Origin of the sequence: Enteroscipio rubneri, assembly GCF_963929405.1 — a bacterium.
GTDB classification, from domain to species: domain Bacteria; phylum Actinomycetota; class Coriobacteriia; order Coriobacteriales; family Eggerthellaceae; genus Enteroscipio; species Enteroscipio rubneri.
On sequence record NZ_CAWVIN010000001.1, the window covers coordinates 230,687 to 287,057 of the forward strand.

General features: G+C 63.6%; 52 protein-coding genes (2 of these 52 cut by a window edge). 39 read left to right on the forward strand and 13 right to left on the reverse strand.

What is annotated here, in order from left to right; translation table 11 throughout:
* The 4 genes from ABGT83_RS00925 to ABGT83_RS00940 form a co-directional block, all read left to right on the forward strand.
* A protein-coding gene (locus ABGT83_RS00925) for an alanine/glycine:cation symporter family protein (protein WP_346685571.1) crosses the window boundary here: on the forward strand, positions 1–138 show its final stretch. It extends 1,311 nt beyond the left edge of the window; only the last 138 of its 1,449 coding nucleotides appear in the window; its start codon lies off the left edge, out of view; the stop codon is at positions 136–138.
* 303 nt (positions 139–441) lie between these two features.
* Positions 442–1,857, forward strand: a complete 1,416-nt coding sequence (locus ABGT83_RS00930; protein WP_103264178.1) for an alanine/glycine:cation symporter family protein — start codon at positions 442–444, stop codon at positions 1,855–1,857.
* A 460-nt stretch (positions 1,858–2,317) separates the two neighbouring features.
* Positions 2,318–3,688, forward strand: coding sequence for an NAD(P)/FAD-dependent oxidoreductase (locus tag ABGT83_RS00935; RefSeq protein WP_346685572.1), 1,371 nt, complete (start codon positions 2,318–2,320; stop codon positions 3,686–3,688).
* A complete protein-coding gene (locus ABGT83_RS00940; protein WP_103264180.1) occupies positions 3,681–5,363 on the forward strand; it encodes an NAD(P)/FAD-dependent oxidoreductase in 1,683 nt (560 codons plus the stop codon). The genes ABGT83_RS00935 and ABGT83_RS00940 overlap by 8 nt, the downstream gene beginning before the upstream one ends.
* A gap of 85 nt (positions 5,364–5,448) precedes the next feature.
* On the opposite strand, the gene ABGT83_RS00945 is transcribed toward ABGT83_RS00940, so the two are convergent.
* Together ABGT83_RS00945 and ABGT83_RS00950 are read right to left on the reverse strand one after the other, a co-directional pair.
* Entirely contained in the window at positions 5,449–5,973 is a 525-nt protein-coding gene (locus ABGT83_RS00945) for a cob(I)yrinic acid a,c-diamide adenosyltransferase (protein WP_346685573.1), read from the reverse strand.
* Entirely contained in the window at positions 5,970–6,371 is a 402-nt protein-coding gene (locus tag ABGT83_RS00950) for an MGMT family protein (protein ID WP_346685574.1), read from the reverse strand. Before ABGT83_RS00950 ends, ABGT83_RS00945 begins: the two co-directional genes overlap by 4 nt.
* A 331-nt stretch (positions 6,372–6,702) precedes the next feature.
* On the opposite strand from ABGT83_RS00950, the gene ABGT83_RS00955 reads away from it, so the two are divergent.
* The 25 genes from ABGT83_RS00955 (at position 6,703) to ABGT83_RS01075 (ending at position 33,562) form a co-directional block, all read left to right on the forward strand.
* The gene (locus ABGT83_RS00955; protein ID WP_346685575.1) at positions 6,703–7,218 is read left to right on the forward strand and encodes a DUF4430 domain-containing protein; all 516 of its coding nucleotides are present in this window, start codon (positions 6,703–6,705) and stop codon (positions 7,216–7,218) included.
* A 60-nt stretch (positions 7,219–7,278) separates the two neighbouring features.
* Positions 7,279–8,169: an energy-coupling factor transporter transmembrane component T gene (locus ABGT83_RS00960; protein ID WP_346685576.1), complete on the forward strand. Its 891-nt coding sequence runs from the start codon at positions 7,279–7,281 to the stop codon at positions 8,167–8,169.
* Entirely contained in the window at positions 8,157–9,614 is a 1,458-nt protein-coding gene (locus ABGT83_RS00965; RefSeq protein ID WP_346685577.1) for an ABC transporter ATP-binding protein, read from the forward strand. The genes ABGT83_RS00960 and ABGT83_RS00965 overlap by 13 nt, the downstream gene beginning before the upstream one ends.
* Positions 9,611–11,020 carry an L-threonylcarbamoyladenylate synthase gene (locus ABGT83_RS00970; RefSeq protein ID WP_346685578.1) on the forward strand — a complete coding sequence of 470 codons (1,410 nt, stop codon included), beginning with the start codon at positions 9,611–9,613 and terminating at the stop codon, positions 11,018–11,020. The genes ABGT83_RS00965 and ABGT83_RS00970 overlap by 4 nt, the downstream gene beginning before the upstream one ends.
* Positions 11,021–11,117: 97 nt before the next feature.
* Positions 11,118–12,098 carry an alpha/beta hydrolase gene (locus tag ABGT83_RS00975; RefSeq protein ID WP_346685579.1) on the forward strand — a complete coding sequence of 327 codons (981 nt, stop codon included), beginning with the start codon at positions 11,118–11,120 and terminating at the stop codon, positions 12,096–12,098.
* The gene (gene glpK, locus ABGT83_RS00980; protein WP_103264186.1) at positions 12,077–13,582 is read left to right on the forward strand and encodes a glycerol kinase GlpK; all 1,506 of its coding nucleotides are present in this window, start codon (positions 12,077–12,079) and stop codon (positions 13,580–13,582) included. Before ABGT83_RS00975 ends, glpK begins: the two co-directional genes overlap by 22 nt.
* Positions 13,583–13,637: 55 nt before the next feature.
* A complete protein-coding gene (rpiB, locus tag ABGT83_RS00985) occupies positions 13,638–14,078 on the forward strand; it encodes a ribose 5-phosphate isomerase B (protein WP_103264187.1) in 441 nt (146 codons plus the stop codon).
* 109 nt (positions 14,079–14,187) lie between these two features.
* Complete coding sequence (gene glyA / locus ABGT83_RS00990) at positions 14,188–15,444, forward strand: serine hydroxymethyltransferase (RefSeq protein WP_103264188.1); 1,257 nt, start codon at positions 14,188–14,190, stop codon at positions 15,442–15,444.
* Position 15,445: 1 nt separating this feature from the next.
* A complete protein-coding gene (upp, locus tag ABGT83_RS00995) occupies positions 15,446–16,081 on the forward strand; it encodes a uracil phosphoribosyltransferase (protein WP_103264189.1) in 636 nt (211 codons plus the stop codon).
* Positions 16,082–16,092: 11 nt separating this feature from the next.
* The gene (locus tag ABGT83_RS01000; protein ID WP_103264190.1) at positions 16,093–16,551 is read left to right on the forward strand and encodes a deoxycytidylate deaminase; all 459 of its coding nucleotides are present in this window, start codon (positions 16,093–16,095) and stop codon (positions 16,549–16,551) included.
* Between the two features lie 238 nt (positions 16,552–16,789).
* Positions 16,790–17,086: a hypothetical protein gene (locus tag ABGT83_RS01005; RefSeq protein ID WP_187143229.1), complete on the forward strand. Its 297-nt coding sequence runs from the start codon at positions 16,790–16,792 to the stop codon at positions 17,084–17,086.
* 21 nt (positions 17,087–17,107) lie between these two features.
* Positions 17,108–17,896 (forward strand): F0F1 ATP synthase subunit A, encoded by a 789-nt coding sequence (atpB, locus tag ABGT83_RS01010; protein ID WP_103264191.1) that lies wholly within the window; start codon positions 17,108–17,110, stop codon positions 17,894–17,896.
* Positions 17,897–18,016: 120 nt separating this feature from the next.
* Positions 18,017–18,235 (forward strand): ATP synthase F0 subunit C, encoded by a 219-nt coding sequence (gene atpE / locus ABGT83_RS01015; protein ID WP_013980437.1) that lies wholly within the window; start codon positions 18,017–18,019, stop codon positions 18,233–18,235.
* Between the two features lie 82 nt (positions 18,236–18,317).
* Positions 18,318–18,914 (forward strand): F0F1 ATP synthase subunit B, encoded by a 597-nt coding sequence (gene atpF / locus ABGT83_RS01020; RefSeq protein ID WP_346685580.1) that lies wholly within the window; start codon positions 18,318–18,320, stop codon positions 18,912–18,914.
* Positions 18,904–19,485 (forward strand): ATP synthase F1 subunit delta, encoded by a 582-nt coding sequence (gene atpH, locus ABGT83_RS01025; RefSeq protein ID WP_103264193.1) that lies wholly within the window; start codon positions 18,904–18,906, stop codon positions 19,483–19,485. The genes atpF and atpH overlap by 11 nt, the downstream gene beginning before the upstream one ends.
* Positions 19,479–21,050 carry a F0F1 ATP synthase subunit alpha gene (atpA, locus tag ABGT83_RS01030; protein WP_346685581.1) on the forward strand — a complete coding sequence of 524 codons (1,572 nt, stop codon included), beginning with the start codon at positions 19,479–19,481 and terminating at the stop codon, positions 21,048–21,050. Before atpH ends, atpA begins: the two co-directional genes overlap by 7 nt.
* A gap of 12 nt (positions 21,051–21,062) precedes the next feature.
* On the forward strand, positions 21,063–21,968 hold the full coding sequence (gene atpG / locus ABGT83_RS01035; protein WP_346685582.1) for an ATP synthase F1 subunit gamma: 906 nt from the start codon (positions 21,063–21,065) through the stop codon (positions 21,966–21,968).
* On the forward strand, positions 21,969–23,420 hold the full coding sequence (gene atpD, locus ABGT83_RS01040; protein ID WP_103264196.1) for a F0F1 ATP synthase subunit beta: 1,452 nt from the start codon (positions 21,969–21,971) through the stop codon (positions 23,418–23,420).
* 1 nt (position 23,421) lies between these two features.
* Positions 23,422–23,829, forward strand: a complete 408-nt coding sequence (gene atpC, locus ABGT83_RS01045; RefSeq protein WP_103264197.1) for an ATP synthase F1 subunit epsilon — start codon at positions 23,422–23,424, stop codon at positions 23,827–23,829.
* A gap of 324 nt (positions 23,830–24,153) precedes the next feature.
* Positions 24,154–27,615: a DNA polymerase III subunit alpha gene (gene dnaE, locus ABGT83_RS01050; protein WP_103264198.1), complete on the forward strand. Its 3,462-nt coding sequence runs from the start codon at positions 24,154–24,156 to the stop codon at positions 27,613–27,615.
* Positions 27,616–27,760: 145 nt separating this feature from the next.
* Positions 27,761–28,600, forward strand: coding sequence for a tRNA pseudouridine(38-40) synthase TruA (gene truA, locus ABGT83_RS01055; protein ID WP_103264264.1), 840 nt, complete (start codon positions 27,761–27,763; stop codon positions 28,598–28,600).
* A gap of 80 nt (positions 28,601–28,680) precedes the next feature.
* Positions 28,681–29,631, forward strand: coding sequence for a hypothetical protein (locus ABGT83_RS01060; RefSeq protein WP_346685583.1), 951 nt, complete (start codon positions 28,681–28,683; stop codon positions 29,629–29,631).
* Between the two features lie 314 nt (positions 29,632–29,945).
* Positions 29,946–31,328 carry a sodium-dependent transporter gene (locus tag ABGT83_RS01065; RefSeq protein ID WP_103264265.1) on the forward strand — a complete coding sequence of 461 codons (1,383 nt, stop codon included), beginning with the start codon at positions 29,946–29,948 and terminating at the stop codon, positions 31,326–31,328.
* A gap of 194 nt (positions 31,329–31,522) precedes the next feature.
* On the forward strand, positions 31,523–32,893 hold the full coding sequence (locus tag ABGT83_RS01070) for an MFS transporter (RefSeq protein ID WP_346685584.1): 1,371 nt from the start codon (positions 31,523–31,525) through the stop codon (positions 32,891–32,893).
* A gap of 249 nt (positions 32,894–33,142) precedes the next feature.
* On the forward strand, positions 33,143–33,562 hold the full coding sequence (locus ABGT83_RS01075; RefSeq protein WP_103264201.1) for a PaaI family thioesterase: 420 nt from the start codon (positions 33,143–33,145) through the stop codon (positions 33,560–33,562).
* A 132-nt stretch (positions 33,563–33,694) separates the two neighbouring features.
* Here ABGT83_RS01075 and proC read toward each other — a convergent pair whose 3' ends face one another.
* The 6 genes from proC to cydD all read right to left on the reverse strand — a co-directional run bounded on the left by proC (position 33,695) and on the right by cydD (position 41,480).
* On the reverse strand, positions 33,695–34,489 hold the full coding sequence (proC, locus tag ABGT83_RS01080) for a pyrroline-5-carboxylate reductase (protein ID WP_103264202.1): 795 nt from the start codon (positions 34,487–34,489) through the stop codon (positions 33,695–33,697).
* A gap of 78 nt (positions 34,490–34,567) precedes the next feature.
* On the reverse strand, positions 34,568–35,224 hold the full coding sequence (locus tag ABGT83_RS01085) for a DUF6320 domain-containing protein (protein ID WP_346685585.1): 657 nt from the start codon (positions 35,222–35,224) through the stop codon (positions 34,568–34,570).
* Positions 35,221–36,576: a phthiocerol/phthiodiolone dimycocerosyl transferase family protein gene (locus ABGT83_RS01090; RefSeq protein WP_103264204.1), complete on the reverse strand. Its 1,356-nt coding sequence runs from the start codon at positions 36,574–36,576 to the stop codon at positions 35,221–35,223. The genes ABGT83_RS01085 and ABGT83_RS01090 overlap by 4 nt, the downstream gene beginning before the upstream one ends.
* A complete protein-coding gene (locus tag ABGT83_RS01095; protein ID WP_346685586.1) occupies positions 36,549–37,568 on the reverse strand; it encodes an alpha/beta hydrolase in 1,020 nt (339 codons plus the stop codon). The genes ABGT83_RS01090 and ABGT83_RS01095 overlap by 28 nt, the downstream gene beginning before the upstream one ends.
* A gap of 277 nt (positions 37,569–37,845) precedes the next feature.
* Complete coding sequence (gene cydC / locus ABGT83_RS01100) at positions 37,846–39,765, reverse strand: thiol reductant ABC exporter subunit CydC (protein ID WP_346685587.1); 1,920 nt, start codon at positions 39,763–39,765, stop codon at positions 37,846–37,848.
* Positions 39,762–41,480 (reverse strand): thiol reductant ABC exporter subunit CydD, encoded by a 1,719-nt coding sequence (gene cydD / locus ABGT83_RS01105; protein WP_346685588.1) that lies wholly within the window; start codon positions 41,478–41,480, stop codon positions 39,762–39,764. The genes cydC and cydD overlap by 4 nt, the downstream gene beginning before the upstream one ends.
* A 326-nt stretch (positions 41,481–41,806) precedes the next feature.
* Here cydD and ychF point away from each other — a divergent pair, with 326 nt between their 5' ends.
* Positions 41,807–42,871, forward strand: coding sequence for a redox-regulated ATPase YchF (gene ychF, locus ABGT83_RS01110; protein WP_103264208.1), 1,065 nt, complete (start codon positions 41,807–41,809; stop codon positions 42,869–42,871).
* 88 nt (positions 42,872–42,959) lie between these two features.
* Here ychF and ABGT83_RS01115 read toward each other — a convergent pair whose 3' ends face one another.
* Positions 42,960–43,229 carry a helix-turn-helix domain-containing protein gene (locus tag ABGT83_RS01115; RefSeq protein ID WP_346685589.1) on the reverse strand — a complete coding sequence of 90 codons (270 nt, stop codon included), beginning with the start codon at positions 43,227–43,229 and terminating at the stop codon, positions 42,960–42,962.
* A gap of 178 nt (positions 43,230–43,407) precedes the next feature.
* On the opposite strand from ABGT83_RS01115, the gene ABGT83_RS01120 reads away from it, so the two are divergent.
* Positions 43,408–43,707, forward strand: a complete 300-nt coding sequence (locus ABGT83_RS01120) for a hypothetical protein (protein WP_346685590.1) — start codon at positions 43,408–43,410, stop codon at positions 43,705–43,707.
* A gap of 502 nt (positions 43,708–44,209) precedes the next feature.
* Here ABGT83_RS01120 and ABGT83_RS01125 read toward each other — a convergent pair.
* The gene (locus ABGT83_RS01125) at positions 44,210–45,136 is read right to left on the reverse strand and encodes an alpha/beta fold hydrolase (RefSeq protein ID WP_103264211.1); all 927 of its coding nucleotides are present in this window, start codon (positions 45,134–45,136) and stop codon (positions 44,210–44,212) included.
* A gap of 217 nt (positions 45,137–45,353) precedes the next feature.
* On the opposite strand from ABGT83_RS01125, the gene ABGT83_RS01130 reads away from it, so the two are divergent.
* From ABGT83_RS01130 to ABGT83_RS01150, 5 genes are all read left to right on the forward strand, one after another.
* Entirely contained in the window at positions 45,354–46,469 is a 1,116-nt protein-coding gene (locus ABGT83_RS01130) for an aldo/keto reductase (RefSeq protein WP_346685591.1), read from the forward strand.
* Between the two features lie 66 nt (positions 46,470–46,535).
* Entirely contained in the window at positions 46,536–47,153 is a 618-nt protein-coding gene (locus tag ABGT83_RS01135; protein ID WP_346685592.1) for an ExsB family transcriptional regulator, read from the forward strand.
* Between the two features lie 121 nt (positions 47,154–47,274).
* Positions 47,275–47,439 carry a hypothetical protein gene (locus ABGT83_RS01140; RefSeq protein WP_346685593.1) on the forward strand — a complete coding sequence of 55 codons (165 nt, stop codon included), beginning with the start codon at positions 47,275–47,277 and terminating at the stop codon, positions 47,437–47,439.
* A 140-nt stretch (positions 47,440–47,579) separates the two neighbouring features.
* On the forward strand, positions 47,580–48,890 hold the full coding sequence (locus ABGT83_RS01145; protein ID WP_346685594.1) for an amidohydrolase family protein: 1,311 nt from the start codon (positions 47,580–47,582) through the stop codon (positions 48,888–48,890).
* Positions 48,891–49,143: 253 nt separating this feature from the next.
* A complete protein-coding gene (locus ABGT83_RS01150) occupies positions 49,144–51,168 on the forward strand; it encodes a RecQ family ATP-dependent DNA helicase (protein ID WP_346685595.1) in 2,025 nt (674 codons plus the stop codon).
* A gap of 267 nt (positions 51,169–51,435) precedes the next feature.
* Here the strand turns inward: ABGT83_RS01150 and ABGT83_RS01155 are convergent, their stop codons facing one another.
* Genes ABGT83_RS01155 through ABGT83_RS01165 form a run of 3 tightly spaced genes read right to left on the reverse strand, consistent with a single transcriptional unit; the run spans position 51,436 to position 53,583 of the window.
* Positions 51,436–52,497, reverse strand: a complete 1,062-nt coding sequence (locus tag ABGT83_RS01155; protein ID WP_346685596.1) for a DUF4097 family beta strand repeat-containing protein — start codon at positions 52,495–52,497, stop codon at positions 51,436–51,438.
* Positions 52,481–53,272, reverse strand: coding sequence for a DUF1700 domain-containing protein (locus ABGT83_RS01160; protein ID WP_346685597.1), 792 nt, complete (start codon positions 53,270–53,272; stop codon positions 52,481–52,483). The genes ABGT83_RS01155 and ABGT83_RS01160 overlap by 17 nt, the downstream gene beginning before the upstream one ends.
* A complete protein-coding gene (locus tag ABGT83_RS01165) occupies positions 53,269–53,583 on the reverse strand; it encodes a PadR family transcriptional regulator (protein ID WP_103265314.1) in 315 nt (104 codons plus the stop codon). The genes ABGT83_RS01160 and ABGT83_RS01165 overlap by 4 nt, the downstream gene beginning before the upstream one ends.
* A 316-nt stretch (positions 53,584–53,899) precedes the next feature.
* Between ABGT83_RS01165 and ABGT83_RS01170 the strand changes: the two genes are divergently transcribed.
* From ABGT83_RS01170 to gatA, 3 genes are all read left to right on the forward strand, one after another.
* Complete coding sequence (locus ABGT83_RS01170; protein ID WP_103265313.1) at positions 53,900–54,367, forward strand: universal stress protein; 468 nt, start codon at positions 53,900–53,902, stop codon at positions 54,365–54,367.
* A 196-nt stretch (positions 54,368–54,563) separates the two neighbouring features.
* Complete coding sequence (gene gatC / locus ABGT83_RS01175) at positions 54,564–54,875, forward strand: Asp-tRNA(Asn)/Glu-tRNA(Gln) amidotransferase subunit GatC (RefSeq protein ID WP_103265312.1); 312 nt, start codon at positions 54,564–54,566, stop codon at positions 54,873–54,875.
* Positions 54,875–56,371, forward strand: the 5' portion of a protein-coding gene (gene gatA / locus ABGT83_RS01180) for an Asp-tRNA(Asn)/Glu-tRNA(Gln) amidotransferase subunit GatA (protein ID WP_346685598.1). Its footprint extends 195 nt past the window's final position; the window shows 1,497 of its 1,692 coding nt (coding positions 1–1,497); the start codon lies at positions 54,875–54,877; its stop codon lies off the right edge, out of view. The genes gatC and gatA overlap by 1 nt, the downstream gene beginning before the upstream one ends.

Here is a 56,371-nt window from a genome sequence, read left to right on the forward strand (position 1 = left end):
GCGCTCATGGCCATACCCAACATCATCGTCGTGCTGCTGCTCTCCGGCATGATCGCCCGCGAGACGCGCCATTACGTGTACGACGGCCATCTCGACGAAGCCGACGACACGCCCATCCCGCAGCTAGAGAGCAAGTAGCTTCCGTCGCACGCTTTCCGCTGCTTCGATACCGCTCCCGCTCCGCGCGGCCCGCAGCCGTTCGCTGAGAATTTCGCGTTTGTTAACGAACCGTAAGGTTTACCGTCGCTATAATCCGATTGCTTTAGCGTGCGAAAGTACCCGTTCCGAAAGGATTCGTTGCTCGGCGTCTGGCCTGGGTCGCATGGCTGTCGTAAGAGCGAGGATCTCCGTTTCGGCGCCGGTCCTTTCCCATGCTCGGTCGCGGCGGCGCGTGAGGCTTCGGCGCCATGCCGCATTGCCAAGGAGAGAGAGGATATCTGCATGGACATTGTCCAGATGATCAACGACATCGACGCCTTCGTGTGGGGGCCGCCGATGATCGTGCTGCTGTTGGGGTCGCATTTGTTCCTGACGTTTCGCACGCGGTTCATCCAGCGCAAGATCCCGACGGCCATCAAGCTATCGGTGACAAAGGATCCGGACGCGCCGGGGGACGTGAGCCAGTTCGGCGCGCTGACCACGGCTTTGTCGGCAACCATCGGAACGGGCAACATCGTGGGCGTGGGCACGGCCATTCTGGCCGGCGGCCCGGGCGCCGTGCTGTGGATGTGGCTCACCGGCGTGTTCGGCATCGCCACGAAGTACTCCGAGACGTTTGCCGCGGTGAAGTACCGCGTGAAGGACCATGAAGGCAAGATGCTCGGCGGCGCTATGTACGCCTGGAAGCGCGCGTTCACCAAGAACGGCAAAACGCCCTGGTGGGCGATGCTCGGCGCAGGCGCGTTCGCGCTGTTCGCCGCCATCGCATCCTTCGGCATCGGTTCGGCTGTGCAGTCCAGCTCCATGACCGGCATCATCACCTCGAACTTTCCCGGCATCCCCACCTGGGGTATCGGGCTCGCCATCGTCATCATGGTGTCGCTCGTCATCTTCGGCGGCATCAAGTCCATTTCGAAGGTGTGCGAGAAGCTCGTGCCGTTCATGGCCATCGCCTATGCGTGGGGCTGCATCATGATCATCGGCATCAACTGGGAGTACATCTGGCCCGCCATCTGCCTCATCTGCGAATGCGCCTTCACGCCCAAGGCCGCGTTCGGCGGCGCGGTGGGATCGGGCCTGATGATGGCGCTCCAGTTTGGTTGCGCGCGCGGCCTGTTCTCCAACGAGTCGGGCCTGGGGTCCGCCCCCATCGTGGCCTCGGCGGCCTCCACGCGCAACCCTGCACGACAGGCGCTCGTTTCTATGACCGGTACGTTTTGGGACACGGTCATCATCTGCGCACTCACGGGCATCGTGCTCGTGTCCACGATGCTGGCGAACCCTGGCATCATGGAGGGCGGCCAAATCGCGGCAGGCGCCGACCTGACGAGCGCGGCGTTCGCGTCCATCCCCTATATCGGGACGCCGATCCTGGTCATCGGCATGATCCTGTTCGCATATTCCACTATCCTGGGTTGGTCGTATTACGGCAACCGCTGCGTCACGTATCTGCTGGGCAAGCATGCGATCCGCCCCTACCAGGTGCTGTATGTGCTCATCGCGTTTCTGGGCGCCATCGGCGTGGGCGATTTCGTGTGGACCATATCCGACATTACGAACGCTCTTATGGCAGTGCCGAACATCATCGTCGTGCTGCTGCTCTCCGGTATGATCGCCCGCGAGACGAAGCACTACGTATGGGAGAAGAATCTGGAAGAAACCGACGAGACACCCATACCCGTCATCGAGAGCAAGTAGCGCTTCAGGAGAAACCTGCCGATCGGGAGCCCCGATCCAAAGAAAAAGGCCGTTCGCAGCCCCGGATTGAATACCGGGGCTGCGCCCGTTCTGCAATGCCCTCGAACTTGCATCGCGTCGTTGGGAGCGGGCGGGCAGCAATCCGAAATGCTCTCGAAATGCAAAGTCCTTGAGGTTCGCATCCTCCTCCTGCCGAGGAGGCCCCGAAAATGCAGTGTCCTCGAGTTTCGCGCTGCCATGACGGCGATTTCGGAGATCCTTCTCCGAAAGGCACAATACGACCTGAGGGTTTCTCAACAAGCGCTCTGAGCGATCCGGTTGAAAAGCGCTTTTTCCCGTATCGGAAGGGCGCAGAACTCGAGGACAATGCAAAAACGCCGATTTCGGCTGCACGGGCCGGCGTTGCTTTCTGGATGCGGCCGCGTCGGCCGCCTTCGCGTTTTGAGGTATCATGGCGGGCATGGAGAAACTGGCTATTATAGGAGGCGGCGCGGCTGGGCTCGCGGCTGCTGTCGCGGCGGCACGCGAGGCGCGCAATCGAGGCGCGGATGCGGAAGTCGTCGTGTTCGAGCGCGACGATCGCGTGGGGCGCTCGATTCTGGCTACGGGAAACGGGCGCTGCAACTTCTCGAACGCGCAGGTGGACGCGGGCCTCTACCGCAATGCGGCGTTCGTTGGCGATGCGCTGCTCGCCCTAACGCGCCAACAGAGGCGCGGGGGCGATTCCGTGTGTGCCTTCTTCAAGGAGCTGGGTCTTGTGTGGCGCGAGGAATCCGAAGGGCGTCTTTATCCATTTGCGAACAAGGCCTCGAGCGTGCTCGACGTGCTGCGCACGGCCGCGACTGCCTCGGGCGTGCGCGAGGCGTGCGGACGCCGCGCGATACGCGTCGACGCGCCCGGATATGCGGGAGGGCGTTTCCATATACGTTTCGAGGACGGGGCGGTGGAACACGCCGCTGCGGTGATCATCGCAGTCGGAGGACGGGCGCTCGCAAGCCTCGAGTTGCCGGATAGTCTTCCCGTGACGAAGCCATCGCCCGTGCTGGGCGCGCTGCGCACGAAGCCTGCGCCGCCGCGCGATTTGGACGGCGTGCGCGTGCGGTGCGGATTATGGCTTGTGGGGGATCGAGCCGCGGATATGCGGGCGGGTGCGTCGGACGCTGATGCCGCAGGCGAGGCTCGCCGTGCTGAACGCCTGTGGTCGCGGGAGCATGGAATGCGAGATGGCTCGCCCGCCGCTGTGCCCGGTGGCGGGCGCGTAAAGGCGCACGAGCGGGGTGAGCTGCAAGTGCGACCCTACGGCGTGTCGGGCGTCGCCGTGTTCAACCTTTCTCGGTTCGCGCATCCAGGCGATCGCCTGCTGGTCGATTTCGTGCCGGACCTGCCGTGGCAGCAGGTCGACCAGGTTCTGTTCTCGCGGCGCAAGGCTCTGCTGGGCGCGATCGGCACCGTCGATTGCGAGGGCATGCTTCGCGGCCTGCTGCTTCCTCCGCTGGTGCGCGCCGTGCTGTGCCGGGCGGGCTTGAAACCGGAGAAGCCTTTCGAGAAAGCGGACGTGCCTGCGTTGGGCGCGGCGTTGAAGGCGCTGCCGTTCGCGCTTGACGGCGTGGCGGAACCGGCCCGGTGCCAGGTGGCGCGAGGCGGCCTTGGCGTGGACTCGTTCGATTCGCGCACGATGGGTGCGCGCGACGTGCCCGGGTTGTTCGCGATCGGCGAGGCGCTCGACGTAGACGCGCCCTGCGGCGGCTACAACCTGCATTGGGCCTGGGCGAGCGGCATTCTGGCGGGTCGCGCGGCCGTACGTTCGGTGGAAGGAGGCCGGTGTGCTTGAGGTGGCGAACGTCAAGCTGCCGCTCGATGCAGGGCTTCCGGGTGCGCGCGCCGTGGCGCTCGTGCGAGCTGCAGCGGCTGCCGCGCTTGGCGTGGCGGAGTGCGACGTGCGCTTGGTGCGCGTGCTCAAGCGCAGCGTCGATGCGCGCAGGAAGCGCGACGTGCACTTCGCGGCCACCCTCGGTGTGGAGCTGGCGAGCGTCGAGGACGAGGAGCGGGCGCTTGCTGCAGCCTCGAACTCGCAGGTCAAGTTCCACATGCCGTACGAGCCGCTCCCGGTGCCCGCGCTTGGCGACGCGCTTGCGGCCTCCGGCGAGCCGCGACCTGTCGTGGTGGGCACGGGGCCGGCGGGTCTGTTTTGTGCGCTCTTCCTGGCGCGTGCCGGGCTGCGTCCCATCGTGGTGGAGCGCGGCGGCGACGTGGACGAGCGCTTGGCGGCTGTGGCTGCGTTCGACGCAGGCGCCGACCTCGATCCGCAGACGAACATCCAGTTCGGCGAAGGCGGGGCGGGGACGTTCTCGGACGGAAAGCTGACCACGAACATAAAGAATAAAAATGCGCGCCACGTGCTGCGCTGGTTCGTGGACGCCGGCGCGCCCGAGGAGATCCTCTGGCAGGCGAAGCCCCATATCGGCACCGACCTGCTCGTGGACATCGTGCGCACGTTGCGCCGCCAGATCGAGGAGGCGGGCGGCGAGGTGCGCTTCCGCACGCAGCTCGTCGGACTCCGCTTCGATGAGGGTGCGCTTGCCTCCATCGGGATACGCGACGGGCGTACGGGTGCGCTCGGCGAGCTGGCGGCGCGACGCGTTGTGCTGGCGTGCGGCCACTCGGCGCGCGACACCTTCGAGGCGGTGTACGAGGCCGGTGTGGTCATGGAGCAGAAGCCCTTTTCGGTGGGCGTGCGCATCGAGCACGCCCAGCAAGCGGTGAACCGAGCTCAGTACGGCGACCAGGCCAGCCACCCGGCGCTCGACGCGGCCGATTACAAGCTGTCCGTGCACCTGCCAAGCGGGCGCAGCGCGTACACGTTCTGCATGTGCCCTGGCGGCGAGGTGGTGTGCGCCGCCAGCGAAGAGAGCGGCGTCGTGGTGAACGGTATGAGCCGTTGGGCGCGCGACGGCGAGAACGCGAACAGCGCGCTGCTTGTGGGCGTAGGCCCCGAGGACTTCGAGGACGACCACCCGTTGGCCGGCATTAAACTGCAGCGGCGAATGGAGCGCGCAGCGTACGATGCGGCGCTTGCGGCGGGCGGCACGGCCTTTCAGGCGCCAGCGCAGACCGTGGGGGATTTCCTTGCCGGGCGCGCGGGCAGCGCCAGCGCGACGGTGCGGTCGACGTACGCGCGCGGCGTGGCCTGGTGCGACCTGCGAACGTGCCTGCCCGGCTTCGTGGCCGACGCCATAGCCGAGGCGCTTCCTCTGCTCGATCGCAGGCTGCACGGGTTCGCGGATGCGGACGCGGTGATGACCGGCGTCGAAACGCGCAGCTCGAGTCCCGTGCGCATCGTGCGCGACGATGCGCTGCAGGCACGCGTATCGGGCGCCCCGGCCGGCGCCTCGGAAAGCGGCCTGTATCCCTGCGGCGAGGGGGCGGGCTACGCAGGCGGCATCATGAGCGCCGCCTGCGACGGCCTCCGCGTCGCGCAAGCGGTGGCCCGCTCATACGAGGGATAAGCGCGCGACTCGCCCTGCAACGATCCGCTGTGTCGCAACTCGCAGGGCTCCTTGTCGCTTTCGCGCCGACAACGACGGAAGATGCTCAGAACTCGATCCCTCGTCGGGCGACGACGCCGTCGTTGAAGTAGTGCTTCACCGCGCGCATCTCGGTGACGAGGTCGGCCGCAGCCAGTACTTCTTCGCCGGCTCCGCGCCCGGTGAGCACGAGCTCAACGTTTTCGGGCCGCTCGCGCACGAGCTCGAGGAGCGCGTCCGGCTCGAAGTAATCGAGCGAGTCGGCAACGTTCGCCTCGTCGAGCACCATCACGTCGCATCTTCCGTCGAAGAGCACGGCGCGGGCTCGGTCGAGGCCTGCCCGAGCCGCCCGGGCATCGGCGGCGGGATCGATGGCGGACAGCTCGCTTCCCGTGCCGAACTGCTCGTCCGTTATGCGATCGCCCAGCAGATGCAGCGCTTCGAGTTCTCCGGTATCCCCGTTCTTCATGAACTGGCCGAAAAATACGCGCAGGCCCGCGCCCGCCGCGCGCACGGACAGGCCGACGGCTGCTGTGGTCTTGCCCTTGCCGTCGCCCGTGTAGACGTGGACGTATCCGTGATCCATGATCATGCTCCCAGCTCGGCATCCCAGTCGAAATTGGGTGGGGGAGCGGTGGGTTTGCCGGCGCCGTCCGCGTCGCCGGCCAGCCGGCCGTCCCATTGGCACGCCTCCATGTTGACGCGGCCTTCGTCGACGAACGAGACGCCTTCGGCCTCCAGCATCCGACGCTGTTCGTCGGGACCGCCGAATGCGAAAGACGTGCACAAGCTTCCATCCTTGAACACGACGCGGTGGCAGGGAATGCGGTCGTGATCGGCACCGGGCTCGGGGTTCGCCCGTAGCGCGAACCCCACGTAGCGGGCTGATCTTGGTGCACCGATAAGTCTTCCCACTTGGCCATACGTTGCAACTTTGCCGTGCGGAACCTGACGCACCACTTCGAATACCCGCTGAGAAAAATCTCCCATGCGCTCCCTCCTTCGCCGCCTCGTCTATCGACACCAGTATAGCGCTCCCCGTTGAAGCCGCCGACCGTCGGCGCCTCTGTCGCCTCTTCCTGATCGAAACAATGGTAGAATGCCTCTCGTTGATTGGCTTGGTGGAGCGCGTCGGGCGCGGCGCCGGACCGCCGACAAGGCGGTCTGAGGGGAATGCGGGTGCGAATCCCGCGCTATGCCAGTAACCGTAAACGCCGATGAGCGGACTACGATGGCGCGTGGCAGCGCCGTCCCGTCTCAGACGAGGCAAAGTCGGAATACCTCTCCACCACACCTGGAAGCCCTGGAAAGAGAGGTTCTGATGATGTTCCATTCCCTGTTCTCCTCGATCGACTTGCCCGAAGCGGCGGGTTCGCTTGCAGCTCGCTCGCGTGTCGGCGCCCGCAGGGCGTGCGCGGCCATGGCGGCGGCGCTCGTTGCGCTTGCGCTGGCGGGCGCAACCGGATGCGCCGCTCCCGCTTCGGATTCTTCGAACCAAACGGGTGCCGACGCCGCTTCGCAGCAAGCTTCGATGTCGGTGAACGTTGTCGTCGATACGTCGGCTGTCGAAGGGGCGCCCGTGTCCTACGATGCGCCGGTCACGCTCGATGAGGGCGCTTCGGCTTTTGACGCGCTTCAGGCGACCGGCCTTTCCGTGAACGTGACGGAATCGTCCTATGGCTCGTATGTGAGCGCCGTCGAGGGCTTGGCGGCGGGCGATCATGGCGATATGAGCGGCTGGATGTACGAGGTCAACGGCGCTGAAGCCCAGGTTGCTGCCAGCGCGTACGTCCTCAGCAAAGGGGATTCGGTGCGCTGGTACTATACGGTATCGTAGCCTATCATGCGGACTGCGGCTTCGAAGGTGCGGTCGGATGAGACGGATCAAACGGGCGGCATGCGTCAAAGGCGTGTCGATGCGGGTCCTACAGCGTTCGATGCCTTCCATCCCATGGTGTCGCTCTGCTATGTTACGGCTGCCCTCGTCTTCTGCATGGCGGCGATGCAGCCCGTGTATCTGCTCATCTCGTTTGCAGGTGCGTTCGCCTACGGCATCGTGTTGAGGGGGCCGCGGATCGCTGTCCGCTCGCTCGCGTGGCAGCTGCCCCTCGTCGCGGTCGTCGCGTTGGCGAACCCGCTGTTTTCCGCGTCTGGCTCCACGGAGCTGTTTCGCATCGGCTCTCGTGCGTTCTATCTCGAAAGCTTCGCGTTCGGCTCCTGCATGGGCCTTATGCTGGCAACCGTGTTCACGCTGTTCTCGAATGCGTCGCGCGTTCTGTCTTCCGACAAGATCATGGCGCTGTTCGGCGGTTTTGCGCCAACGATCGGCCTGATGCTGTCCATGACAATACGCCTTGTGCCGCAGTTCGTGCGGCGCGGCAGCGATATCGATGCGGTGCAGCGCGCCTGCACGGCTGCCCGCCCTGCTTGTGCGGAGAAGGGCGGCACGCGGCTCGGCTACCTGCGATCGGCTTCAGTGCTGATGGGGTGGAGTATGGAAGATTCGCTCGAGACGGCGGCCGCCATGAAGGCCAAGGGATGGGGCGCCGGTTCGCGACGTACGACGTACAGGCGCTTTCGGTTTCGGCGTCTCGATGCACTCGCGCTTGCATGGGGTGGCGTGCTCGCGCTGGTGTCCGTGGCAGCGGCCGTGGCGGCGTGCGGGCAATTCCGATTCTACCCGATCATCGAGGGAGTCGCTCCTTGGTGGAGCTATCTGCCCTACGCCGCGTTCGTCGCCCTGCCGCTAGCGATGAGCGCGAAGGAGCGTGCACGATGGCGGCCGTAAAGGCGATCGAGGCACGCGGGCTCGCGTTTTCGTATCCGGACGCGGAACTCGTTGTCGGGCCGCTTGACTGGCAGGTGGAGGAAGGGGCATTCCATCTGATCGTGGGCGCTACCGGCAGCGGAAAGACGACGCTTCTGCGCTGCTTGAAGCCAGCGCTCGTTCCGGCGGGGAGGCGGTATGGGTCGCTCGAGGTATTCGGACGCGCCGTCGACGGGCTCGACGCGCGCGAAGCGGCTGCGACCGTGGGCTATGTCTCCCAAAGCCCCGAGAACCAGATCGTGTGCGACAGCGTGTGGCACGAGCTGGCCTTCGGGTTGGAGAATCTCGGCATCGCCCAGGATACGATGCGCCGCCGCGTTGCCGAGACGGGGCATTTCTTCGGCATCGAGCCGTGGTTTCGCCGATCCGTCGACGAGCTGTCAGGCGGTCAAAAGCAGATGACGACGCTCGCCGGCACCCTGGCCATGCAGCCGCGCCTGCTCGTGCTTGACGAACCCACCGCGCTCCTGGATCCCGTGGCCGAGAAAAACTTCCTGCATGCGCTGTTCCGTGTGAACCGTGAGCTGGGTATTACCGTCGTAGTGGCCGTTCACGAGCCCGAGGCGATGCTCGACTACGCCACCGATGCGGTGGAGCTGGCGGATGGGCGCCTGCGCTCGGTAGCTGGGTGCGGTAAGGCGAAGACACCGCAGCTTTATGCGCGGCGCGGCGTTCAAGCGACGTTCCCAACCCAAAACGCCGCCCGACCCGCCGTGTGCGTGCGCGACGTCCATATGCGATACGATCGTCAGGACGATTGGGTGCTGCGGGGCTTCGATCTGGAGGCGACGGCAGGTTGCATCCATGCTATCGTGGGCGGCAACGGCTGCGGCAAGTCCACGCTTTTGCGGGTGATTGCCGGCGTGCTGAAACCCGAACGCGGGCGGGTGGATAACCGCTTGGCCGCCTGCCAGGCATTGCTGCCGCAGGATCCGAAGACGCTGTTCGTATGCGATTCGGTGGCCGACGAACTGCATGAATGGCAGAAAGCTTGCGGATATGACGACTCCGCCGTCGACGATGCGCTTCTGCGTTTCGGTCTCGCCGGACGCGCAACCAGCCATCCCTACGACGTATCGGGCGGCGAGCAGCAGAAGCTCGCGTTCGCGAAGCTGCTGCTGGCCGAACCGGAGCTGCTGCTGCTCGACGAGCCCACGAAGGGGCTCGACGCGCCATCGAAGCTGACCGTCGGGCGTATGCTGCGTGAACGTGCCCGCGCCGGGACGACGATCGTCATGGCCACCCATGACCTTTCCTTTGCCGCGCTCGTCTCGGATACGGTTACCATGGTATTCGACGGCGAGGCCGCCTGCACCGAGCCCGCTGCCGACTTCTTTGCGAACAACCTGTTCTACCGCCCTGCGCAGGACGCTTTCGCGCTCCTATGGAACGAGCAATGCGGATGAGCGGGCAACCGCTGGGCATCGATAGCCCCTCCCGTTCTCGTGCCCTCGTGTCCCGCGTTCTCGCGGCGCTTGAGATACCGGCGCTCATCGCGGTGCCCGCAGCGCTGGGACTCTGCGCCTACGTGCAGATGGAGCAGGCTGCGCTCTTCACCATGGTTGTGGCTATCGCCGCTGTCGGCGTGTTCTTAGCGGGCTTCGAGACGTCGCGTCCCGCGCTGCGTCAGATCATGCCCGCAGTCGTGCTCGGAGCGATTGCCGCCGCCGGACGCGTCCTGTTCGCGCCTGTTCCCGACTTCAAACCGGTGTCGGCCGTCTGCATTCTAGCCGGCGCGGTGTTCGGACGCCGCAGCGGCTTCCTGGTCGGTGCGCTCGCAGCACTCGTGTCGAATTTTTTCTTCGGCCAGGGTCCGTGGACGCCCTGGCAGATGTACGCCTGGGGGCTCGTCGGTTACCTCGCCGGCATGTTGGCCGACCGCGGATGGCTCGACCGTATGCCGGCGGTGTGCGTTTATGGATTTCTATCGGGGCTGCTGTACGGTCTGCTGCTCAACGGCTGGTACATCGTCGGATTCGTCCATCCGCTCACATGGCCTGCGGCGCTCTTCGCGTTCGGCGCGGCGCTGCCCCTCGATGCTCTGCACGGGGCAGCCACGGTCGCGTTCCTGCTTGCGCTCTACGCGCCTTGGCGCAGGAAGCTCGAGCGCATCAAGCGCAAGCACGCCTTGGCGGAGAGCGGGCAGGCGGCCTGCAAGCGGACGCGTGCTACAATGCTGCCCGACCGATTGGAAGGGGGAGCGTCCATGGAGGCGCACGAGAACGCGCTGCACAAGGCGGTCGCCTCGCTCAGACGCGGCGAGGCGGTCATGTTTCCGACGGACACCGTGTACGGGTTGGGGGCGGCCGTTGATTTCGCGGAGGGCCCCGGCATGCTCTACGATCTCAAGGAGCGTGACCGCGGCAAGCCCATCGCCTGGCTCGTGGGCGACCCGGACGATCTCGACCGCTACGGCGAGGATGTGTCCGCTTCGGTTCGCGCGCTTGCACGAAGGTTCTGGCCGGGTCCGCTCACGCTCGTCGTGAAAGCCGCTGAGCGCGTTCCCGACTCGTTCCGGTCCGCGGCGGGCACCATCGGCCTTCGAATGCCGGACGATGCAACGGCGCTCGCGCTCATCGAGGCGGTCGGGTGTCCGCTTGCGACGACGTCGGCGAATCGCTCGGGGAACCGGGCGCCGCGTTCGTTCGACGAGCTCGATCCCGCGCTTGTCGAACGCGTGTTCGTCGTGGCGGATCTCGGCGATTCCAAGACGAGCGGACTCGCGTCCACCGTGCTCGATTGCACCGGCGACGCTCCTCTTGTCGTGCGCCAAGGCGCCATCGCCCTCGAAGATATTCGGCCGCTGCTGTAACGCTGCTCCCGCCATGCGGGGGACCCTTGCCCGATCTTCCAGCACCTGCCGTGTCCGCTGCGGGTATACTGGGACAAACTCCTGGGGAGGGGGAAGTATGGCGGAAAGCACGGTTACAACCGCGCCGGTGGGGTTCTTGTCCCATGACGGCGTATCTATGATCAAGGGCATCGAGTGGAAGCCAGCCGAGGTCAGGGGAAGAAAGCGCGCCGCGCCGCGCGGTGTCGTGCTGATCGTTCACGGCATGGTCGAGCATGTGGGGCGCTATGACGAATTCGCCCGCTTCTTGGCGCAGCGCGGATTCGTGGTGTGCGCCGCCGACCATATCGGTCATGGAAAAAGCGTCTCGTCGCTCGACGATCTGGGCTGCCTGCCCGTCGAAGGCAAGGAGATACTCATCGAGGATGTGCATGAACTGCGCAAGACGGTGACGGCGCGCTATTCGCGCCAGACGCCCTGCATCCTGTTCGGCCATTCGATGGGTAGCTTCATTGTGCGCGCCTACCTGGCTCGTCATGGCGAGGGGCTTTCCGGCGCGGTGCTCTGCGGGACGGGCCAGCAGCCGCTCGCGTTGTCGAAGGTGGGTAACGCGCTCGCCCGCTTCTTGGCAAAGCGCAAGGGGTGCTCTTACCGAAGCCCGCTGCTCGATCGCATGGGCGTGGGAGCGTATGCGCGCCAGATCGATAACGCACGCACGCCGCATGATTGGATATGCACGGATCCCGCCGTCGTGGATGCCTATCGTGCCGACGAACTGTGCGGCGCGATGTTCTCCGTCGGCGGCTACGCCTCGCTTACCGACCTCACGGCCGAGGTCGCCACGGCGCGGTGCGCGTCGCGGGCGCCGAAGGATCTGCCGGTGCTGTTCATCGCCGGGGCCGAGGATCCTGTCGGGGCGTGCGGCAAGGGCGTCGAAGCCGCTGCCGAGCTCATGCGGCGCGCGGGCGTGCGCGATGTCGAGCTGCATCTGTACGATGGCATGCGCCACGAAATCCTCAACGAACCGGGCCGCACCCGGGTTTATACTGAGGTGATCGATTGGATTGAGGAGCATGCATGCCGAAACGCTACGTCGTAGCGCTCGACCAGGGAACCACCTCGTCGCGCGCGATGCTCGTCGACGCGCAGGGTCGCGTCGTCGATGCGGTGCAGAACCCGTTCCCTCAGATATACCCGCGGCCTGGCTGGGTGGAGCACGACCCGCGCGACATCCTGACGTCGCAGCTTGGCGCTCTCACCGAGCTGCTGGTAGCTCGTAACCTCGGGCCGGACGACATCGACAGCATCGGCATCACGAACCAGCGCGAGACCACGATCGTCTGGGATCGCGAGACGGGCGAGCCGGTGTCGAACGCCATCGTGTGGCAGTGCCGTCGCACGGCTCCCATCATCGAGGAACTCGCGATGCGCACGGGCGTCGCTCGCGAAATCCAGGCCCGGACCGGGCTCGTGCCCGATGCGTACTTCTCCGCGAGCAAGGTGAAGTGGATCCTCGACAACGTCGAGGGCGCGCGCGAGGCGGCGCAAGCCGGCAGATTGGCGTTCGGAACCGTGGACAGCTGGCTCATCTGGTCGCTCACGCAGGGCCAGGTGCATGCGACCGACGTGACAAATGCCAGTCGCACCATGCTGTTCAACATTCACGACATGCGCTGGGATCCCTGGCTACTTGAGTTGTTCGATGTGCCCGCATCCATGCTGCCCGAGGTGCGGCCTTCATCAAGCGAGTTCGGCCGCACGGCGAACCCCGGCATTGTGCCGGGCGTTCCCATCTGCGGCGTCGCAGGCGATCAGCAGGCCGCCCTGTTCGGCCAATGCTGCTTCGAGCCGGGCCAAGCGAAGAACACCTACGGCACCGGCTGCTTCCTGCTCATGCACACCGGCTTCGATGCTTGCCGCTCGGAGCACGGGCTGATCGCCACCGTCGCCGCTTCGGCGCCCGATACGCCCTGCCCCGAATACGCCCTCGAGGGCAGCGTGTTCGTGGCGGGCGCGCTCTTGCAGTGGCTGCGCGACGAGCTGGGACTCGTCGACGATGTGGCCGATACCTCGGCCATCGCCCGAAGCGTCCCCGATACCGGAGGCGTATGCATCGTGCCTGCGTTCACGGGTCTCGGCGCCCCGCATTGGGATTCCGAGGCGCGCGGAGCCATCTACGGCTTGACGCGCGGCACGACGCGGGCCCACCTCGTGCGAGCGGCACTCGAGTCCCTGGCCTATCAGGTGCACGATCTCTGCGTGGCCATGGAGGCGGATGCGCAGGTGGCCTTGAGCTCGCTCAACGTGGACGGAGGCGCGTCCGCGAACGATTTTCTCATGCAATTCCAAAGCGATATCTTGCGCACGCCTCTGCGCCGTCCGCAGAATACGGAAACCACCGCGCTCGGCGCCGCGTTCCTCGCGGGGCTTTTCACGGGCTTTTGGAAGGATGCGGACGCTCTGCGCGCGCTTCGCGCTTCGGACGCGGTGTTCGAACCGTGCATGGAAGATGCGCGCCATGCACGGCTGCTCGAAAGCTGGGCCTGCGCTGTCGCCCGGACGATGTCCAGGCCGTGCTCCTGAACGCGAGCTGCTGCGCGTATCAGAAGGATCGGGAGTCTGAGGAAGGATACAGGATATGAAGATCAGCATCGCAAGCGACCATGCAGGCTTCGAGCAGAAGCAGGGGCTCGTTGACTATCTGGTCGCGCAAGGCCACGACGTGATCGATCGCGGACCGGACTCCGATGAGCGTGTCGACTATCCCGACTACGCTGCGCTCGTTGCGCGCGACGTGGCGGGCGGCGCGGCCGAGCGCGGTGTGCTCGTGTGCGGTACAGGCATCGGCATGGCCGTGGCTGCGAACAAGGTTCGCGGCATCCGCGCCGTGAACGTGGTCACCCCTCGCTTCGCCGAACTTTCGCGCGAGCACAACGATGCGAACATCGTCGCGCTTTCCGGTCGCTTCGTCGACGTGGATGTGAACCGGGCCATTCTCGATGCGTTTCTCGCCACCCCCTTCGGCGAGGGCCGCCACGCGGGTCGTGTCGAGAAGATCAAGGCGCTCGAAGAGGGGTGAGTGGCGCTTTCTGGCCTCCTGCGCCGCCTGCAGACCAGCGCGGTTGCGGATGTGCTAGCATATCGACCGACGCAAAACAGCTTGCTCCGCCTTCGAAAGGATGCCCGTCATGGCTTTGACCTATCTGCCCGATTCCGACCCTGCCGTCGCCGACGCCCTGCGCCAAGAGCTTACTCGCGAGCGCGACTCCATTGAGCTCATCGCTTCGGAAAACTTCACGTCGCCCGCTGTCATGGAGGCCGTGGGCAGCGTGCTCACCAATAAGTACGCCGAGGGCTATCCGCGCAAACGCTATTATGGCGGCTGCGAAAAGGTGGACATTGTCGAGGATCTGGCGCGTGATCGCGCATGCGCGCTGTTCGGAGCAGGTTATGCGAACGTACAGCCCCACTGCGGCGCGAATGCGAACTTCGGCGCCTACGCAGCGCTCCTCGAGCTGGGCGACACGGTGTTGGGCATGAGCTTGGACCAGGGCGGACACCTCACGCACGGCTCGCCTGTGAACTTCTCGGGGCGCTACTACCGCTTCGCCAGCTACGGCGTGGATCCCAAGACCGAGACCATCGACTACGACGAAGTCGAGCGCATCGCCAAAGAGGTGCAGCCGAAGCTCATCGTGGGCGGCGCGTCGGCCTACCCCCGCATCATCGACTTCGAGCGCATGGGCGCCATCGCGCGCGAGGTGGGCGCGTACTTTATGGTGGACATGGCCCACATTGCCGGCCTCGTGGCCGCCGGCGCGCACCCGAGTCCCGTGCCGCACGCCGACGTGGTCACGTCCACCAGCCACAAGACCCTGCGCGGACCGCGCGGCGGCTTCATCCTCTCGAACGACGAGGACATAGCCAAGCGCGTGGACAAGGCCGTGTTCCCCGGCGCGCAGGGCGGCCCGCTCATGCACGTCATCGCCGGTAAGGCCGTCGCGTTCGGCGAGGCCGCGCAGCCCTCTTATAAGGAGTACATCGGCCATGTGGTGGAGAACGCCGCACGTCTGGGACAGGGCATGATGGACGGCGGCCTGCGCCTCGTCTCCGGCGGCACCGACAACCACCTGTGCCTCGTGGACCTCACGCCCGCCGACGTCACCGGCAAGGACGCCGAGAAGCTTTTGGAGAGCGTGGGCCTGACGGCGAACAAGAACTCCATCCCCAACGAGACCCGCTCGCCCTTCGTCACAAGCGGCATCCGCGTGGGCAGCGCTGCGGCCACGACACGCGGTTTCACCGCCGAGGACTTCTACGAGGTGGGCCAGCTCATCGCCGCTACGGTGTTCAACGCCGAGAGCGAGTCGAGGCTCGCCGACATCCGCGCCAAGGTAGATGCCCTCTTGGCCGCTCATCCGCTCTATCCCGAACTGGCCTACTAGTATGTGGGGCGATCGCGTCCGGTTGATCGACCATCCGATGGTGCAGCACAAGCTGTCCATCTTGCGCGACAAGGCCACACCCTCCAAACAGTTCCGCGAACTCGTTCGCGAGCTCGCGCTGTTCGAGGGCTACGAGGCCATGCGCGATCTGCCTCTTTCTGAGGTGGATGTCGAGACGCCGCTCGCGCCTGCGACGTGCCGTCGCGTTGCCAAACAGGTCGCCGTCGTGCCTATCCTGCGCGCGGGCCTTGGCATGGTGGACGGCGTGCTTGACCTCGTTCCCGCTGCGCGCGTGGGGCATCTTGGCATGTACCGAGACGAAACGACGCACCGCCCCGTCGCGTACTATGCCAAACTGCCCGATGATATTGCCGAGCGAGTCGTCATCGTGGTCGATCCTATGCTCGCAACGGGTGGTTCGGCGGCGGCTGCTATCGCCTACCTGCGAGAGCAGGGCGTGGCGGGTGTCGTGAGACTGATGGTGATCGTCGCGGCTCCGCAGGGCGTCGAGGCCGTGCTTGCCTCCGATCCCGATGTGGAGATCTACGCCTGCGCCATCGACGAGCGGCTCGATGAGAACGCCTACATACTTCCCGGCTTGGGCGACGCCGGCGATCGCATCTTCGGTACCGAGTAGAGAGGGCTGCTATGGAATCGTCCATTGAGCGACCCAGCTGGGACGAATACTTCATGAAGCTGGCAACCGAAGTCGCCAGCCGTACGACCTGCCTGCGTCGGGCGGTGGGTGCCGTCATCGTCAAGGACCGGCGTATCCTAGCTACCGGCTACAACGGTGTTCCGACGGGGCTCGCCCACTGCGCCGAGACAGGGTGCCTGCGTCAGCAGCTGGGCGTTCCGAGCGGGCAGCGCCACGAGATCTGCCGCGGACTGCACGCCGAGCAGAATGCCATCATCCAGGCTGCGCGCTACGGCATCAACATCACGGGCGCCTCCATCTACATTACCACGCAGCCATGCGTGGTGTGCGCCAAAATGCTCATCAACGCCGGCATAGACGAGATTGTCTACCAGAATCCGTATCCTGACGAACTGGCCATGTCCATGTTGCGGGAAGCGGGTATGAAGATGCGCATTTTCGATTCATGATCTGGTGAGACGATTAATCTATCGAATCCGTTCCATGCGCATGTGCTCGCATCAGCGGCAGGGCGGAAGCCTCGCTGAGCGACCGTTCGCGGCGCTTGTTGATCGTTCATGGTCGTTTACCCGGATTTTTAGGCATTTCGTTTCCTTTTCGTAGACGAATTTGCATATTCTGTTAGTATGTGTTCCGGTCGAGGTCGGCCGGAGACGACATGCAGGCAGAGGATGAAGAAAGCGAGATATGGCTCTGGCTATTCTAATAGGGGCTGGTGCGGGCCTTCTCGGTTTCATTCCGCTGTTCATCGCCTTGCGATTATCGCGCCGATCCGCGTCAGCGACGGCGCTCAATGCCGCGCTCTATGGTTTGGCGGGCGTATCTGTGTCCCTGGTCGTTCTGATTGTGGAGCTAATCGTGTGCGCGATTGTGGCACGCCCGCTCGTTCTTCCGTTCGGGATAGCCGAAATGCTTGCCCTCATCGTGTCTACGGCTGCGTACGTGGTGTACAAGAACGGTCTCGGCCCGCGCAAGAAACAGTAACGGAAAGGTTGGAAATCCAGTATGGGTGACGCGCTTAACACTTTCGTCGAGGAAGCTCAGCATCTGTCGAGCACATTCGAATCGGCAACCGTGTTCTCGATCGCCGGATGGGACATAAGCCAGTACACGCTGTACATGTTCTTCATCCTGGCCCTCGTCCTCCTGATCGTCCTGATCAGCGGAAAGAAGCTTCAGCTCATTCCCACCAACAAGTTCTTGAACACCGTTGAGTACGGCTACGAGTTCGTGCGCAACGGCATTGGCGCGGACGTCATCGGCCACGGATTCAAGAAGCACGTGCCGTTTTTGTGCACGCTGTTCTTCTTCATCCTGCTGGCCAACGTGGTCGGCCTCATTCCCGGCGCCAAGGCGGCCACCGGCACCATCAGCATCACGTGGGCGCTTGCGGCCATTTCGTTCGTATACTTCAACTTCTACGGACTCAAGCAGCTCGGGGTGTTTGGCTACATCAAGAGCCTCGTGCCGTCGGGCGTGCCGCTGGGCATGGTTCCCGTCATCTGGTTCCTCGAGTTCTTCTCGATGGTCATTCGCGTGCTCACGCTGGCTGTTCGACTGTACGGCAACATGTTGGCCGGCCACATGGTGCTCGCCGTGTTCTCGCTCGCCACGACGGTGTTCCTGCAGTTCGCCATCTTCCAGATGGACTTCGTCACCGCGCTGCCCGCCGTCGCCTGGTTCATCCTGCTCATCCTCATGTATGCCCTCGAATGCCTGGTGGCGTTCCTGCAAGCCTACGTGTTCACCATCCTGTCCGCCTCGTACATCGGCATGGCGACCCATCCCCACTGATGAGGCGCGGCGGTCGCAAGGCCGCCGTTCATTTCGGTACTGCAGCTGGTACGTAATCTCAGCTGATAGGTATAAGCAAGGGTCCGGAGGAAGGCTCCGGGTTCGACAAAGGAGGTAATTGTGGACGTTACTATTGCGCTTGCTGCACTGAAGGTCGTCGGCTACGGCCTGGCCGCCATCGGCCCCGGCATCGGCATCGGTGTTGCAACGTACGGCCTGTGCGTTTCCGCTGCGCGCCAGCCCGAGATGAAGGGCACCCTCATGGGCTACTTCTTCATCGGCGCTGCCATGTCCGAGGCGCTGGCACTGCTCGGCTTGGTCCTCTTCTTCATCGGCTAGCACGATTCCTGGTACAAACCAACAGGTATTCCATCAGTACGAAGAAAAGGAGGGAAGCGAGTTGAACAGAAAAGCAAGTAGAATGGCTCGCGGCTTCGGCAGCTTTACGTGCGCCGCTGCCGCCGTCACCGCCCTGTGCCCCACGCTGGCGTTCGCCAGCGAGGAATCCAGCGGCGGCATCAACGCCATCTTGCCGCAGATGGATGAATTCATCCCCATGCTCATCGCCTTCCTGATCCTTTGGTTCATCCTCGCGAAGTTCGGCTGGCCGCTATTCAACGGCATGCTGGAGAAGCGCGAGCAGACCATCAAGGATTCCCTCGAGAAGTCCGAGCAGGCGCGTATCGAAAGCGAGCGGACGCTCGAGGAGTACAAGCGGCAGCTCGAGGAAGCGAAAAGCCAGGCTTCTCAGATCGTTGCCGAGGCGAAGCGCACCGGCGATGCGGCGAAGGCCGACATCACCGAGAAGGCCCAGATCGAAGCCGCTGCCATGATCGAGAAGGCGCGCGCCGCCATCGAGACGGAAAAGAAGGCGGCCATCGCCGAGCTGCAGGGCTCGGTAGCCGACACTTCGATCGCCGTCGCCTCCCGTCTCATCGGGGACGACTTGAGCGACGAGGAGCATCGCAAGATCATTGAGCGCTACGTGAACGAGGCGGGTAGTTTCAATGCCAACTAATCGTCAGATTCGCAAGGAGAAGGTGGCGACGTATGCCGCCGCGCTGCTCGACGGAGCCTACGAACAAGGCGGCCAGGCTGCTGCGCTCGAGGTTCGCGACCAGCTTGAGCTCATAATACGCATCGTTCGCACGCGAAGCGTCGAATTCTCCAATGCGTTGAAAGACAGCTCCTATACGCCCGAGCAGAGGGGGAGTCTTGCGCGCGCCGTGTTCGCCGACTCCAATCCGGTCCTTGTTGACATTCTGGCCGTCATGGCCGAGCGCAAGGATTTTGCGTTGCTGTCGCGCGTATGGGAAAGCTACGGAGAGCAGCTCGAGCGCAAGCTGAACGTCACGGTCGTCGACGTCGTCACCGTCGTCGAACTGGACGATCATCTGCGAGAGGTTATTACGAAGAAAACCGAGGCCGATCTGGGCACGAAGGTGGTGCTGCGCGAGCGCATCGACAAGTCCCTGATCGGCGGCATATTGATGAGTGCGGGCGGCAGGCGTATCGACGCCAGTGTCCTGTCGCAGTTGGAAAGCGCTCGCAACGTGCTCAAACTATCAACAGATGGAGGTGAATGCTAGTGACTGAAATCACCGCACAGTCTATTGACGATGCACTGCGCAAGCAGCTTGACGCGCTCAACACGAGCGTCGAATCGCGCGAGGTTGGTACCGTTATCCAGATTGGAGACGGTATCGCGCGCGTCGACGGTCTGAGGGCTGCCATGGCAGGCGAGCTTCTCGAGTTCGTGGGCAAGGACGGCCAGACCGTGTACGGTATGGCTCAGAACCTCGAAGAGGACGAAGTCGGCGCCGTGCTGCTTGGTGACGTCACCGCAATCAAGGAGAACGACCAGGTCAAAACGACCGGTCAGATCGTCGACATCCCGGTTGGCAAAGAAATGCTCGGGCGCGTGGTCAACCCGCTCGGCATGCCCATCGACGGCAAGGGCCCCATCAAGGCCGATGGCATGCGTCCGATCGAGTTCAAGGCTCCGGGCGTTATTATGCGCCAACCCGTCGAGGAGCCGATGCAGACCGGCATCCTGGCCATCGACTCGATGATCCCCATCGGTCGCGGACAGCGCGAGCTCATCATCGGCGACCGCCAGACCGGTAAGACCGCCATTGCGGTTGATGCGATCATCAACCAAAAGGGCAAGAACATGATCTGCATCTACGTCGCGATCGGCCAAAAGGCCTCCACGGTTGCCGGCGTGGTGGAGACGCTTGAGCGTCACGGCGCGATGGACTACACCATTATCGTGAACGCTTCCGCGTCCGATTCCGCCCCTCTGCAGTATATCGCCCCCATGGCGGGCGCTGCGATCGGCGAGTACTTCATGTACAACGGCGAGGACGGCAAGCCGGCTTCCGCCGACAACCCGGGCCGCCATGCGCTGTGCATCTACGACGACCTGACCCAGCAGGCTGTCGCCTACCGCCAGATGTCGCTGACGCTGCGCCGCCCGCCGGGACGCGAGGCCTATCCGGGCGATATCTTCTACCTGCACTCGCGTCTGCTGGAGCGCGCGGTCAAGATGTCCGACGAGTACGGTGCGGGTTCGCTGACGGCGCTCCCGATCATCGAGACGCAGGCCGGCGACGTGTCCGCCTACATCCCGACGAACGTCATCTCCATCACCGACGGTCAGATCTTCCTGTCCACCGACCTGTTCTTCCAGGGCCAGCGCCCCGCAGTCAACGTCGGCATCTCGGTGTCGCGCGTTGGCGGTTCCGCGCAGGTGAAGGCCATGAAGCAGGTTGCCGGCACGCTGCGCCTCGATTTGGCGTCCTACCGTGAGCTGCAGGCGTTCACGCAGTTCGGCAGCGACTTGGACAAGGCAACGCAGGCTCAGCTCAATCGCGGTGCGCATATGACCGAGCTGCTGAAGCAGGGTCGGTACGCCCCGATGCCCGTCATGGACCAGGCTATCGCCATCTACGCGGGCGCCCACGGCTACCTTGACGACATTCCCCTGGAGGACGTCACGCGCTTCCGTGGCGAGCTGCTCGTGTACCTTCATGCATCCAAGCCCGAGATCGTCGAGGCGTTGGAGAAGGAGCGCAAGTTTACCGATGCCATCGAAGCCGACCTGAATGCTGCGATTGAGACTTTCAAGCTGCAGTTCGCTCCCTCGGCGTAAGGCAGGTAGACTATGCCCAACCTTCACGACATAGAACGGCGCATCAACTCCGTCACTTCGACGAAGCAGATTACGCGCACCATGCAGATGGTGGCGGCAGCGAAGGTCCGTCGTGCCAATGAGCGCGTGCAGGCCGCGACGCCGTACGCCGACTCCATGGTTGAGATGCTGGCCAGCGTCGCCAAGCGTGTGGGTGGCACCGAGAACGCGCTGCTGCGCAAGCATGACGAGATCAAGAACGTGCTCGTGGTGGTCGTCACGTCGGACCGTGGGCTGGCGGGCGGTTTCAACAGCAACGTACTGCGCCACGTGAAGCGCCTCATGAGGAACAAGCAGGCGGAAGGCGCAAACGTCCAGGTGGTGGCTTGCGGCAAAAAGGCTATCGGCCACTTCACGTACCGTAAGATGGATCCGGTTCTCTCGTTTGCGGACCTATCCGCCGATCCGACGGTGGATGAGGCTGCCGCCATCGCGGCGTTCGCTATCGACGGGTACGTCAATGGGGATGTCGACGAGGTCATCGTGGTGTACAACCATGCAAAGAACCCCGTTGAGCAGGAGCTTTGCCAAGAAACCGTGCTGCCGGTCGACACCTCAACGCTCGAGAGCGAGCTTGCGGCCGACGATGTGCCCGCCGATGAGGAGCCGGTGCTCGAAGGCGATGTGATCTTCGAACCGGGGATCGAAGCCGTTCTCGATCGTCTGTTGCCCGCGTACGTGCGCACCATGCTATACCATGCGCTCATCGACTCGGCCGCCGCCGAGCAGGCCGCGCGTCGAAGCGCCATGATGGCAGCGACCGACAACGCGACCGAGATGGTTGAATTGCTGACCAGATTGTATAACCGTGTACGCCAGGGCGCTATCACGACCGAGATATCGGAAATCGTCGGTGGCGCTGCGGCTTTGGAGGATTAAATGGCTGAACACATGTTTACAAAGGAGGAGCTTGAAGCCAGCAAAGGCGGCGTTGGGCGCATCGTGCGCATCGTCGGTCCCGTTGTTGACGTCGAGTTCGCTCCTGATCAGCTGCCAGCGATCTACAACGCGCTGACGGTTGATGCTACGACGCTGGCGGGTGAGTTGCACCTCGTCCTTGAGGTGGAGACGCACCTGCCGGGCAACCTTGTCCGTTCGGTGGCTATGAGTTCGACGGACGGCCTCGTCCGCGGCCTCGAAGTTGTCGACACGGGCCACCCGATTATGATGCCCGTCGGCCCCGAGACGCTGGGCCGCATCTGGAACGTGATGGGCGAACCGGTGGATGAGAAGCCGATGCCCGAGGTGAAGGGGTACATGCCCATCCACCGCCCGGCACCGGAGTACGACGAGCTGTCAACGACGACCGAGATATTCGAGACCGGCATCAAGGCCATCGACCTCGTCGAGCCCTTCGTCAAGGGCGGCAAGACGGGCCTGTTCGGCGGCGCCGGCGTGGGCAAGACCGTCATCATTCAGGAGCTCATCAACAACCTGGCACAGGAGCACGGCGGCACGTCGGTGTTCACGGGCGTCGGCGAGCGTACCCGCGAGGGCACCGATCTCTACCTCGAGATGAGCGACTCGGGCGTTATCAACAAGACCTGCCTTGTGTACGGTCAGATGAACGAGCCTCCGGGAGCGCGTCTGCGCGTCGGCTTGGCGGGCCTCACCGAGGCGGAGTACTTCCGCGACCAGGGCCAGGACGTGCTCTTGTTCGTGGACAACATCTTCCGCTTCACGCAGGCCGGCTCCGAGGTGTCCGCTCTGCTCGGCCGTATGCCGTCCGCTGTGGGCTACCAGCCGACGCTGGCCACCGAGATGGGTGATTTGCAGGAGCGCATCACGTCGACCACGACCGGCTCAATCACGTCGGTGCAGGCCGTGTACGTGCCCGCCGACGACTTGACCGACCCTGCGCCGGCCACGACGTTCACGCACCTCGACGCGAAGACGGTTCTGTCCCGTTCGATCTCCGAGCTGGGCATCTATCCGGCCGTCGATCCGCTGGAGTCCACTTCCCGCGCGCTCGATCCGCAGATCGTCGGTGACGAGCACTATCGCGTGGCGACGGGCATCCAGGAGCTTCTGCAGAACTACAAGGACCTCCAGGATATCATCGCCATCCTCGGCATGGACGAGCTTTCCGAAGAGCAGAAGCTCACGGTGAACCGCGCTCGCAAGGCGCAGCAGTTCTTCGGCCAGTGCTTCCACGTTGCCGAGCAGTTCACCGGCCTGCCGGGCAAGTACGTGAAGCTCGAGGACACCATCCGCTCCTTTGCGGCCATCCTCGACGGCAAGTGCGATGATATTCCCGAGCAATGCTTCCGCATGAAAGGCTCGATCGACGACGTGTATGCTGCGTACGAAGAGATGAAGAAGGAAGCGTAACATGGCTGGGTTCGTGTGCGACATCGTGACGCCGCGGGCGTTGCTCGTCTCGGAGGAGGTCGAGATCGTCGTCGTGCCCGGCGCTGAAGGCGAAATGGGCTTCTTGAAGGGCCATGCCTCGCTCGTGTCCGTGCTCGCCGATGGCGAGGCGCATGTCAAGAGTGCCGAGGACGGCGAGACGAAGCGTTACGCGCTGCAGGGCGGCTATGTGGAGGTGACGGGCGACAAGGTCATCATTTTGGCCGATCGCGCTCTGCTGTCGTCCGACATCGACGTCGAGGCGGTGCGCCAGCAACTGGCCTCCATAGAAAGCAAACTTGCCGACCTGTCCGACGAAGAAGCGCGCAAGACGACGCTCCCCGCCGACAAGGCGTGGTGCGACGCCCAGCTGAAAGTGGCAGCTGCTTAGCTGGAACATGCCGGACGACGTGCGGCTTGAGGTCGCTTGGCAACGCAACGACTGAAAGTCAAGGCGTCCGAGAAACGAAGCAGAGCCCCCGCATGGGGGCTCTGCTTCGTTGTGCTGGGCTGCGGAGCCGACGAGTTTTTTGCGGACGTCGGTCCAAGCTGAAGGGTCTGCGGCATCCGGCCACGCGGCGCTTCCGCGCAAAAACCATCGTTTGTTCGACTATCGGCTTCGCCGATGCTGGTATCATTGTATCGGCATCGTGGCACACCGCGTTCGCGCCAAAAACACAACCACGCGCATCCCAACCGATTCGAGGCACAAGATATGGCATTCGTCCATCTGCATAACCATACCGAATACTCCCTGCTCGACGGGCATACACACATCTACGACATGGTGAAGCGAGCCGCCGAGCTCGATATGCCGGCTGTGGCCATATCCGACCACGGCGTGATGTCGGGCGTGCCGCAGCTGTGCGAGATGTGCGACAGGGTGGAGGAGGAGACGGGCAAGCGCGTGAAGCCCATCTACGGCTGCGAGGTGTACTTCACCACCGACGAAGAGCTGCGCAAGGATGTCAAACCCAAACTCTACCATCTGCTTCTGCTGGCAAAGACCAACGAGGGCTACCACAACCTGGTGAAGCTGGTCAGCGAGTCGCACGTCGACAACTTCTACTACAAGCCGCGCACGACGTTCAGCATGCTTCAAAAGTACGGTCGGGGCATCATCGGCTCATCGGCGTGCATCGCAGGCATCATTCCAAAGCTCTTGGACAATCGCCAGTTCGATGACGCTGTCGAGTGGGCTAAGCGTTTTGCCAGCTGCTTCGAGCCGGGCGACTTCTACATCGAACTGCAGAACCAGGGCATTCGCACCGACGCCGGGTTCACGCAAACCGAGCTCAACCATATGCTCACCGACGTTGCCAAGGCGGCCGGACTCAAGACCATCGCTACGAACGACTTCCACTACCTTACGCGCGAGGACGCAAAGGCCCAAGATTACATGCTGTGCGTCGCCCAGGGCGCGGCTGTGAACGATGAGAAGCGCATGCGCTTCGAAAACGACGAGTTCTACATGAAGACCGAGGAGGAGATGCGCGAGGCGCTGAAGGACTTCCCCGAGGCCTGCGACACAACGGTAGAGCTGGCCGAGAAGGTGAACGTGGTGCTTGAGCGCGACTCCATCCTGCCGCGGTTCCCCTTGCCCGAAGGCGAGACGGAGGAAAGCTACTTCCGACGTCGTGTGCAGGAGGGCTTGGTCAAGCATTACGGAGACCCGGTTCCGCAGGAGGCGCAGGAACGCGCCGATTACGAGATGGGCGTCATCATCCAGCAGGGCTTCCCGGCGTACTTCCTCATCGTGCAGGAGTACATCGAGTGGGCGCGCAGCCAGGGTATCGGCGTCGGGCCGGGCCGCGGCTCGGCCGCAGGCGCCATCGTTGCGTACGCCATGGACATTACCGCGCTTGACCCGCTGTCAAACGGCCTGCTGTTCGAGCGATTCCTGTCGCCCGAACGCGTGGAGATGCCCGATATCGACGTCGACTTCGAGCAGGGTCGCCGCGAAGAGGTGATCAACCACATCAAGGACGTGTACGGCGAGGACCACGTATCGCAGGTCATCACGTTCGGCACGCTGCAAGCGAAGAACGCTGTGCGCGACGCCGCGCGCGTGCTGGACTACCCCTACAACACGGGCGATCGCATATGCAAGCTGATCGGCGACGAGCTGGGCATCACCATCGACAAGGCCCTTGCCACGAACCCGGATCTCAAGAAGGCCTACGAGACCGAGGAGGACGTGAAAGCCGTTCTTGACGCCGCGAAGTCCATCGAGGGCCACGTGCGCGGCGAGGGCGTGCATGCCTGCGCCACCATCATCTGCCGCGATCCTATGAGTGATCACGTGCCCATGAAGCGCGATACCAAGGGCGGCGGCATCATTACGCAATACGACGGTCATTATACGCCCGAGCTCGGCCTGTTGAAGATGGACTTCCTCGGCCTGCGCACGCTCGATGTGCTCACCATCGCCTGCAAGAACATCGAGCAGCGGTTTGGCATGAAGGTCGTCCCAGAAGAGATTCCCATCGACGACGAAGCCGCCTTCAAGCTCATGCAATCGGGCAACATGGACGGCTTGTTTCAGGTGGAGGGCGCGCTGTACGTAAGCCTGTTCGCGCGGCTTCCCCCTACGCGCTTCTCCGACATCGTGGCCTCCATCGCCCTCAACCGTCCGGGCCCCCTTGAGTCCGGCATGGTGGAGGACTATATCAAGGTTGCGAGCGGCAAGACCTCCATCCACTATTACGACGAGCGGCTCCGCCCTATCTTGGAGGAGACGTACGGCACCATGGTCTACCAAGAGCAGATCATGCAGATATCCATGGCTATGAGCGGATTCTCGGCAGGTAAGGCCGACAAGCTGCGCAAGGCGATGGGCAAGAAGAAGATCGACGTCATGCGCGGTTTGCAGGAGGACTGGAACGCCGGCGCGGTCGAGAACGGCTATTCGCTCGAGATTGCAAAGCAGATCTGGGAGGATGCCGAGAAGTTCGCGAAGTACGCGTTCAATAAGTCGCACTCCGCAGCCTACGCCATCCTCGTGATGCGAACCGCGTATTTGAAAGCTCATTACCCAAACGACTTTATGGCCGCCGTGCTGTCGTCCTATATGGGCAATACTGATCGTCTGATCCGCTACATCGCGAGCTGCAACCATTCGGGGATCCCCGTACTGCCCCCGGATATCAACTCGTCCAACGCCGAGTTCACGCCCACGGACGAAGGCGTGCGCTTCGGCTTGGTTGGCGTGCGAGGCGTCGGCGCGAATGTGGCCGAGGCTATCATCGCTGAACGCGAGGCTAATGGTCCGTTCACCTCGCTGCACGACTTTGTAAACCGTCTTGATGCGAAGTGCTACAACCGCAAGACGCTCGAGGCGCTCATCAAGGGCGGGGCATTCGATTCGACGGGTTACACGCGCAAGCAGCTCATGTTCTTCGTGGACGAAACGCCGCTTCTGGAAAGCGCCTCGAAGCGCCAGAAAGATCGCGATGCGGGCCAGGTGTCCATGTTCGATCTGTTCGGCGACGACCCCGATTCAGGCTTCGAGGAGGATATCCCGGAACCCGACGGAGTTGAGTGGCCGAAGCGCCAGCTGCTGTCATACGAGAAGGAGATCATGAAGATCTACGTCTCGGACCATCCGCTGCGCCCCTATGAGAACGCCATCGCGCACATGACGAAGTACCAGCTGGGCGATTTGGCCGAGCGCACGAGCGAGATCAAATCAGCCGTATTCGTGGGCATGGTCTCGAATGTGGTGACGAAGCTCACGAAGCGCGGCACGAAGATGGCTACGTTTACGCTCGAGGATACGACCGGCCACATCGAGGCGATCTGCTTCAAGTACGAGGAAAACGCCGACGCTATCCAAGAGGACGCGATTGTCAAGATCAAGGGCAAATTCGAGCACAATGATCGCGGCAACCAAATCATGGCGTTCGAAGTGGAGTCGATCGAGCTATCCGACGCCGACGCGGCCCCTTCCCACCTCGAGCTGCGCGTGCCCATGGCCGATTTCGATCAGGCTAAGTCCCTGCGCCTTAACCGTATCCTGAAGTCATACCCGGGCCGTGACGGCGTGGTGCTGTTCGTTCAGCAGAACGACGGCCATAAGTTCCGCGCCGAATTGCCCGTATCGGTGGATTCGACGAGCCCCATCATGCGCTCTGAGATCCAAGATCTGTTCGGCGCGCAGGTGTGGAGGGCTTCGTAGGGATACGCGGAGCATGGCGCTTCTCGCTGACGTTGCGAACGATTTGCGAGGCGAAGGGATACGGTTAACGTCTCATTTCAACAATTTGGCAAGCGGAACCCGGCTCGGGCTTGCGGCGGGGCCGGGTTCGTTTATCATGGCGGCTATGAATACGCAAACCATCACCCCCACATCCGCGCGTCAGCGCGAAGCGGCGGCACCAACCGCCGAAAAGCCCGTGCGTGATCACACGCTCGCGCTTACTCTGTCCTACAACGGCGCTCCGTTCTCCGGTTTCGCCCGCCAACCCGGGCAGCTCACCGTGCAGGGTGATCTCGAAGACGCCTTGCACCTGCTGTTCAAGCGCGACGTTGAGACGACGTGTGCCGGACGCACCGACGCCGGCGTGCATGCGCTCGGCCAGGTGGTGAGCTTTGACGTGGACGACGTTGATCTCGGCGGACGCTCGCTGCCTTCCCTGCGCCGCTCGCTCAATGCGCTCACGCACGATGCCATCAGCGTGCGTGAGGTGGAGCCGAAAAAACTCGGCTTCTCGGCGCGGTTCGATGCCCAGGCGCGCGAATATCACTATCATCTGTGCGTGGACAGCACGAGTCCTATCTTCATGAAGGATTTCTCGTGGTTCGTGCCCGGTGGGTTGGATGTGTCGGCAATGGAGGTCGCCTCACAGTACCTGTTGGGTGAACACGACTTCAAGAGCTTCTGCTTGGCAGCGTCGGCTGAGGGAAAGCCGACGAACCGCAATATACGCGAGATATCCTTCCATCCTGAAACCGTCTTAGGGGAGAACATCCTCGCCATCAAGGTGGTAGGCAACGCGTTTCTGCACTCCATGGTTCGCACAATAGTGGGCACGCTTGTTATGGTAGGTCGAGGCCAGCGTCCCGCCTCGTGGGTGGCCGAGGTGCTTGAGGCGCGCGAACGTCAGGCTGCGGGCGAGAATGCTCCTGCCCAGGGTCTTGTGTTCTGGCGAGTCATTTACTGACGTGGTACAATGATCGCCTTGCTTACAGGAAGAAGGCGTGTGTGTTCGGAACATCGACGGAAAAAAAGGTTGCTCGCGAGGTGGATCGCATCGTGTCTATGAAGGAGGATGTCGACGCACTCTCGTGGGGTCGCGTTCTTGAAATCGGCAAGCTCTTGCGAGAGCCCGCCGATGGCGACGCGGTGGCCGATTATGCACGCGAGCTTGTGACCATCGCGCAGTCGAATCTCTCTCTTGCCACCCGTTTGGGTATCGATGCGCCCCTTACGACAGGGCCCATCATGCCTTCCGGAATCGAAGTCGTGGAGGGGGGCTATGCCGATGCTGCGCTACAAGACGCCCCCTCTGCACCAGGGCAGAACGCGAGCAGGCGGTCGCAGCGTATCGAGCTTCCCGTGATCGAGCTTCCATCGGTCGTCGCGACCGTCGCGACCGTCGCGACCGTCGAGCCCGTTGCTGCCGAGGCGCCTTCTGCTCCGGTGGTTGAACCTCTCTGCGATGCACCGATGGCCGCGCCTTCGAGCGATGCTTCTACACCGATGGCCGCTCCTTCTTGCGATGCTCCCGGTTCGATGGCCGAGTCTTCCTTCGATGCTTCAGCTCCGGCGGTGGATCCCTCCTGCGATGCAGGATGCCCGACCGATGCCGTATCAGAGCCTGCTGTCGAGACTGCGATCGACCAGGCGGAGTCGGCGTGTTTCGAGGTGAGCGTTCCAGCTGCGTCTGAGATTCCCGCGTGCGACCCGCCGAGCGCAGCTTGCGCCGTTCTGTCGCCGACCGAGGAGTTCGCGCCAATTCACGTTGAGGATCCTGCGGAATTCACGTGCGGCGTGGAGAAGATCGAAGACGTACAGCGGACGGATGACAGCGCGCTTTCAGACGACGGAGAGGGCGACCGGCCGGCTCATCCGCTGTCAAGCGAACGGCTCGCAAGTTTCCGCAATCTCTATGAGAGCCAGGATGGCAGCCTGTGCGTGTTCGAGGACGAGCACGGTCACCTTGTTGCCGTTGATACTTCGAAGCTCGCCTGATCTCGCGGGAGCTTCTTTCGCGTTTGCTCATGCGGGAATGTGACGTCGATCCGTCAGAACGCCTCGAGTCATGCACGCCCGATCTTGCGGGCAGGGGGGAGGGGGGCTCGCTTCGCGTGTGCTGCTCCCTGCGGCACTTGAAGCCTTTGGCCGCTTTCATCCGAACCTATTCGCTCAATGTGATGAATCGTTCATGCATTTCCCGGTATAATGCAGCATTTGGATGGCGGATCGTGCTCGCGTGCAGATCTTTGCTGTCCGAATACGAAGGGGCTTCGAGACAACTGCAATTCTGACGTACCTTGGAGGTTACCATGGCATCATCCGGTGCGCCCGCGCGTTCTTCGTGGTCGGGCAAGTGGGCGTTCATTCTGGCTGCTGCGGCGTCCGCGGTGGGCCTCGGCAACATGTGGCGCTTTCCTTATCTGGCGGCCCAGTATGGCGGTGGCACGTTCTTGCTGACGTACCTCGTGCTCGTCTTCACGTTCGGCGTATCGTTGCTGCTGCTCGAGACGGCGCTCGGACGTAAAACCGGGCAGTCTGCCATTGGCGCTTTTCGGACGTTTGGGAAGAAGTACGCCTTTATCGGTGTGCTGGCAGCGACGGTCCCCTTCATCATCACGCCGTATTACTGCATCATCGGCGGATGGGTGACGAAGTATACAGCCGCTTACCTCATCAATGGTCCTGCGGCACTCGCAGACGATGGAGGCTTCTTCACAGGTTTCATCACAAGCAACACCGAAAGCTTTCTCTGGATGCTCTTGTTCATGGCTATCGTGTTCATCGTCGTGTCGCTCGGCGTGAAGGGCGGCATCGAGAAAGCCAACTTGATCATGATGCCTGCGCTCATTATCATGGCGGTATGCATCGCCATCTACACGATGACCATGCCGGGCGCCCTTGACGGCGTGCTGTACTATCTCGTGCCCGATTTCAGCAAGTTCTCGCCGGAGCTCGTGATCGGGGCGCTCGGGCAGATGTTCTATAGCTTGTCGCTGGCTATGGGCATTATGATCACGTACGGCTCCTATCTTGACAAAAAGTCGAGCCTTACGCAGAGCGTCACCCGCATCGGCGGCTTTGACATTGGCGTGTCGTTCCTCGCAGGGCTTATGATTGTTCCAGCTGCCTTTGTGGCCATGGGATCAGGAGAAGCGGTCGCGTCGAATTCCGGCCCGTCCCTGATGTTCATCACGTTGCCCGGCGTTTTCGGAGGCATGGGCGACGCTGCGACGATCGTCGGTTTTCTGTTCTTCCTGCTCGTGCTTTTCGCGGCGCTGACGAGTGCCATTTCGCTCACCGAAACGTGCGTATCCATTATCATGGACGGCGCGCGGTGGAGCCGCAAGAAGTCGCTTATCGCGGTCATTGCCGTCGTAACAGTCGCGGGCGTTATCGTGAACATGGGCTACAGTGGTCTATCGTTCATCGAGCCGCTCGGGCCAGGATCGTCGCTGCTCGACTTCTTCGACTTCATATCAAACTCGGTTATCATGCCTATCGTCGCACTGTTGACGTGCGTCTTCGTCGGCTGGATTATCAAGCCGAAGGTGATCGTTGACGAGGTGAAACGCTCGAGCCCCTTCAAGGCCGAGAAGGTGTGGACCATCATGATCAAGTACGTTGCGCCTGTGCTGGTGATAGTCATTCTTGTGGCTTACGTCGCGCAAACTTTCGGCCTTGTAAGCTTCTAGCCATTCGTCCTGCCGGCTACACACAGCGCTCGGTTTGATGACTGGACCATTGCGGGTTTCGATCGGTTGCCGGACTCTTCCCGCCTGACGCTAGACTGGAACCCGATCCGCCGGTTGCGGTGGATCGGGAGATCGGTCGAGCGGAAGGCGATGGGATGAGCGCAGCGGGCATTTCTAGAAGGGCATCAAGTAGCATGCTGCCCGCGCTTCTTGCTTGCTCGTTCGCTGGTTCGTTCAGCCAGAGCATGATGAACGTCGCGCTGCCCGAGGTGGCACGTCGTTTCGATGTTACGCTCTCTGTGGCGAATTGGCTGATTGTGGGATACATGGTGGTCGCGGCTACCTCCATTATGCTGTCGGCGTTTTTGCTCGGTCGGCTCGGTTTGCGGCGGGTGTTCTTTGTCGGCGTCGGAGCGCTGGCGATTGGAAGTGGAGCGGCCCTGCTGTCGCCCGATTTTCCAACCTTGTTCGGTAGCCGCCTCGTACAGGCCATCGGCACCGGTCTGTTCTTTCCCATGGTGACGAGCGCCATCATGACGAACTCGCCGCGCAGGACGCTCGGCACCCGCCTTGCTCTCAACAGCGGCGTGATAGCCATAGGTTTGGCGGTGAGCCCGACGGTCTCGGGTCTTGCGCTCACGTACTTCGGATGGTCGGCGCTGTTCATTGTTCCGTTGGCGCTGGCGCTGGCGCTGCTTGTCGTCGGCGCCTTCCTGATCCGCGGCGGCGCATCGCCCGGGCACGCCTCTGCCGATGTACTGAGTGTGATCTTGGGTCTGACGGGTTTGAGCGCGCTCATGTTCGGGCTCGGCGAAATCACCCATGACGTCCTGCCGTCCGTTGTCGCTCTGGCCGGTGGAGCGGTGCTCCTCGCTCTCTTCGCCTGGCGGCAGTTCTCGGCGAGCGAGCCGCTGCTCAATCTACACCCCCTGGCCCATCCGCGCTTCGCTGCAGGAATCGTCCTTGTGATGGTGGGCATGCTGACCTCTTACTCGATGAGCATTCTTCTGCCGCTGTACTACGAAGGAGCGTTGGGGCGTACGGCGTTCGTCTCGGGCCTGCTGTTGCTGGGCCCAGTTCTGGTCAATGCGGTGTTCACGTTCTTCGGAGGCAGGCTGTACGATAAATTCGGCGCTTGGCCGCTCATCCCGGCGGGCCTCGTGCTTGTTCTCATCGGGCAGACGGGCGCGTTCTTCTCGGCGCAAGGCTTCGCGGCGGCGCTGGTCGTGCTATGCTCTGCGGCGGTGTATGCAGGCGTCGGGTTCGTGGTGGCCCCGTCGAAGACGACGGCGCTCGGGCAGCTGCCGTCCAACTTATACCCGCATGGCGCATCCATCAATTCCACGGCTGTTCAGATCGCTTCGGCGCTCGGCTCGTCGTTGTTCGTCGGGGTTCTTTCGGCGGATGTGCTAAGAGATACCGTGGCTGGTGCGGCAAAGGCGCAGGCGTATGCGTCGGGTTTTGCCCATACGCTGGCCATTGCCATCGGTATCGCGGCGGCAGGGCTTGTGCTCGCATTCTTCTACGCGCGTGCGATGCGCAGGCGGGAAGCGCGCAGCAGGTAGCATCATTTCGATGGTGGGCAGGTGAGGCGCGTGTCCTGGTGCATGCGGGTGTCGGCGCTGCCGGGCTGGAGCGCCAGAAGCAGCAACTACGGTATGATGGGACTGCAGCTTGCAAGGGGGCGTCCATGCGCTGCCGGTTGCAGCGCTTCGTCCCGCCCGCAGGCCTTTGACATCCCGTCGCGTGCCGCAACGCGTCGACGCGGACCCGAGTCTGCGCCCCATGCTCAACACCGAACGAGGAGGTACGACATGCTGGACCCGCTTGTCCTTGACTTCTGCAAGAGCGACGTCGCCGATATCGGCGGTCTCGAGCGCTCTGAGTTTATCTGCGCTGAAGAGGGCCGCTTCGAGATGCGCGCCTACCCCGGGCCGGATTCCGCGAACAATATCGGAACCGTGCACGGCGGATTCCTGCTGGCGCTGGCCGACATGGCCGGTACGGGCGTGGCCGACACCTATGGATTCCAGAATACGACTATGTCGTTGACGGCCAATTTCCTGCGCCCGGGGCTTGTCGACGACGAGTACTTCGAGGTGGTAGGCACGGTTGTCCACAAAGGGCGGCGCTCCGTGGTATCGGACGTGGAGATCGCTCGCCCGGACGGCAAGATTCTCGTGAAGGCAACGTGCACGGTGGCCCTGTTCGAGACGCGCATCGGCGAAGCATGACAAGCGAAACCCGCCTCCTGCCACCAGGTGCGGGTCTCGTTATCACGATCGTAGCGCAGGTTGCGCTTCCGATTCATGGTATGTGTGGGGATGCTGCCTCTGCGCGCTCCCTTCTTCGTTCCTGATGATCCGTCAGGCGTTTTCGATGGCATCGATGGCATCGATCACTGCGCCACGGAACCCGCTCTTTTCAAGCTGCGTGACGCCTTTGATGGTGGTGCCGCCGGGCGAGCATACGGCATCTTTCAGCTCGCCGGGATGCTTGCCCGTCGCCAGCTGCAGCTTTCCCGTGCCCACGATCATTTGCGAGGCGAGCCGGTAGGCGGTCGGGCGTTGCATGCCGTGCTTCACGGCCGCATCGGCGAGCGCTTCAACGTACAGGGCCGTGAACGCGGGACCGCAACCGGCCACGTCGCTCGCCACCGAGAGCAGCTTGGTGTCCATGCTCTCAATGAGCGCAATCTGGCCGAACAGATCCGAGAACGCGGCGAACTCTTCTTCGGTAAGCGAATGCCGCTGCTCGCAGGAGACGACGCCGGCTCCTACGGCGATGGGTGTATTGGGTATTGTGCTGATGTGGTGGGTGCTCGGATCGAGGATCCTCTCGAAGAAATCGAAGTAGCATCCGAACGCCACCGACACCACCACTTTGCCAGCCAACGCCTCGCGCACGGGCTCGATCACGTGTTCGACCAGGTAAGGCTTCACGGCGATCACGATGAAATCGCTCGCTTCGACGACCTCCGCCGCCGTTTCGACTGCGTTCACGCCAATCTCCTTGGCGGTGCGCTGCAGTTTGTCGAAGTGCGCTGCACATGCCGTGATGCGCTCGCCCGACAGCGCCCCCGCGCCGACGAGTCCTCGCGCAATGGCCTGCGCCATGTTGCCGAATCCGATGAAACCGAGTCTGATCTGTTCGTTCGCCATCGTGCCTCTTTCCCCTCGTTGAAACCGGTATCGTTCGATTGTACGATATGCGGGGCGCGCATCCAAGGGCAGCTTGCGTTATGCGGAGAACAATTTGCGCATCTCGGCCAGGAGCTGCCTGCGTGTGAAGACGAGCAATGCGAGAAGAAATACGCACGCGGAAAGCGCGCTTGCATACGCGGGCACGTCCCAGGTGGTGAGACCGAGGTTCGAGAGGGCCAGCGGCGCTACGCCCAGTACGACATCGAATAGAAGGTACTTGGCGTACCCGGAGACAAACGTGCCCCTGAACACCGCGACGAGCACGACGTCGTACACGATCGCCGTCAGGCAGATGCCGGGAATGACGAACGTCGTGACGATGAGATTGCCCGTTACGAGGAACCAGGCGGCGGCGATGGCGAGCAGGATGAGGAAGTAACGCGCTACCACGCGTAAAAAGTCCGGGTTGTGTACGATAATGTTCCGAACGAATAGGTAGTTCAAGGCGAGCCCCACGCAAACGGCGAGCACGATGTCGCCCGGGATGTCCAGAAGATGTCCCAGAAAGGGCAGGGCGATCAGGCATGCCCCGGTGACGAACGCCAGCACGGCGAGCGCCACGGCACCTGATTTCCTGACCGCGTTCACGGGAAATACCGAGGGTTCGGCTTCGCCTTCGAGCTCAGCTTGGCACAGCGGGCATCGATCGAGATCGCCGGTGAAGGCTACGCCGCATTTGCTGCAGCGCCTCATACGCGCGCCCCATCCTCGTCAGAAGGGACCGGTTCGTCCGACTGCGCAGAAGCCTGGCCGCCCAGCCGCTTGACCGAGGCTTCAAATCTAGTCTCCAACCGATCCTCGGCTACCTCCTTGCTCGTCTTGTTGATATTGATGAGGCCCTCGATGCCGTTCGACGTGAAGAATCGACAAAAATTCTTGATCACGTCAGGATTCGAGTAGGCCGACGTGATGCCGATGCTCAGGTCGTCGTCGAACGAGCACACCATGAAGTTGATGCCATTGGTCGAGGTTAGCACATTGATCGTCCGGACGAACGGGGCCAGCCTCTCATCGATGCGGATGGGGCCGAGGCTCGAGACGGTAGTGGTGGTCTCGCGCGCGACCAGCCAGTCCGCCAAGCCGAGCACGAGATCTTTCACGAACAGCGGCGCCAGACGCAGAAGCGGGTTCTTCTCGAGCGCGATCATGCGATTCATGCGCGATTTGAGGTTCTCGGCCTCGGTGGCCACCTTCAGCTGGGCCTGCACCTGTGCGGCTACGGCGCTTACGGGCTCGTTCTCGTCGCCGGGCACGTAGGACACATAGGCCAGTCCGAAGAAGTTCTTGGTCGTGGCCGACTCGAAGAATTGACGCAGGTCAACAGGAATATCGAGGCGGATAGCGCGGTGCCGATCGCGCTGCGGCATCTCCGTGCGGATGGCGCATAGCACAACGGCGATCACGAGCGAGGTGAGGCTCACTCCGTAAGAGCGCGCGAGGTCGAGCACCTGCTGTACGGGAAGATGGTATTCCATGAATGTGGGATCCGCGATGTCGCGCCAGCCCGATAGGCGGTAGACCTTCGGCGCGTGCGTGGGCGCTGCCTTGTCTCGTTCGAAGTACTTGTCGAAACTGTCCTCGGATTTCTGGTGGTCCGATCCGTCGTAATCCGTTTCCACGCCTTCGACGCCGTAGCGCTCCTGCAGGTACGCGTAGAGCAGCGCTTTGAAGAAGCTGAGAGTGCCGCGCCCATCCGATACCATGTGGGACACTTCGAGGTTGATGCGGCTGTGGTAGTAACTCGTCCTGAACAGCACGCTTTTCGCGTGGACGTGCAACCCGTAGCAGATCGGTAGGTTCTCAAGGCTCACGGACGGCATTTCGGAGGCCTGTTCCAAATAGTGCCAGAACATGCCGCTGCGTAAACACACGTTGAAGCTGGGAAACGTGTCGACCGTCTTCTCGAGTGCGCGCTGCAGCAGGTCGGGGTCGACGTCATCCACAAGGTCGGCGGAGTATCGGAAAACCGTCTGGGCGGAGCTGCCCGCCTGCGACGAGTAGAACTTCCCCACGTTGTCTAGTCGGTACCAAGTAGCTCGAGCCACGCCGGGTCGTCCTCCTGTTCCAGTCCATCGCCGTCCAGAAAATGTTTCATGATGCGGTAGGTGTCCTTGACCACGTTGAGCACCGAAGGATACAGCAGGTATCCATGCACGGCATCGAGCACACGATAGCACGCCGCCTCGCCGCTTTCCAGGTCGATCCGCGCTGCGAAGGCCTCGCCCTCGTCGCGCAACGGGCAGTACTCGGCGGTGATCACGAGCGTGCGCGGCTGGTTTGACACATCGGGTGCGAGCAGCGGGGCAAGATAGGGATTGGCGAGATCCTCGGGCGAGGAGCAGTACAGTTCCATGTAGCCCTGCACGTCGCGCGCGGTGAGCAGGTAGTCTTCGCCGTTCTCGCGCACCGAGTCGAACCACGACGTGCGCGGGTCGTGGTCGTTGTAGGTTACGGGGTAGAGCAGCATTTGAGAACGGGGCATATACTCGCCGCGGTCGCGTGCCATGAGCGAGACGACGGCTGCCAGGTTGCCGCCGGCGCTGTCTCCGAATAGCACGATGTTGTCGACGTCGACGTCGGCGAGCAACTCTCCAGCGAACAGCTGGCGGGCTGTCTCGTAGCAGTCTTCGGGCGCCTGCGGGAAGCGATGTTCCGGCGAGCGCCGGTAGTCCACCGACACCACACGTCGCTCGAGCTTGACCGCCAGAGTGGAGCAGGCGTCGATGTAGAGGTCGACGGACCCGTTCGCCCATCCTCCTCCGTGGAAGAACAGGATGGTGCCGCGGAAGTCCTCGACGACCTTGAGCCCGCGGTCGAGCGAGAAGTCGAAATCGAGCGGGGTGAACACCCGCAAGGGCACTTCGTAGCCGTCGCGCATGACGGCGACTGCTTCGTCGATGCGGCAGCGGGGATCGGGCAAGGAAAGCTTTCCCATGACGTCCTCGGCCACTCGCTGGGCTTCGTAGGTCTGCTTGATGTCGGGCTTCAGGCGCGAAGCCGCTTTGAATGCGGCGAGAACCGCTTTGTTGAGGGGCATGGCGATGCCGTCCTTTCCGAGGGCGGCATCGCGAAAGCGCGCGCCGATCGGTCGCGGCCCGGATGCTCGGACCGTCTTCGAGGTTCATCGTAGCACATGGATGCCTGCAACCTCGCCGCTCTGTGCAAGCTGCACGTGCACAGTCAAAAGACCACGGGTACATGCATGCTAGCGGGAGCTTTCGCGCCGGGCGAGAGGGGAAATTGAGATCCGGCGCCGACAAGCGTGCCGAATCTCGCCCGTCTGCTTTGCCTTGAGCCACAAGCAGGGCGTCAGCTCATGCATGGGAGCGCGACGGGAAGCCGCGATCGAACGCGAGCAGGCGGCGGTAACGCTCGCTCTCGCGCGCGAGCACAGCAGGGGAGCCTTCGAGCTCGATGCGGCCGTCCTCGAGGAACACGACGCGGTCCATGTCGGCCACGCCTTGCAGATGATGCGTGATCATGATGAGGGTCTTTCCCTCAGTCGTGGCGAAGACCGCTTTGAGCAGGGCGCGCTCGGTGGCGGGATCAAGCCCCACAGTGGGCTCGTCGAGCACGATCGTCGAAACGTCTTGCAGCAGCACACGTGCAAGTGCGATGCGATGGCGCTCCCCGCCCGAGAAGCGTACGCCCGCCTCGTCCACAAGCGTGTCGAGTCCTTCGGGAAGTCGCTCGACCAGGGTGCGCAGTCCGACCCGTTCCAGAACGTTGTTCACGTCTTCGTCGGTCGCGTCCTCGCGGCCGATGCGCAGGTTTTCTCGAAGCGAGCGGTTGAACAAATACGTCTGCTGCTGGATCACGCCGAGATAGCGGGCCATGTCATCGCCAAACGAGCCAGCGGGCACGCCTCCCAGCTCCACCGTGCCTGCATCCGGCTTCAAATCGCCCCGGATGAGCGAGGCGAGCGTGCTCTTGCCCGATCCGCTGCGGCCGAGGATGGCCACACGCTCGCCTGGGCGCACCTCCAGACTGATGCCGTCGAGCACGGGACGGGGCGCCTCGGGATAGGAAAAGCGCACGCTCTCGACGCGGATGGTCGGAGGAGCGCCCGGCGACGGGAGAACGACCTGCGGCGCGCAGGCCGCTGCTGCGGCGTCCTCCGTGCGCGCGTTCTTGCGGTTCGCCGTCCTTACCGGCCGGTCTTCAGCCTTACCGCAATTACCCGGATCGTCGGGAAGCTCATTGAGCCGGTCGATGGAGGCACGGTACGAACCGGCCTCCGTGGCCGCCGTCGACAGCGGTGCGAACGCGTCTATGAGGGGAAAGAAGCCCAGCACGATGGCTGCGATCCAATTCGCCGTTCCTCCGTGGACGCCGCCGAATTGGCCGGCCGCCCAGAGGAGCGTCATGACCGCGATACCCCCGAACAGTGCGGTCGAGATCAGGTCCCGCCTACGGGCGAATCGGTCGAGCTCGACGTCCACATCGCGCAGCACGCGCTGGGAGGAACGGTAGCGGTTCAGGTATTCCGCGCCGCGATGCGCGAATATCCAGTCGGAAACACCCAGCACGTTGTCCGTCAGTTCGCAGTACAGCTCGTTCTTTATGGCCTTGCGACGAGCGACACGCGCTCTCGTCGCCAATACGGACGCAAGCGGCACGAGTACCACCACCACGAGCAACGCGAGCAGCATGGCGAGTGCGAACCACAGCGAGAAGAACCCCAGCACCGCAACGACGACAACGGTGAGCAGCCACGCAACAACGGTTGGGAACACCGTGCGCAGATAGAGGTTCTGCAGATGTCCAATGTCCTCGGCCAGCAGACCCAGCACGTCGCCCGTGCGATGTGTGCGCCTGAAGAGGATGGCGTCGCCCTCGATGGATGCGTAGAGCTTTGAGCGCAGTGCGCTCGTCATGCGGAGAACCCAATCGTGGCTCGTCAGCCGTTCCAGGTACTGCAGGATGGGCTTGCCGATGCCGAAGATGCGCACGAAGATGGTGGGCATATGGATCATGAGGATGCTGCCGGGCATTTCCGCTGCAGCTGCAATGAGGTAGCCCGAGGTGAACATGAGCCCCGAAGCGAAGCAAAAGGTTGCCACGCCAAGGGCCAGCGCCACGGCGAGCGCTTTGCGGTACTGCTTGAAGAAGGGCCTGACCCATCGGTCGCGACCGCTTCTGCGGGTCGGTTCGCCGGTTGCAGGTTGGTTGGCGGCGTCCGCCCGTCTCTGCGCCTCTTCGACGTGCGCCTCGCGGCGCATCCGGGCGCTCATGCGGTCTCCCAGGCCGTCTGCGCCGCAAGACGGCCGAGCGCACCGCCGTTTGCCTCAAGTTCGGCCAGCGGGCCGTGCTCTGTGATACGCCCGTCATCGAGCACGATCACTTCGTCCATGTCGTCGAGCCAATGCAGGCGGTGCGTGGCGAAGAACACCAGGCGGCCCTCCATGAGCGGCAGCATGCGCTCCTTCAACTCCATCTCCGTTTCAATGTCCAGATGGGCGGTGGGCTCGTCGAACAGCAAGATGCGCCGCGAATTGTCTAAAAACGCCCGCGCGAGCGCAATGCGCTGCGCCTGGCCGCCCGAGAGGGCGCGCGCGCCTTCGCCCACAAGTGTGTCCAGTCCACAGGGCAGTTCCGCGACGAGGCCGTCCAGGCCCACGACGTCAATCGCCCGCGCGACCTCTTCGTCGCTTGCATCGGGTCGGTAAAACGCGATGTTATCGCGCAACGTGGCATGAAACAGATACGGGTCCTGCGGTATGTAGACGATCTGCCGTTGCCAGCCGTCCTGCTTGAAATCGGGCAAAGGCGTGTTGCCCAGCTCGATGTCGCCTGCATCAGGCGCCAAAAAGCCGCCGAGGAGGCTGACGAGCGTACTCTTGCCCGCGCCGCTGGCGCCGACGATGCCATATTTGCGGAAGCCTTCGGCCGTGAAGTCCAGATTCTCGAGCACGCGATGGCTGTCGTAGGAGCAGCCGACGCCCCGAAGCTCCATGCGCGACGTCGCGCCCCAATCGGGCAGTTCGCAGCTGTGATCCGAGCCGTCTGGGGCGCCTATGAGACGTTGGATGGATTTCAGCGCATTCACCCCGTCGAGCGAAGCGTGGTAGTCGGACGCGAACGAGCGGATGGGCTTGAAGTACTCGGGTGCCATGATGAGGATGGCGAGCGCGGGGAACAGCTGTGCCGTACCGTCGAGCAGCCGCATGCCCAACATGAAGGCCACCGCCGCGATGGACAGAGTCGAGAACAGATCGAGCACGAGGCTGGAGAGCGTCGCCATGCGCAACGTCTTCATCGTGGCTTCGCGAAACCGCTCGCTCACCGAGAAGATGCTCGCACCATGGCGCTTGCCCGCGCCGAACAGCTTGAGCGTATCGATGCCGCGTAGCGTGTCGATGAAGTGATTGGAGAGCACCTGGAACGTGCGGTATTGTCGAGACGCTGCATCCTTTGCATTGCGGCCGAGTATGATCATGTACAGCACGATGAACGGGAACATTATGAACATGATGAGGGCGGATACCCAGTCGAGCGCGAGCGCGAAGGCGAGCACGATAAGCGGGATGACGACGATCGAGGTGATCTTGGGCAGGATGAGCCGAAAATAGGCCTGTACCTGATCGACGCCCTCGAGCATGGCCGCCGCCACGCTGCCCGTCCCGTTGTCCCATACCACCTGCGCCTTCGTGGTGAATACTTTGCGAAGCAGCTCCTGGCGCAGTTCGTCGGCGCGGTCGTAGGCATAGGTTTCGAGGTAGGCGTCTTCGGCGTAGACGGCGCCTTGCCGAGCGACGAAGCAGGCGAAGAAGAGCGCGATCCATGCAGTCTGATCCGGGATGGGCGCTCCGTGCCAGAGGTTCGCGAGGGCCGTGGCGAGGAACCAAGCCTGGCCAACGATGCAGAGCGCCTGCAAGGCGGAGGCGCTTGCGAGCAACGCCAGTACTCGGCGCACTCCCGGCAGCGCGAATATGGCTCGATCCAGCATCGTCGCCTCCTGCGGGCCTCTCTTCGGGCGGCTCTTTCCCGCGTTCCCGATGGACGGAATGATGTCGTACCCGTTGCGTCGTTCGTCTTCCCGGCTTGCAGGAAAGTGTAGCACGTGCGCGCTGCTACGATCCGGCGGCGTTATCCGTGGCGCATTAATGATATTATTATAGTAACATTTAAATCGGCGAAGCGCTAGCGTTCGTTTCTTGGCCGTCCGCGACCCCTTGCACGTTGCGTGATGCCGGGCCAAGCAGGCTCGTCCTGGCGCGACGGCAGTGCTATCATGTGCGAATACTCAGCAATCGTTCTCATAAAGGAAGTTCCATGTCGCTTTCCATCGGTATTGTCGGCCTGCCGAACGTCGGCAAGTCTACGCTGTTCACGGCTCTCACGAACAAGGGCGGCCTCGCGGCCAACTACCCGTTCGCCACCATCGAGCCCAACGTGGGCGTCGTGCCCGTGCCCGACGCGCGCCTCGACCGCCTGGCCGAGATCGACCATCCGGCGCGCATCGTGCCGGCCACCGTCGAGTTCATGGACATCGCGGGCCTCGTCGCGGGAGCGAGTCAGGGCGAAGGCCTGGGCAACCAGTTCCTCGCGAACATCCGCGAGACGGACGCCATCTGCGAGGTCGTGCGCTTCTTCGGCGACCCCGACGTGGTGCACGTCTCCGGCAAGGTGGACCCGCAAAGCGACGTGGAAACCATCAAGACCGAGCTGATCCTGGCCGACATGGGCACGCTGGAGAAGGCACTGCCACGTCTGGAGAAGGAGGCCAAGCGCGACAAGGCCGGCGCGGCGAAGGTGGCTGCGGCGAAGAAGGTGTACGAGGGCCTGAACGAGGGGCATCGCGCCCGCACGCTCGACCTCACTGACGACGAGCGCGCGGCGCTGTACGACCTGCACCTGCTCACGATGAAGCCGATGCTCTACATCGCCAACGTCGACGAGGAACAGCTGGACGCCGACCTGCCCGAGATCGACGGATGCGCGCCCGTGCCCATCTCCGCGAAGGTGGAGGCCGACCTGGCCGAGCTCGACCCGGCAGAAGCGCGCGAGTACCTGGAGGCCATGGGTCTCGAGGAGAGCGGCCTGGCCCGTCTCGTGCGCGAGGCGTACAAGCTGCTGGGATTGCAGAGCTACTTCACCAGCGGCGAGACCGAGACGCGCGCCTGGACCATCCCCATCGGCGCGAAGGCCCCGCAGGCTGCCGGCGTCATCCACACCGACTTCGAGCGCGGCTTCATCAAGGCCGAGACCGCCTCGTTCGCTGACTACTCCGAGCTGAACGGCGAGAAGGGTTGCCGCGACGCCGGCAAGCTGCGACAGGAGGGCAAGGAGTACGTCGTCCAGGACGGGGATGTGATGCACTTCAAGTTCAACGTGTAGGGAGGTCGGATGATCGCTCGCAGGATCGAGCGGGATATCGAGGAAGCTGCGGAGCGGGCCGGCTTCCCGAGCTTTCGGAGAGCAAGGGCTAGAAGTCGATCAGGTCGTGGACTTCGACTTCGAGCGCATCCGCGATGCGTATCAACTGCTCGAGGCTGACCTTCATCTTCCCGTTCTCCAGCCGGTATACATAGGAATTAGAAGAAGGCTGGCCGATCATACCCGCAAGATCTCTCTGCGTGAGGTTCGCGTCCTCTCGCGTCCTTCGGATTGCCGCGCCCAGAAGCGCGTACCTCTTGTCCAATTGCTCGGCCATGTTCCAAGGGTATGCGCTAGACTGTTCTTTACGAATACTCATGGGTATTCATTTGCGCAACGTTTCCGTTATGTGCGTAAGGGGAAGGAGGGCTCGCGCCATGCCCATTGCCTGCCGCTTCGCGCGCGATGCGGTAACGCGGCGGCAGGTTTCGATGCTTGCTATATTGGCGGGATGCGCAGCCTCGCTTCGCCCGCATCCGATCGAAAGGAGCCAAACAATGGAAGAGCATGCGTCGGCTGCGGGGTGCGAGGGCATGCGATCGGCGGCGATGGATGCGGGGTCGGCCGTCGCGGAAGCAATATCATCCCTTCGGGGGCTCCTCATGTGCTTGAGCCTCTACGATGCCGCGCTCCAGAATGAGGAGGAGTTCAGTTTATACGATGCGCTTCACTTCAACTCGATGCAGGGTTACGTCTTGCATCGCGCCGTAGCCAAGATGGAAGAGGCGTGCCTGATCCTCGAAGACGTCTCGGGCCCTGAAATACCGGGGAAAGCTGACCTGGCAGAGAGCCGATAACGGCTTTCGATGCATTCGGCGGAACCATCCGATTGGCGATATTTCTGGAACGCTCGGAATGCGTTGCCGTTAGAAGGGCCGTATGGTGTAAATTGCCTCATAGGAGAAAGGCTGCTGCACGAGGATGCGGAGAGTCGGCGCAACATGATTCGCACAAGGACGACAGGGGAGGCCTACGCATGAACGACTTCGTCGAAGCGCTGGAGAGCGATGGCAGAAACCCTGAGCTGCCGGAGGAATACGACTTCTTCGGCAGGCTCGTGGGCAGTTGAAAGCTTGACTACATCGATCGCACCCTGTCCTCTTCGGTCAAAGGGGAGTGGATCTTCGAGCGGGTACTCGAGGGCATGGGCATCCAGGACGCGTGATTGCCTGTTGAACGTAGGCAAGGGTTCTATCCTGGCTGCCGACCTGTGGAAATATTACTTGCTGAGGCGAGTTCCGAGGCCGACTACGATCTTGAGCGCCCCCGCGTGATCGCGAGGGCGCTCTTCGTTTCGGTCTACAGGTGCATCAGCAGCCAGCTGACGAGGTCCTCCTCAACCTCGAACTTGAGGTCGTCGTAGTTGTGGATCTCGTGGCGATAGCCGGGATACAGCTTCGTCGTCACCTCGTGGCCCGTGTCGGCCAGCCAGTTGGCGCACTGGTAGACGCCCTCGCCGTAGGTGCCCACGGGGTCCTGGTCGCCGGCGATGCAGAGGACGGGCAGGCCGGCGGGCACCTTCTCGGCCCACTCGGGGCCCTCGATGCAAAGCATCATGTCGATGAAGTCGCGCAGGCTCACGTTGTGCGTGGGGTGCGTGAACGCGTCGAAGGGGTCTTCCGCATGGTCCTTCTGCACGTAGGGGTCGTGGCAGATCCACTCGTTGCCGCGCGTCGCGCCCTCGTCGCAGCGGGCGAACATCCAGCCCATCAGCTCGCCCACGAAGGCCGGGTCGCTCTCGTGGCCCTTGCCGGCGGCGATGGTCTCGTCCAGCTTCGCGCGCACCTCGTGGGTGTTCTTGAAGATGCCGGTGGTGCCGCAGTAGACGGCGCCGGCCAGCTCGTCGCCGTACTTCGCGCTGAAGTCGCGCGCGATCATCGAGCCCATGGAGTGGCCGAACAGGAAGTAGGGCAGGTTGGGGTACTTCTCGCACACGAGGTCCTTGAACCGCTTCTCGTCCTCCATCATGGTGTGCGGCCCCGCGTCGCCCCAGTCGCCCCAAGTGCCATTCGCGATGGCGGTGGCGCCGTGCCCCACATGGTCGTCGGCCGCAACGATGAAGCCGGCGTCCATGAGCGCCACGATCATATGGAAGTAGCGGCGGGAGTGCTCGCCGAAGCCGTGGATCAGCTGCACGATGCCCTCGGGCTCGCAGGCGGGGACGTAGATCCACCCCGTCACCTGGTCCCGATCGTTCGACGATGGAAAGCAGATTTCGTGCAGCATGGCAAATCCCTTCTCTCGTGTTCGCGGACGGGTGCCCGCAGGCCGATTCGCACACGCTCCGTGTGAGCGCCTCGGTTCATTATGGCAGACGGGAACCTTCCGAGCTTCATGTTTTTCGCGCCGCACTTTGCGACGGCACTCCGTTTTGCGATAATGGTTGCGTGCGCTTCGGGTTTTGGTGTGGCAAGGATGACGTCAAAAGGAAAGCGGGAGATCGATGGACGAGATGGCAAAGTTCGGGTTCGGATTCATGAGGCTGCCGGAGATTGAAGGGGCCGATGGAGAGATGCATATCGACATCGATCAGGCCAAGGAGATGGTGGACATCTTCATGGATGCCGGGTTCACCTATTTTGACACGGCGCGGCGTTATCACTTCGGCAAATCCGAGGCCGCGCTCAAGGAAGCGCTTGTCGACCGCTACCCGCGAGATTCATTCCAGCTTGCCTCGAAGCTTCCGGCGTGGGTTGCGAAAGGGCCCGATGAGGCGCGTGCCATGTTCGATGCCTCTCTCGATCAGACCGGTGCTGGCTACTTCGACTTCTTCCTCATGCACAATCTGGGCGAGTACCGTACGAAGGCATTCGACGAGTACGGCATATGGGACTTTTTGTTCCAGAAGAAGGAAGACGGTCTGATTCGCAAGCTCGGCCTTTCGTTCCACGACAACGCCGCTGCTTTAGAGGCGGTGTTGGACTCGCATCGTCCCCTCGACTTCGTGCAGTTGCAGATCAACTTCGCCGACTGGGAGAATAGCCTGATCGAATCCAGGAAATGCTACGAGGTGGCCCGCGCTCGGAACCTGCCGGTCGTTATCATGGAGCCTTTGAAGGGCGGCTCGCTCGTTCATCTGCCAGCCGCTGCGGTCGAGGTGCTGCGCGAGGCGAATCCCGAGGTGCCGCTCGCATCTTGGGGTCTGCGCTTCGCTGCGTCGCTGCCAGGCGTGCTCACCGTGCTGTCTGGCATGTCCACAGCCGACCAAGTGCGCGAGAATACGCGCATCATGACGTCGCTCGGACCGCTGAACGAGCAGGAGCGCGTTGCGCTCGAACAGGCACGAGCCATCTTGGCCTCGGTGCCTACGGTGCCCTGCACGAGTTGCGGCTACTGCGTCGAGGGTTGCCCGGAGGGCGTGCGCATCCCTTCGGCGCTCTACGCGCTCAACATCATGACGCTCTTCGAAGATATGCCGATGGCTAGCCATGAATACGACTGGCGGACCGTCGGCGGCCGGGCATCGTCGTGCATCGAGTGCGGTGCCTGCGAGCTTGCGTGCCCGCAGCATATCGAAGTAATGAAAGAACTCGCGCGTGCTGCCGAGCTGTTCGAATAGGGGACGTCGAGCATTCCGCACACTGTCGCGCAAGTTGAACGAGCATCCACGGAAAGGGCGGGCGAAATGACGCTTGAAACAGGTTCCGGGCAGCAGCTCGGTACGGAGCCCCTCGCGGACTTCTTCGCGCGCACGCCGAAGCTGGCGATAGCATTCTCGGGCGGATGCGATTCCTCGTATCTGCTCGCGTCCGCTGTGGAGGCGGGCTGCGAGGTGAAGGCGTATATGGTGAACACGGCGTTTCAGCCTGCATTCGAGCTGGAGGACGCGCGCCGTGTCGTGGACGTTTGCGGGGCGGCGTTCGACGTGATCGAGGCCGACGTTCTGGCCGAAAGCGCCATCTGTGCGAACCCGCCCGATCGCTGCTACCTCTGCAAGCGCTTCATCTTCGGCGCCGTACGCGAGCGCATGGAGCGCGAAGGCTTCGAGGTCCTGGCCGACGGTACGAACGCCTCCGACGATCCTGCGCGCCGCCCCGGATTCCGCGCGCTCGCGGAGCTTGACGTGGTGTCGCCATTGCGCTGCGCCGGCATGACGAAGGACGAGGTTCGTGCCGCCTCCCGCGCGCTCGGCGTGCCGACGGCTGACAAGCCCAGTTTCTCGTGCCTGGCCACGAACGTGCCCGAAGGCAAACCGATCACTGCTGCGTCGTTGGACGAGGTGCGCCGCGCCCGCGGGCTCTGACGCGCGAGGAGTGCGGTGCTCTCTTCGGGTTCGTGCTGGGCGAGAATATCGCCCGCTATGCCTATGCGCAGGCGGGGCCTGACGATCCGGAGGGCACGGCGGTGGTGGAAGTGAGTGCGGTATGGATATCGGTAAATCGCGGAACGGGGCGCGCCTTGAGGTGACACTGATTGGTCGTCTGGACACGAAGGCGGCGCCCCAGCTTGAAGACGCGCTCGGTTATCGAGCGGCTCTCGCTGGGCCGTCCGCCGACCTCGAAGCCGAGGACGGGGCCGACCGCGCGTAGGGGTAGCAGGGGGTGTGCGCTGCGCGCGTTCGCGATCCGGGTGCAGAGCCGGACCGCAGCGTATTTTTTTCGGCGTATACTGGGCACCACCGAACGGGCGAGAGGATGGCGCGCAGAGCGCTGCGGAAGGCGGTAGGAAAATGGCGTACGTGTTCACGCATGCGACGGTGCTCGACGGTACGGAGGGCATGGAGCCTCGGCCCGACATGACCGTGGTGGTGGACGACGGCGGGCGCATCGACAAGGTGGGCCCTGCGGCCACCACCGTGGGGCCGATGGGCGCGCTTGAAGTGGATCTGGCCGGGGCCTTCCTCATGCCGGGCCTCATCAACGCGCACGTGCATCTATGTGGCACGGGCAAGCCCATGAGTGCCGGCGGGGCGGGCGACCTTATCGACAAAGTGACGGGCAACCCCATCGGCATGTGGGCGCTGCGGAGGATGATCCGCAGCCATGCTCAGGCGCAGCTTGCCAGCGGCGTGACCACCGTGCGCAGCGTGGGCGACCCCGGCTTCGCCGACGTGGACGTGCGCGACGCCGTGAACGCGGGGAAGTTCCCCGGACCGCGCCTGCTCACGTCGGGCACGGGCGTCACGGTGCCGGGCGGGCACGGCGCGGGGCTGTTTGCGCACGTCGCGAAGTCGCTCGAGGAGGCGCGTGAGATCGTGCGCACCTGCTTCGCGCACAACTGCGACCTGGTGAAGCTGTTCATCACAGGGGGCGTGTTCGACGCCGAGGTGGAGGGCGAGCCGGGCGTGCTGCGCATGCCGCCCGACGTCGCCCGCGCGGCTGTGGAGGAGGCTCACAAGCTGGGCATGCCCGTGGCTGCGCACATCGAGAGCGCCGAGGGGGTGCGCGTGGGCCTGGAGGCAGGCGTGGACACCATCGAGCACGGCGCGGCGCTCGATGAGGGGCTGATCGCGCTCTTCAAAGAGAACGGCGCCGGACGTGCTTCGTCGCTCACCTGCACCGTCTCGCCCGCGCTGCCGTTCGTAGAGCTGAGTCCTGAGAAGACGAAGTCCACCGAGGTGCAGAAGGCGAACGGCCGCATCGTCTACGAGGGCATCGTGCGCGCCGCGCAGCAGGCGCTGGCCGCAGGCATCCCCGTGGGTTTGGGCACCGACTCGTCGTGCCCCTACATCACGCACTACGATATGTGGCGCGAGGTGGTGTACTTCGAACGCCTTGTGGGCGCTTCGCGCCAGAGGGCGCTCCACACCGCCACGCTCGGCAACGCGCGCATCCTGGGGCTGGGCGACGAGACGGGATCGGTCGAGGAAGGTAAGGCCGCCGACCTCATCGTGACGCCCGAGAACCCGCTCGACAACCTGGAGGCCCTGCGCACCGTGACCATGGTGATGGCTCGCGGCGCCCTGGACGAGCACCCTCGAGTGAAGCACATACCCGAGCTCGACGCCGAATTGGACGACTTTCTGCCGCAATCGGAATGAAACTTTGATGGGCTACGGGTTCGTCCACAATGACGGCATGGCGTCTCGAGTCGGCCGTTCCCGAGCACGCGATTGCCCGGCGGCGCGTTGAGGTTCGTCGAACGAATTACACCGAATAGGGTAGCGAATACCACCGCTTTGGTGAAGCAAAAGGGGCTGTGTCGGGCCGTTTGCCAATGCGGGCGCTGTTTACGAGGCGGCCGCTCGCGGTATTATGGGTTCTGAACGGATGGCAAGGCGAAGGGAAACAAGCGTGACGGACGCAATACTGGCGCAGCAGGCGCTCAAGGACCATTTCGGCTACGACGCGTTCCGGCCCGGGCAGCAAGGTGTGGTGGAGGCGATCCTCGCCGGCCGCGACGCGCTGGCGGTCATGCCCACGGGCGCCGGCAAATCGGTGTGCTACCAGGTGCCCGGCATCGTGATGGAGGGCCTCGCGCTCGTGGTGAGCCCGCTCGTGTCGCTCATGGGCGATCAGGTGCGCGCGCTCCTTGACGCGGGCGTGCGCGGCGCCTACCTCAACTCCACGCTCACGCCCGGCCAGCAGGCCACCGTGCTGCGCCGCGCGCTGGCGGGCGCGTACCAGATCATGTACGTGGCCCCGGAGCGGCTGGCCGACCCGCGCTTCCTCGAGTTCGCGCGCGAGGCCGCCATCCCGCTCGTCGCCGTGGACGAGGCGCACTGCGTGTCGCAGTGGGGCCAGGACTTCCGCCCGTCGTACCTGGCCATCGGCGACTTCATCGAGCAGCTGTCCGCGCGCCCCGTCGTGGCGGCGTTCACGGCCACGGCCACCGAGCGCGTGCGGCGTGACATCGTGCGCCTTCTGGATCTGCGCGACCCTTACGGGGTGGTCACCGGGTTCGACCGCCCGAACCTCTACTTCGGCGTGGAGCGCTTGGAGCCCAAGCGCAAGCTCGCCTGGATCGGGAGCTACGCGCTCGCGCATCCGGGTGACTCGGGGATCGTGTACTGCTCCACCCGCAAGGACACCGACAAGGTGCATGCCGCGCTCGTCGCCGCAGGCGTGCGCGCGGCGCGCTACCACGCGGGCATGCCGGCCGCGGAGCGCGCCGAGAGCCAGCGCGCGTTCATCGCCGACGACGCGCTGGTCATGGTGGCCACGAACGCGTTCGGCATGGGCATCGACAAGTCGAACGTGCGCTACGTAATCCACCACAACATGCCCGGCAGCATCGAGGCGTACTACCAGGAGGCCGGCCGTGCCGGGCGCGACGGCGAGCCGTCCACGTGCATGCTCCTATGGAGCGACGGCGACGTGTCCACCTGCCGATTCTTCATCGAGCAGGAGTCGAGCAACGAGGAGCTCTCGCCCGAGGAGACCGACGCTGTGCGCGCCTCGCGCCGCCGCCTGCTGGAGGCCATGGTGGGTTACTGCCACACGACGGGCTGCCTGCGCCGCTACATCCTCGATTATTTCGGGGAGCAGTCGTCGCAGGACGTTCGTAACGCCAGCGAGAAGGGCCCCGGTGCCGAAGATTGCGGGGAAAGCCCGACGAAGCGACCTGCAGGCCGCGAGGAGGGCTTGGAGCCGCAAGATCCGGCACCGGGGCCCTTCGCAGCGTCGAGTTCTTCCGAATGCCGACAGGCAGCCGGAGCCTGCTGCTCGAACTGCGAGGGCGCGTTCGACGCCGTGGACGTGACCGAGCTGGCGCGCGCCGTCATGCGCTGCGTGCAGGAGCTGCGCGGGCGCTTCGGCAAGGGCATGGTGGTAGACGTGCTGCGCGGCTCGAAGAGCGCGAAGGTGCTGGACCTGCACCTGGACGAGGTGGCCAGCTACCACACGGTGGATGCCTCTGTCGCGCAGGTCAAGGAGGTCGTCGAGCTTTTGGCCGCCGGCGACTACCTTGCGATTACCGAGGGCACCTACCCTACGGTGGGCCTTGGCCCGCGTGCTCGCGAGGCGGCGGACGACGGGTTCTCCCTCTCCATGAAGAAGGTCGTGCGCAAGGCCGAACGCGTGCGGGGCGTCGAAGCGGGCGCCGGCCGCGCGTTCGGCGCCTCGGGTACGGTGGCCGCGTCGGGCGAGGCCGATCCGGAGCTGTTCGAGCGCCTGCGCACGCTGCGCAAGCGCCTGGCGGACGAGGCCGGAGTGCCGCCCTACATCGTGTTCTCCGACGCCACCCTGCGGGACATGTGCGCGAAGCGCCCCGCCACCGAGGACGAGTTCCTGGATGTCTCCGGTGTGGGCGCCACGAAGCTCGCCCGCTACGGCGAGGCGTTCCTCGCCGAGCTCGCCGCCTACGGTAGCGAGGGCTAGCGCGCCGTCGGGAAGAAGGGGGTTCAACGACACCGATGACCTGCTGCGCTTCCTGCAGATACGGATACTGTCCGACGCGCAGGGCTACGGCGATAGGCGCCTGCGTTGGGGGGCTGCGTGGGGAAGACTCCATCCCCACGCATCTTGCTTGACGTGTCGTGCAGGCGATCGGGCAAACCCTACATCTGGATATGGAGCCGCTGGAGAGGCCCGTCGTCGCCTAGCGACGGCGGGCCTCTTTCCCGTTGGCGACCGCAGGACCGTTGCTTACGATGTCGCCGGTGCTGCGGGGGCTGCCGGGGCGGCAGGCGCGGCCGGGATGTCGGCACCGTTACGGCTTGCGCCGCCCGGGGCCGTGTTGTCGCCGCGATTTGCGGCACCGGCGCTGGCGCCGCGGTCGAAGCTAAGGTCGACGCTGCCGCTCGTGGTGCGAACGACGATGCGCTTGTCGGCGCCGATCGTGCCGGCGGGGGCGTCCACGCTGCCGCTTGTGGAGGACGCCGCGATGTCGTAGTCGGTCGCGAAACCCGCGAACGAGGCTGCTACTCGGCCGCTCGACGCCTCGAGTACGGCTTCGGTCGCGTCCAGGCCGACGGCATCGATGCTGCCGCTGGAGCAGCGGATGTCCAACGTGGTCGCGCGCACTTCGTCCAGATACTGGTAGCCACTCGACGTACTCGTCTCCACCGTGGCGCCTTCCACGTCATCCAGGGAGAGCGAGCCGCTCGAGGTCCAGGCCGAGAAGCTCTCGGCGTCCACGCCCGTCGCGTTGATGCTGCCGCTCGAGGTTCTCAGTCCTACAGTCTCCGCGCTCGTGCGCATGAGTGACAGGCTGCCGCTGCTGGCCGTGAGCGAAACCGTGCCGAGGCCGTCGAGGTTCGCAACGTCAACGTTTCCGCCGCTCGTTTCCACGGTGATGGAGCCCGTGTACCCGCGTGGAACCTTCACCACGGTGGTGCGGTCTTGGAAGTCCACCTTCATGATCATGAGGCCCGTAAGCGAAGTGCCCTGGCCGGTGATCTCCAGCACACCTCCTTCGTCGACGACGTCTACGGTTTTCTCGCTGCTGGTCCAGTACGTGATTTCGAAGGCGTCTCCGTCGGCTGGCTCGAAGCGCACGCTTTCGCTTGCGTCCCTCACTACGACGGCGGTGTGGGGCGCTTCCGCCTCGGTGCTCAGGGTCTGCGTGCTCGAGACCCAGTCGCGCGTGGTGTTCGACAGGTTCTCGAAGCGGAAGTCCGCCAGGGTGAACGCCCCCAGGGCGAGCGCCGAGCCTCCCACCAGCATCACGGTGGCGACGATCAGGACGACTTTACGCGCGGTGGTCATGGCTCTGCGCTCCTTCCGAAGTTGGGTTCCCCGCCGTCGGCGGCATCGGTGCGGGCGGGAAGGGGACGGTGCCCTGCGGCCCGACGGGATGGGGCGCACCGGGGCAGGGGGTTGCGGGGTGGAGGGCGCCCGCGGCTGCCGGCAAGTCGGATGCGGGTGCGCAAGGCGGTACGGCCTGCTCGGACCCGCGTACCTTCTTCACGAACAGCCCCTTGATCCAGCGGGCGAACGAATGGGTGAGCTGCACGAGCCCCTTGCTGGCGGCTAGGACGCCGAACAGGGCGAACAGCCCCGTCCCCGCGGCGGCCAGCCCGCAGCCCAGAAGCCAGGCGGCCGTGAGCGGGTAGCCGGTAGCAAGGCACCACACCAGGCCCACGATGCCGATGGGGCCGCACAACAGCAGCGCGACGACGGTCGCCCATAGCGCCACGATGACCATCCAGATGGACAGGTACACCATGAGCGCCGCCATGACCAGCGCCAGCGCCACGGGCACCCAGATGGGCGAGAACACCACGAGCAGCACCACGTTGAGCGTGCGGCTGCCGGTGTTCGCCTTCGCGATGGCCTTCGGGATGACCGGCGTCTCGGCGATGATCTGGGCGGCGATGGCTCCCACGGGTCCGAGCGCCGCCACGGCGTCGGCCTCGCTCATGCCGTCCTCCACGCGGTCGTCGATCATCTCCGAGTAGAAGGCGATCGACTGCTCCACCTCGTACGACGGCAGTTTGCCGAGCGCGCGCCGCAGCGCGTCGGTGAACTCGGTCTTGTTCATTTTCTGGCACCTCGTTTCACGTAATCGTAGATGGAGACGACATCGTCCCGCTCGTGCAGGAACTCGTCGATATGGCGCACGCCCGCCTCGGTGATGCGGTAGTACTTGCGCAGCCGCCCGCTATGCTCGACGGAGTACGTCGTGAGCAGCCCCGCCGCCTCCAATCGTTTGAGCAGGGGGTAGAGCGTCGATTCGGTCAGGTTCAGAATCGCGGGCACGTCCTTGACGATCTGGTAGCCGTAGGAATCCTGCCGGTTGATCGAGGCGAGCACGCAGACTTCGAGGAACCCTCGCTTCATCTGTGCGTCCATTGCATACCTCCTTTCGCCCGATACTATACAACGCATAGTATCGGGCGTCAACAAGTATTTACGTGACGGGAGAGAACCCTTGTCCGCACGGAGCGGGAGGCCGCCCGTTTGCGAGAGGATGTGCGCGAGAGCGGTCGGATGTCGCGAAGATGGCCGGTTGGCAGGCTCTGGGCGCTTCGAACATCTTTCGTTTTCGAGCGAGCATGCGGGTGCCGGATGCTTTGAACAGGTCTGGTCTGATTATTTGACCCGTAGTTTGACGTGGCCTTATATGGTATAATTAACCAATCCGATCAGGAAGAAGGAGGTGGTGATCATGATGTTCACCAACATTCTTGTCCCGTTCGATACGTCGAAGCATGCGCTTCGCGCGCTCGAGGTAGCCAAGGGCTTCGCTGCGGATGATCCGGCCGTTCGGCTTCATGTTTTCAGCGCCATCTATGTTGCCACGAAGCCGACGGATCTGGGTGTGGACGCTGGCTACGTCCTCGACAGCGGCACGTACGACAGGCTTCTCAGCGCGGGCATTGCACGCGAAAAGACCGAGGTGAAGGAAGCGATCGGCGACATGCTCGACGACCTACCTAATCCCGTGGCATTCGAGGTTGTGAACTCCATGGACGTCGCCAAATCCATCGGCGATTACGCAGCGGAGCATGCCTGCGATCTCATCGTGATGGGCGCGCGCGGCCTCGGTCGTCTTCGGGGCATGATCGGCAGCGTCAGCTACGGTGTGCTGCGATCTTCCGACGTCCCCGTCCTTGTCGTGAAAGAAGGCGAGTAGGCGCCCGGTTCGAAGATCGGGCGGATGTAGATCGTTTTAGTAAAGGCCCCGCCGCGGCGGGGCCTTTTCATGCGGTTCGCTACCGCGCGGCGCTTCCTTTGTTATCATGTATGCGTGCTGTCCACAGGATTCGACTGCGCCGCGACCGACCCATGACAGCGCCGCATGGAAACGAGAGAAGAAAAGAGCAGGCTCTATGACCCAATATCTCACCGAGCACGATGTGCGCGGCATTGCGGAGTACGCGCGCATCGGGCTTTCGAGCGACGAGGTGGCGCAGATGACCACCGACCTTAACGCCATCATCGACAGTCTCGCACCCATTACCGAATACAACCTCGAGGGCGTGCAGCCCACGTTCCATCCCATCGGAGGCTTGTCGAACGTCATGCGCGAGGATGTCGAAGAACCTTCGTTCACGCAGGAAATCGCGCTCGAGAACGCGCCGAAGCGGCAGGACGGCTGCTTCCTTGTTCCATCGATTTTGGGCGAAGGGGGGGATCGTTGATGGCTGCCGCAACCGAGCGTGTGTTCGCTTGCATGGGCGTGCGCGATATCCAGATAGGGTTGGCTGCCCGCGAGTTCAGCGCCCGCGAGGTGGCCGAGGCGTCGCTTGCCCGCGTGCACGCTCTCGATGGCGCGACGCATGCCTACCTCGAGACTACCGAACAGCTGGCCTTCAAGGCTGCTGCGCGCGTGGACGCAGCCGTCGCTGCCGACGATTTGACCGCATGCGGCCCGCTCGCCGGCGTGCCCGTGGCGTTCAAGGACAACATGAACCTCGAAGGTGCGCATACCACGTGCTCATCCGCCATGCTCGCCAACTATGTATCCCCCTTCACGGCTACGTGCGTCGCGCGTACGCTGGAGGCTGGCGGCATCCCGCTCGGCAAGCTCAACATGGACGAATTCGCGTTCGGCTCCTCCACGGAGACGAGCGCCTTCGGCCCCACCCGCAACCCGTGGGACCTCGCGCGCGTGCCCGGCGGCTCGTCAGGCGGCAGCGCGGCGGCAGTGGCAGCGGGCCTTGCCACGGTGACGCTCGGAAGCGATACGGGCGGCTCCATTCGCCAACCTGGCAGCTTCTGCGGTACCGTGGCGTTGAAGCCTACGTACGGCGTAGTCAGCCGCTACGGCGTGGTCGCTTTCGGCAGCTCGCTCGATCAGGTTGGTCCGTTCACGCGCTCGGTGGAGGACGCAGCGTACGCGCTCAACGCCATCGCCGGCCGCGACGCGCTCGACTGCACGAGCCAGGCCGTGGACACCGACTTCACGGCGAACCTTGCCGACGGAGTTCGCGGTATGCGCATCGGCGTGGTTCCCGCTTTCATGGAGGCCAAGGGTCTCACGCCCGAGGTCAAGGCCAAGGTGGAAGAAGCTGCTGAGCATCTTCGCGCTCTCGGCGCCGACATCGTTGAGATTGAGCTGCCCAACGCGCAGGCTGCCATGAGTGCCTACTACGTGCTGGGTCCCTGCGAGGCGTTCAGCAACCTTGCGCGCTTCGACTCGGTGCGCTACGGATACTGCGACCCTGGCCACAAAGACCTGGGCAGCCAGTACGAGGCGAGCCGTGCCAAGGGCTTCGGCCCCGAGGCGTGCCGCCGTATCATGCTGGGCAGCTACCTTCTGTCTGCGGGCGTGTACGATCGGTACTACTATCCCGCTCAGCAGGTGCGCACGCTCATCACGCAGGACTACGCGAGCGCCTACGAGCAGGTGGACTGCATTCTCGCGCCCGTCGCCCCGCGCACCTCGTTCGCATTCGGAGAAGTGAGCGATCCGACTGACATGTACCTGTCTGATATGTTCACCATCTCCATCAACATCGCGGGCAACGGCGGCATGAGCATGCCGGTGGGCCTGGGTGCCGAAACGCAGCTGCCGGTGGGCGTGCAGCTGATATCCCCCCAGTTCAAGGATGAGAACATGCTGCGTGTGGCCGCCGCGCTGGAAACGGTGTACGGCCCGGCCCCCGTAGCGCCGGCCTTCGCGCCGGGTCAACCC

Excerpts from the sequence above, each read along its gene's own strand:
- ABGT83_RS00930 (WP_103264178.1), top strand. The coding sequence starts at position 442 with ATGGACATTGTCCAGATGATCAACGACATCGACGCCTTCGTGTGGGGG.
- ABGT83_RS00935 (WP_346685572.1), top strand. The coding sequence starts at position 2,318 with ATGGAGAAACTGGCTATTATAGGAGGCGGCGCGGCTGGGCTCGCGGCT.
- ABGT83_RS00945 (WP_346685573.1), bottom strand. The coding sequence starts at position 5,973 with ATGATCATGGATCACGGATACGTCCACGTCTACACGGGCGACGGCAAG.
- ABGT83_RS00950 (WP_346685574.1), bottom strand. The coding sequence starts at position 6,371 with ATGGGAGATTTTTCTCAGCGGGTATTCGAAGTGGTGCGTCAGGTTCCG.
- ABGT83_RS00955 (WP_346685575.1), top strand. The coding sequence starts at position 6,703 with ATGATGTTCCATTCCCTGTTCTCCTCGATCGACTTGCCCGAAGCGGCG.
- ABGT83_RS00960 (WP_346685576.1), top strand. The coding sequence starts at position 7,279 with ATGCGTCAAAGGCGTGTCGATGCGGGTCCTACAGCGTTCGATGCCTTC.
- ABGT83_RS00965 (WP_346685577.1), top strand. The coding sequence starts at position 8,157 with ATGGCGGCCGTAAAGGCGATCGAGGCACGCGGGCTCGCGTTTTCGTAT.
- ABGT83_RS00970 (WP_346685578.1), top strand. The coding sequence starts at position 9,611 with ATGAGCGGGCAACCGCTGGGCATCGATAGCCCCTCCCGTTCTCGTGCC.
- ABGT83_RS00975 (WP_346685579.1), top strand. The coding sequence starts at position 11,118 with ATGGCGGAAAGCACGGTTACAACCGCGCCGGTGGGGTTCTTGTCCCAT.
- glpK (WP_103264186.1), top strand. The coding sequence starts at position 12,077 with ATGCCGAAACGCTACGTCGTAGCGCTCGACCAGGGAACCACCTCGTCG.
- rpiB (WP_103264187.1), top strand. The coding sequence starts at position 13,638 with ATGAAGATCAGCATCGCAAGCGACCATGCAGGCTTCGAGCAGAAGCAG.
- glyA (WP_103264188.1), top strand. The coding sequence starts at position 14,188 with ATGGCTTTGACCTATCTGCCCGATTCCGACCCTGCCGTCGCCGACGCC.
- upp (WP_103264189.1), top strand. The coding sequence starts at position 15,446 with ATGTGGGGCGATCGCGTCCGGTTGATCGACCATCCGATGGTGCAGCAC.
- ABGT83_RS01000 (WP_103264190.1), top strand. The coding sequence starts at position 16,093 with ATGGAATCGTCCATTGAGCGACCCAGCTGGGACGAATACTTCATGAAG.
- ABGT83_RS01005 (WP_187143229.1), top strand. The coding sequence starts at position 16,790 with ATGGCTCTGGCTATTCTAATAGGGGCTGGTGCGGGCCTTCTCGGTTTC.
- atpB (WP_103264191.1), top strand. The coding sequence starts at position 17,108 with ATGGGTGACGCGCTTAACACTTTCGTCGAGGAAGCTCAGCATCTGTCG.
- atpF (WP_346685580.1), top strand. The coding sequence starts at position 18,318 with ATGGCTCGCGGCTTCGGCAGCTTTACGTGCGCCGCTGCCGCCGTCACC.
- atpH (WP_103264193.1), top strand. The coding sequence starts at position 18,904 with ATGCCAACTAATCGTCAGATTCGCAAGGAGAAGGTGGCGACGTATGCC.
- atpA (WP_346685581.1), top strand. The coding sequence starts at position 19,479 with ATGCTAGTGACTGAAATCACCGCACAGTCTATTGACGATGCACTGCGC.
- atpG (WP_346685582.1), top strand. The coding sequence starts at position 21,063 with ATGCCCAACCTTCACGACATAGAACGGCGCATCAACTCCGTCACTTCG.
- atpD (WP_103264196.1), top strand. The coding sequence starts at position 21,969 with ATGGCTGAACACATGTTTACAAAGGAGGAGCTTGAAGCCAGCAAAGGC.
- atpC (WP_103264197.1), top strand. The coding sequence starts at position 23,422 with ATGGCTGGGTTCGTGTGCGACATCGTGACGCCGCGGGCGTTGCTCGTC.
- dnaE (WP_103264198.1), top strand. The coding sequence starts at position 24,154 with ATGGCATTCGTCCATCTGCATAACCATACCGAATACTCCCTGCTCGAC.
- truA (WP_103264264.1), top strand. The coding sequence starts at position 27,761 with ATGAATACGCAAACCATCACCCCCACATCCGCGCGTCAGCGCGAAGCG.
- ABGT83_RS01065 (WP_103264265.1), top strand. The coding sequence starts at position 29,946 with ATGGCATCATCCGGTGCGCCCGCGCGTTCTTCGTGGTCGGGCAAGTGG.
- ABGT83_RS01070 (WP_346685584.1), top strand. The coding sequence starts at position 31,523 with ATGCTGCCCGCGCTTCTTGCTTGCTCGTTCGCTGGTTCGTTCAGCCAG.
- ABGT83_RS01075 (WP_103264201.1), top strand. The coding sequence starts at position 33,143 with ATGCTGGACCCGCTTGTCCTTGACTTCTGCAAGAGCGACGTCGCCGAT.
- proC (WP_103264202.1), bottom strand. The coding sequence starts at position 34,489 with ATGGCGAACGAACAGATCAGACTCGGTTTCATCGGATTCGGCAACATG.
- ABGT83_RS01085 (WP_346685585.1), bottom strand. The coding sequence starts at position 35,224 with ATGAGGCGCTGCAGCAAATGCGGCGTAGCCTTCACCGGCGATCTCGAT.
- ABGT83_RS01095 (WP_346685586.1), bottom strand. The coding sequence starts at position 37,568 with ATGCCCCTCAACAAAGCGGTTCTCGCCGCATTCAAAGCGGCTTCGCGC.
- cydC (WP_346685587.1), bottom strand. The coding sequence starts at position 39,765 with ATGAGCGCCCGGATGCGCCGCGAGGCGCACGTCGAAGAGGCGCAGAGA.
- cydD (WP_346685588.1), bottom strand. The coding sequence starts at position 41,480 with ATGCTGGATCGAGCCATATTCGCGCTGCCGGGAGTGCGCCGAGTACTG.
- ychF (WP_103264208.1), top strand. The coding sequence starts at position 41,807 with ATGTCGCTTTCCATCGGTATTGTCGGCCTGCCGAACGTCGGCAAGTCT.
- ABGT83_RS01115 (WP_346685589.1), bottom strand. The coding sequence starts at position 43,229 with ATGAGTATTCGTAAAGAACAGTCTAGCGCATACCCTTGGAACATGGCC.
- ABGT83_RS01120 (WP_346685590.1), top strand. The coding sequence starts at position 43,408 with ATGGAAGAGCATGCGTCGGCTGCGGGGTGCGAGGGCATGCGATCGGCG.
- ABGT83_RS01125 (WP_103264211.1), bottom strand. The coding sequence starts at position 45,136 with ATGCTGCACGAAATCTGCTTTCCATCGTCGAACGATCGGGACCAGGTG.
- ABGT83_RS01130 (WP_346685591.1), top strand. The coding sequence starts at position 45,354 with ATGGACGAGATGGCAAAGTTCGGGTTCGGATTCATGAGGCTGCCGGAG.
- ABGT83_RS01135 (WP_346685592.1), top strand. The coding sequence starts at position 46,536 with ATGACGCTTGAAACAGGTTCCGGGCAGCAGCTCGGTACGGAGCCCCTC.
- ABGT83_RS01140 (WP_346685593.1), top strand. The coding sequence starts at position 47,275 with ATGGATATCGGTAAATCGCGGAACGGGGCGCGCCTTGAGGTGACACTG.
- ABGT83_RS01145 (WP_346685594.1), top strand. The coding sequence starts at position 47,580 with ATGGCGTACGTGTTCACGCATGCGACGGTGCTCGACGGTACGGAGGGC.
- ABGT83_RS01155 (WP_346685596.1), bottom strand. The coding sequence starts at position 52,497 with ATGACCACCGCGCGTAAAGTCGTCCTGATCGTCGCCACCGTGATGCTG.
- ABGT83_RS01160 (WP_346685597.1), bottom strand. The coding sequence starts at position 53,272 with ATGAACAAGACCGAGTTCACCGACGCGCTGCGGCGCGCGCTCGGCAAA.
- ABGT83_RS01165 (WP_103265314.1), bottom strand. The coding sequence starts at position 53,583 with ATGGACGCACAGATGAAGCGAGGGTTCCTCGAAGTCTGCGTGCTCGCC.
- ABGT83_RS01170 (WP_103265313.1), top strand. The coding sequence starts at position 53,900 with ATGATGTTCACCAACATTCTTGTCCCGTTCGATACGTCGAAGCATGCG.
- gatC (WP_103265312.1), top strand. The coding sequence starts at position 54,564 with ATGACCCAATATCTCACCGAGCACGATGTGCGCGGCATTGCGGAGTAC.